Here is a 56,618-nt window from a genome sequence, read left to right on the forward strand (position 1 = left end):
TGGACCCTTACCGAGATGCTGCTGCAGTCATTGAAGCCTCGGACCTGGATTACACGATTCTAAGACCGGCTTGGTTTACCAATGCCGACGAAGTGGATTTTGAAACCACTACCAAAGGGGAACCATTTAAAGGTTCGATCGTATCGCGGAAAAGTGTAGCCGATCTGGTTGTTAAACTGGCGCTTGATCCTCATTTGAAAGTTCGACAAAGTGTAGGGATGAATAAACCCGAGTAGGCGCCAGACAGAGAGCGATTTATACATTCATAATCGAAAGGACTGTTTTATTCCATGTGTGAACATCATCAAAGTATGACGGTTCGTGCGTTAAGTGTACCGAATGCCAAAGCACCATTTGAACCAACAACCATCGAGCGAAGAGAATTGCGGCCAGATGATGTCCTGATCGATATTCAATACTGCGGCATCTGCCATTCGGATATTCATAATGCGCACAATGATTTCGGCCGCGGCGTTTTTCCGATGGTACCCGGTCATGAAATTGCAGGAGTTGTTGCCGCTGTAGGCTGTGAGGTCACGAAATTTGCTGTAGGAGATCGGGTTGGGGTCGGCTGTTTTGTTGACTCCTGTGGGGAATGTGATTTCTGCCGCAGCGGTGAGGAGCAATTTTGCCGGAAAGGCGTGGTCGTTGTCTTCAACTCCACCGGTTATGACGGGGAATTGACATACGGCGGTTACAGCCAGAAGATTGTAGTCAATGACAAGTTTGTTGTCCGCATTCCGGACGGTTTGGAAATGAACGTGGCGAGCCCGCTATTGTGCGCAGGGATTACCACTTATTCTCCTCTAAAGCATTGGAACGCCGGTCCAGGTAAGAAGGTTGCTGTACTGGGAATGGGAGGACTCGGCCATTTGGCTGTTCAGTTTGCTCACAAAATGGGAGCGGAAGTTACGGTTCTAAGCCATAGTCCGAATAAAAAAAGCGAAGCGCATGGATTTGGCGCAAGTCATTATTATGTGACCACGGACCTGGCAACGTTTACAGAGCTGGCCGGTCAATACGACCTGATCTTAAACACCGTTTCCGCCAACTTCAATGTAGATGCCCTGCTCTCCATTCTAAAGGTGGATGGAGCGCTCGTTCATCTTGGTCTGCCGAACAAACCGGAGCAGTATAATGTCTTCTCGTTGTTTGCCGGGCGTCGGATCATTACGGCTTCCAACGTTGGAGGCATCCGGGAAACGCAGGAAATGCTGGACTTTTCGGCGGAGAACGGAATTGCACCTATGATTGAAGTCATCCGGGCCGACCAGGTTGACGAAGCCTACGAACGGGTCATGAACAGCGATGTGCGGTATCGGTTTGTCATCGATATGGCTACGCTGTAATCCATCCTAGGAGGTTATAATGAGAATTAACGAAGCCGCCCGACGCTACCATGAAGGAATGTTTCCGGGTTACGAATCCAAGTTCATGGAGACAGATCCGGAGTTTGTTGAACGGTTTGATAATTTTGCGTTCGATGAGGTCGTCAATCAAGACGATTTGGATGACCGCACGCGCATGATGGCCATCTTGTCCGTATTAATCGGCTGTCAAGGTATCGACGAGTTTAAAGTCATGCTACCGGCAGCACTCAATTTCGGCGTTACGCCTGTGGAAGTTAAAGAAATTGTTTATCAGTCCGTACCGTACCTAGGCATTGGACGGGTCTTTCCTTATCTGCATGCCGTAAATGAAATTTTCGTTTCACGAGGGATTGAACTCCCTTTGGCGGATCAAGCAACGACAACAACGGATAACCGTCTGGAAGCAGGGATTCAGGCTCAGGTGGACATTTTTGGAGAAAGCATGAGGGACTTCTGGCAATCGGGACCGGAGGAAAGCAAACACATTAATCGCTGGCTGGCCGATAACTGCTTTGGTGATTACTATACCCGGCAAGGCCTTGACTATAAGCAAAGAGAGATGATCACCTTCTGCTTTCTGCTCGCCCAAGGCGGGTGTGAACCTCAGTTGACCAGCCATGCTGCTGCCAATATGCGTCTTGGGAATGATAAAATGTTTCTCATCAAGGTAATCTCGCAATGCATTCCCTTCATCGGTTATCCGCGCAGTTTGAATGCGCTGCGGTGTGTGAATGAAGCGGCAGCGAAATCGGAATAAGGAGGAAGCACCTTGAATAATCGTACTTGGCTAATCACGGGAGTAAGTAGCGGATTTGGGTATGAACTGACCCGGCAGCTGCTGGAGAAGGGCGACAATGTCATCGGCACAGTCCGTGATAAGAGCAAGGTCAAAGACCTCATGGAGAGACATCCGGAGACGTTCACTTGCGAAATTCTGGACGTGACCGATGTTCCGGCGATCCATCAGCTTGTCGACCATTCGTTTGGGAAATTCGGCCGAATTGATGTCATCGTCAGCAATGCAGGCTATGGACTATTTGGAGCTGCCGAGGAACTTACAGATGAGCAAGTAAACCACATCCTCGCCACCAACCTAACGGGTTCCATTCAGCTCATTCGTTCGGCGCTGCCGCATTTGCGCAATCAAGGCGGCGGCCGCATGATTCAGCTTTCTTCCTATGGCGGACAAGTGGCCTTCCCGGGGAACTCCATGTACCATGCGACGAAGTTCGGCATTGAGGGCTTCTGCGAATCGGTAGCTCAAGAGGTTGCCCCGTTTAATATCGGAATAACCATTGTGGAGCCGGGCGGAGCGCGTACCGAATTCCGTTATGGAAGCGCACGGGTAGCGAACTTGATGCCGGAATATGAAGGGAATCCGGCGCATGGGTTTTTGAGCATGCTGGACGCTTCTAACGGCCTTGCTCCGGGCGACCCTGTGCGAATGGCTGCCCGCATTATCGAGAGTGTTGACAAAGAACCGGCGCCACTGCGTATGATGCTTGGTTCGCAAGCCTTGACAAACACGATTTCGAGGTTAGAAGCACGGATTGCCGATTATGAGAGACAGACCGAGCTGGCGGCTTCTACTGATTTTCCTGCAGGGGAATAAAGGGGTATTGTCATCTGAATTTAGTAAGAAAGGGACGGTTATCTTATGGATTACATGAAGCTTGGGAACACAGGTATGGATGTCTCGAGAATCTGTCTTGGCTGCATGAGTTTTGGTGAAGTGAAGCCAGGGGGGCACCAATGGGTGCTGAACGAAGAGAACAGCCGTCCGATTATCCAACGGGCGCTTGAACTCGGGATCAACTTCTTCGATACGGCGAATCTTTATTCCGGCGGCACCAGTGAAGAAATGGTCGGACGAGCCTTAAAAGATTATGCGAATCGCGATGAGATTGTCCTCGCTACAAAGGTTTGGGGGCGTATGCATCAGGGTCCCAATGGCATGGGGCTCTCCCGAAAGGCGATAATGAGCGAAATTGATAAAAGTCTGAAGAGACTTGGAACCGATTATGTGGATCTGTACATTATTCACCGCTGGGACTATAACACGCCCATTGAAGAAACGATGGAAGCCATGCATGATGTGGTAAAGTCGGGCAAGGCCCGATATATCGGAGCTTCGGCCATGTATGCCTGGCAGTTTCACAAGGCTCTGTACACATCCGAGAAAAATGGCTGGACCCGTTTTGTTTCCATGCAGAATCATCTTAATCTTATCTACCGCGAAGAAGAGCGGGAAATGATGCCGCTTTGTAAGGATCAGAAAATTGCGGTCACGCCTTACAGTCCGCTGGCATCGGGAAGATTGATCCGGGACTGGTCTGAAACCACTTACCGGTTCGAAACCGATGCTGTTCAAAAAGCAAAGTATGATGCGACAGCGGATAAAGACCGGTTGATCGTTGAACGAGTGGCAGCAGTGGCCGAGAAGCGAAGCGTACCGCGCAGTCATATCGCTCTGGCGTGGTTGCTGCAGAAGGAGCAGGTGGCGGCTCCTATCGTGGGTGTGACGAAAATAACGCAGCTGGAGGAGGCAGTGGGTGCTATATCGGTCCAATTAACTTCGGAAGAAATTTCATTCCTGGAAGAGCCGTATGTTCCGCACCCAATCGTGGGGGCTCAGTAATCTCTGAAATACCGGCAAAAAAACCGCGCATAACATATATTATGCGCGGTTTGGCGTACAATCGATCAGGATCGCTCCCAATGAGCACTTGTGCGGCTCAATAAACGAATAATATCCAATTATTCGCAGTAATCTTAGCGGCTGCCGACCTTCACGGCCAGCAGCTTCTTCTCGGTCGGAATCAGCAGCACGCCTTCTCTGACCGCGACGTTGCCGAATTCGGCGTCGCCGGTCTGAATACGGCCGATCGCTTGACCGGTCCCGGCATTCATCACGTAGACGCTGCCGTCGGCCAAACCGGCGACGACCAGAGAATCAATGATCTGGACCCGCGTGAAGGCGGCGGGAAACCGGCCGTAGTCGATTCGGGAACCGTCGGCCAGACGAAGTCCGATGAGGGAGTTCCCGCCGCTGAACAGCGCCAGCCCTTGCGCCGGTCCGGCGACCCAGGTGCCGTACTGCTCATAGCTGACCGGGCTGGCCTGCCCCGCGGAGTCCAGATCGTATCGGCGCAGAATGGCATCCCCTTGGTCAAGGTCGCCGTCGACGCTGTATAAGGAGGAACCTTCAAGCGTATTGCTGTAATTGGCCATCCGCCTTAGATCGGAGACCGGAATATACCGCCCTACAGGCGCTAATCCTCCGTTAAGCGGATTCAGCCGGTACAGGGAGACGAGATTTCCCGGAACCGCCTTCTTGGACTGCTGGATGGCCAGGCTGGTATTCTCTCGCAGCAGAAGTCCGCCTTTATAAGACCCGAGAATATCGTAAGGACCCTTCAGACTCCAGAGCTCTGTTCCGCGAGCGGCATTCAGCCCGAACCAGTGTCTGCTGACATTGTCGATGGTGCCGGAGACCATCAGGATTTTGCCGAACTGCCCGAACGGACCGCCGGCATACAGGTCCAGTTGGCTGTTGCTCCATAACAAAGCGCCGGTTACCGGGTTGAAGGCGGCCAACCCCATTCCTTCGTTGCTGAACAGCAGAGTGCCGTTCACCAACTGGAGATAGCTTCCCGCGTCCGAAGGGCGGAGCGGCGGTTTGACCGACCAAATCCGCTTGCCCGTCCGCGCATCGACTTTAACTACCTCCCGGGTGCGGCTGAGGTAGAATAGAGAGTTGGCCGTCATCGCTTCGGGCCGCCCCCCTTCCCGAACGGACCAGCGGATTTTCCCGGTTCGAAGCTCGGCGGCCACCAATCTTTGGTTGTCCGCATAATAGACCATACCGTTTATCTCCGGCATGAAGTCGCTGTATAATCCGCTTCCGTTCGTCGCAGCCTGCCAGAGCGGCCGGATCAGCGGCGCGCTGACGGCGGCTTCGCTCGAGGAGGAAGCGGGAGCGGCCGAAGCCGCCGCGGCGGTATCACCGGAGGCAGGCCATGCGGCCAGCAGGGCGGATAGGCCGAGTGCGCCGAGCAGAACAAGGCGCGCTGGGAATTTTGTACCGGACATCCAATCATCTCCTTACTCATCGTTACTCTTTGGACGCGCCGGAAATGATTTGGTTGCGGTCCGGATTTCATTCAGGAAGGGAAGGAACGGTTGCCTTCAAATAAATACAGATAGACATCCTCAAGGTTGGGCTTAACGGACTGCGCCTCCCACTCGGAGGGGCATTCGTCGCCGACGATGCGGACGCTGACTCCGTCGCCTTCGCTGAGGATATTGCTGACGTTGTACTTCCTCTGCGCCTGCTCCAGATCCTCGACAGGAATGTGGACCTCAAAAACCTTATCCCGCATCCGGTTCAGAATGGGCTGCGGCTCGTCCTGAATAACCAGCTGGCCCTGCTTCATCAAGATAATCTGCTTGGCGATGAACTCGATATCCGGCACGACATGGGTCGCGAGGATCACGATTTTGTTCATGGCGATCGTGGAGATGAAGTTGCGGATGCGAATGCGTTCCTTGGGATCGAGTCCGGCCGTCGGCTCATCCAGTATGAGAATCTTCGGGTCATTCAGGAGCGCCTGGGCAATCAGAATCCGCTGCTTCATTCCGCCGGAATAGGAGCCGAGTCTTTTGTTGGCGTCCTGCTCCAGATTGACGATCTGCAACAAATGCCGGATGCGTTCTTCCGCCAGCGATTTGGGCAGACCTTTGAGGGCGGCCATGTACCACAGGAACCGCCGTCCGGTGAAATCCTCGTACAGCCCCTGCTGCTGCGGCATGTAGCCCAGAATATCGCGGTAGCTTTTGCCGAGCTCCGTTATGTTCTGTCCATTGAAGGTCACTTGTCCGGAGTCCGGCTTCAGGTTGTCGGTGATAATGTTCATCAGGGTGGACTTTCCGGCGCCGTTCGGACCCAGAATACCATAGACCCCGGGAGTCAGTTCCAGCGATAAATGATCCAGCGCTCTCTTCTTGCCTTTGTTGTAACGCTTGCTGATGTTATGAATGGAGAGTTTCATTTCGTATTCGCTCCAATCGCCAGGAAATGGAATATCCTTTATAGCTGCCCCAGGATACCCAGCTGAGCAGGAGTCCTGCACAAGTCAGTACTCCCAGGTATCCCAATGTGTAGGAGAAGGAATGATCGGCGAGCTGGAAATAGAGCAGATGGACGCCGTTGAACGAAAAGGCTTGAATGCTATCCAGTCCGGCGCTCTGGATAACCAGCGGGATGACACCGAGAGCCAGCGTGAGCAGAAGGGCCAGTGAATGTCTCTTCAGCAGAACCGACAGGGCCAGCGCAACCTGTACAAGAAGAAGAATTCCCCAGAGCTGCAGCATGGCCGTAACGATGACGAATTCCCGGATGCTGACCGACAGACCGAGATTGCCGTAGAGCTTAAGGCTCTGAATCGGAGCGTCCCAATCCAGCGGCGCATAGCCGTGAATTAAATTCAGGAATCGAGGTGCGCTGAGGATGGCCAGCATCCCGATCGCGAGCAGATAGGCAATCAGATGCTTGCTGCCGTACAACGAGAATCGCCCTTTGCGGGTGCTCCGGATCACAGATACCATTCCGTTCTTGTAATCCATGGTGAAGAGAGGCGTCAGGGTAAGCAGCAGAAGGCTGGAGTAGACGATTCCGACCATTTGGTCTCTGAAGCGATTCTGGAATAAGTAGTTGGACGAGATCTCATTGACGAAGCTGCCGGTCAGGTGCCGGGAAGTCTGAAGCTGCGCCAAATGGCTGTACTGCTGGGCAACGCGTTCAAAAGCCTTGCTCTTAAGCTGGAACACTTCCAGTTCGCTCTTCTTGAGGCTGTATTGATGATAGGAGATTTGATGGCTGCTGAAGGCCGATTCATTGTCGGCCATTTCCACGGGCAGATTGCGGAACCGCCCTTTCTCCGCTTCAATGAACTGAGCTTTCTCGGGAGTGAGCGGCCCTGCAAGCTGCTTGAGGTAAAGATTATAGAAGCTGTCGTCCTGATCAAAACGCACCTCTTCCAGATTGACGGTATAGAAACCGACGATCAGGGCGATGACCATGTACAGGAGCCCCCTTCCGGTAATCAGCGCTTTATAGCTCTCGTGAACGAACAGACGATTCGATCCCCGCTTGCTGCGGATTCGGGTGATGAAGAGCTGCCACCAGCGGTTCGGCGACGGCTGCAGGGAGGCGATGTTCTGCTTGATGTAGACAGCCACGGAAGCCGCAGGCAGTGCGAGAATCAGAACGGCGATGCCCAGCAACGACAAGGGCAGGCGGTTCACGGGGTGGCCCCCTATGTTCAGATTATGGTACACGCCCAGCAGGCTGAAGGTATCATAGTAAGAGACCGGGTTCATGTATTTGAAGAATCCCAGAGACGATAAGGGATGAATGGCGACTTTAGCCAAATAGCTGCTTACCAAGAGCAGCGCCAGAGTCAGGTAGATTTTGCCGGCATGATGGAGAGCGACAAAGACGACGGCGAACAGCAGAGCGAGCAGGGTGGAGGCCGCGACTTTTAATAGTACAAAATAAAGCAGATACTCCCGGACCGTGAGCAGCAAATCGCTGTACTTGAAAGGGAGCATGGACTGCACATACCGGGACATATCTCCGAATCCGTATAAAGAGTACGCGATCAAAAGGATGGAGCTGTAAAAGACGGCTGCCGCGGCAGCCGACAGAAGGGTAAGCGCAGCCAACTTGGCTGCGATGACAGGGAACCGCCCGTTCTTGCTGGTCCGGATTAGCTTCAGCAGTCCGGATTCCTTTTCCTGCAAGAAGATGTAGATACACAGAAGAAACAGAACAACGCCCATGAACAGATCGGTTGTCGAATATTGGGTTCCCGATACAATCCCGTTCTCCAGCCCGCTCTTCAGCGGAATTCCTTCCAGATGTTTAAAATCAGCCGCCGTCTTCAGGATATTGCGGTAAGCGAAGGAGCCCTTCTTCTGGAAGACGGACACTGTCAGCAGCTCATCGGCCCGGTCCTGGATGCCGCTGACGTATTCTTTATACCCCTGCATGTTCTGGTATTGGGAGAACAGGAGGTTGGATGTAAACAAATCGGCCCGAAATTGATCCGGGTCCTTGCTGTAAGGACTTTTATCAAAACGTTCGACCAGATCAGGATGGTCCTGGATAAAGGAGCGAAGCAGTTCCTGGTAGCCTTGCGTCTCCAGATTTACGCGATAGACCACTAACGTACCGAAGTCGCTCAGTTCTTGTTGGACCCGGCTCATTCTGGCGAGGGTCTCTTCTGACGAGCCTCCCTGGTATCGCTGCTCCCATTCCCGGTATTGATTCATATGCTGGAGTAAATAATCGTCCGCTTTCGTTTGTTGGTTGTAATACAGAAATCCGTTGCTCAACAGAAAGAAAGGAAGGACCAGCCAAATTAGACGCTTACGGCTAACCTTGAACAACTCATACCGGATAAGCTTCAGCATCGTTCTACTTCTCCATTTGAGTGATGACCGTGTCCGGGTGATCGGTTTTTATCAGCGTCTTAAACTTGGCTTTTCCAGAACCCAGTTCCTGTTTGTCCAAATAAGCGATGTAGCTGGCATCTTCTTTACGGTAGTGGGCAAACATGTAGCGATCATCTCCGGGCAATAGATTATGATCCTTGGGCAGAAAGGAAAGATCCACGGTATCGATCGGCTGATATTGCTGGTCGTATACGGTCATCCGATAGGCATCCGGAGCAGCCTTTAATTGTTCAGGTGTCATATAGATAGAGGCAGGTTGTCCAAATATGTACTTGTCTGCCGCATAATAAAAGGTAAAAAAATCCCGCTCGATCGGCAGCGGCGCTTCATGGTTCCCTTGCAGGTCGGCTTCGTAAATGACCCAAGACTTTGGATCCTTCACATCTCCGTAGAACTTGTTAAAGATCAATCTGTCGTGGAGAATTCCAACTAGTGCGCAGTTTGCTTTTGGATCCCCGGTGAACATTCCGGTGACTGTTTCGTCTTGGATATCATATCTAAATGTCCGATAAAGATTAGCCCCATTCTGGATGCCGGCCTCCAGAAAATAGACATTCTTGCCGTATGGAATAATGTCGCCGATGCTTCCTTTCTCCAGTTTGCCCAGGTACACCTGCTTAGGCTTGGCGAACCTTTTGTTCAGATCATACTGGAAGATCTGATATTTCCCGTCGGAATTTACGTCAAAATCCTGGGAGGAATAATAGACAATTCCGCGATGAATGGCGATTGCCATAGGACGAAATTTGAATTCAAGCACCTTGGTTCGCTTGGTTCCGTCGAGAGACAGACGGATAAGTGAATACCGGGTTACCGCCCGGTCCTTGTCCAGCACTTGTGCAGATTCCAGTACATATAAATGGTGATCGTTGTAGGCCAGGAATCCGCCGAATAATCCATCCAGGTTGGAGACGTAGGCGTTACAGTTGCTGATGGGGGCGGTAGCGGTCTGCTTCAAGCAGTCCGACTCAGGCCGATTATCCAGCAGAACGGGCTTCATGGCACCTTTGTCCATATAATAGATGTAGTTATTGTTCAAAAAGTAATAGCCGGTGTCGCTTTCTCCACTTTGTATGGCGCGACCTTGCTCAAGGAGAAAGTATTGATAATCCGTATCCGGATTATAGGTATCGCTGTAATCCTTAGCTTCGCCGCAGCTTGACAGGATGAGGAGCATGAATCCGAACAGGCTTGCAAGGAGAACGATTTTCTTCATTGGTATTCCCCTCCATAATCAATAACAGGAATTCGAACGCATTTCGGCGAACGAATTCCTGTTCAGACGGCGAACGAGGAACCCAAGAAAGACAGCGAAGCGGTAAGGATCAGTCCTGCCAACAAACCTTTGCTCATTTTCTTCAATTTTGCTACCTCCCAAGAATAGTAGTTACAAGTTTTCGCATTCTTTCGTATGTAGGCTCTCGATGCCAGGAAAAGGTTCTGTACGCTGGCCGGCGGTACACATTTCTGCTGCGCAAACGTTTTCTTTTGCTCAGCAACCCAATAATACCAAATTATCTCATTTAAAACAATAGGTTGATCACTCATTATTTATGCGGTTTATATAAAAATATGTAAATTTATCATGGAAAGAGCAACTGTTCATATTAAATATTATGTAAACATATAGCTGGTAAAGCAGGCGAGAATGAATGATCCCGCCTGTTCCAGCGATAATTCCCCGTGTCTCGGCTTCGGGGAAGATACGCGCTTTCTAGCCGGTTTCGGTATGTCCAGCCGACTCCTCCTGCCGTTCCGTTATCTGGTGTGCATGGCGTATCCGTCTCTCCTTATAAAGAAGGAACCCGACAAAAAAGACTATGATGACGAGCGGATAAGCAATCGCTCTGCCCGTGAACGGGAACACCGCCGCTGTCGCCGCAAAGGAAATCCAGCTGATGGCTACACCCAGGCGGCTCCCCTTTAATAACCGGATTCCAGCCGCGCAGCCTCCGATATAAGTCAGAATGAAAGTGGCGTTCGGAAATTGAATCAGCTGCGAGAGGGAGACAGCGCCGGTGCCGTAGAGGGCCATCACGAGGGTGAAACACAACAGCAGAAACAGCAGCGCTCCGGTCGGCGTTCCCCGCGAAGCCGAGAGCTTGCCCATCCAGCCGGGGGCGCTTCCTTGGCGCGCCAGCGCATACGCTACGCGTGAGGCGGCGCCGACATAAGCAATGATGGTAGCGGCGCAGATGAACATGCCGGTCAATCCTGCAATGAGACCGCCCCAAGCCCCGAGCGGCTCGCTGATGATCCGGACGAGCGAAGCGTCTGAGGCTCCCCCGGTATAACTGGCGGTGCCTACAACAGCCAGAGCGGAGAGGAAATACAGAACTCCGACTACCAGCGCGGCAATGGTAACGCCTTGGATCGCAGCCCGTCTGGGATCGCTGAATTCCTCCGAGAGATGGGAGACCGCTTCCCAGCCGATGAAGCACCAGAACAGGATCGCGGCGGACTGTCCCACGCTTCCGTAGCCATGCGGGGCGAAGGGGGTGAAGTTCTGCGAATGTATCTCCGGCAGCGCGGCGGCAAAAGCGAATACGAGCACCGCCACGATGGCGATGACGACGGCGATTTGGACTTTGCCGGCCAGCTGCATGCCGATGATGTTCATGCCAAGCCCCGCTGCCAGAATGGCAATGGCCAGCAGCAGCCGAACCGGCTCGCCCCACCCCATGGCGGCGGACATATAGCCGGCGCCGGTGAGGGCGGCGACCGGGGCGCCGATCGGAACGGACATGAGAAAGAACCAGCCGACCAGTGTCCCGGCCTTGCGCCCGAAGGCCAGCGTCACGAAGTGGGAGACTCCGCCTGCGTTCGGATATTGGGCCGACAGGAGACCCATGGACAGCGCCAGCGGCAGGATCAGCAGAACCATGAATCCCCAGGCCAGCAGCGAAGCCGGGCCGGCCATTTCCGCAGCGAGTCCCGGAACAATCAGCACGCCCGACCCCAGAACGGAGCTGATATAGAGAGCGACCGCCTGAGGCAGTCCGATTGTAGATTTCAAGGAAGGGGATGAAGTAGTCATTATGGGAAGCCTCCTGATCTTGTCATTTATTCAAGCTTATCAGATAATAGATCCATTGGAAAAACAGAAACTTTCAATTCAATCCATTCAAAATTCCGATGGAAGGAGGCCCATCTATGGAATCAAGGCATCTGTTTACTTTTTTGGTAGTGGTGGAGACGGGAAGCTTCACCCGGGCAGCCGCCAAGCTCGGGTATGCCCAGTCCAGCATTACGGCCCAGATTCAGTCGCTGGAGCAGGAGCTTGGACAGCCGTTGTTCGACCGGATCGGCAAACGCATCCTGCTGACCGATGCCGGCTCCAGGCTTTTGCCGTTTGCCCAGGAAATCGCCAAGATGCACTCTCTTGCCGAGGATGCCGTCCGCTCGCAGAGTCAGATTGGCGGTTCCTTAAAGATTGGCGCACCGGAATCGCTGGCCGTCTACCGACTGCCGGATGTGATTCGCGACTTCCGCAGCCGCTATCCGGGGGTCGAGCTGGTCCTGAAACCAGGTCCCTGCGGGCATCTGCTTGACCTGGCGCGGACCGGAGAGCTGGATCTGGCGCTGATTCTCCAGCCAGTCACGGAAGACCGGGACCTGGAGATTGCGACGCTGATTCAGGAGGACATGGCGCTTGTCGCACCGCCCGGTCATCCCCTCGGCAAGAAGGACAAGGTGGAGCCCGCCCATTTAATAGAAGAAACCCTTCTGCACACCGAGTCGGGCTGCTCTTACCGGCTGCTGTTCGAGCAGTATTTGAACCGTCACGGCGTGTTCCCCGACCCGCAAATGGAATTCTGGAGCATTGAAGCCATCAAACAGTGCGCTATGGCGGGCCTGGGACTTGCCTTCCTGCCCATGGTAGCGGTGCGAAGCGAGCTGGAGGATGGGCGCCTCCTCGCGCTGGACTGGGACGATACCGATCAGCGCGTAGCTACCCAGGTCGCCTGCCACCGCAAGAAATGGAGATCCCCGGCGCTTGGTGAATTTCTGAGAACGCTCCACGACCACGCAGGGCGTTGGCGGAGCGAAGCGATGGCCTTGGCATCCGGGAGAGGAGAGGAAGCAGAATGGAAATGACAGCGGAATACGAAGAAGCGCTGGAAGCTTTTGAAATCTGGATGAAAGATGCCGGCTATACCCCCCATACCCGCTCGTCCTATCTCTCGGACGCCCGGCAATTCCTGCTTCGTCTCGGAGGCAGGGAGCTGGCATCCGTCAAGAAGCTGCATGTGATTTCGTATTTAAGCGCCATGCGGGAGATTGGGAGCAGCGACTCCAGCCGCAACCGCAAGCACGCTTCGGTCAACTGTCTGTTCAAGGCGCTGAATGAACTGGAGCTCTTGACGCATAACCCCGCAGAGGGCATCAAGAAAGCCAAGACGGAGCGCAACCGGGAGCCGGTCTATCTGGATGAACGGGAGCTGCAGAATTTCTTGTCGGCTGTGGAAGGCAAATACAAGACCCGCAATCTGGCGATCTTCCTCCTGATGGCTTATATGGGTCTGCGGGTAGGAGAGGTGCATACGCTGAATATCGGGGATTATGATGCGGAGCGCCGGGTGCTGCGGGTGTTCGGCAAGGGCCGCAAGTGGCGGACCGTACCGGTTCCCGCAGATGCGGCCGCTTATTTGGATCAGGCGGTTCAGGAGCGGCTGACGCCGTGGAGAAGCCGAGAGGAAGCGCTGTTCATTTCGCAAAAAGGACGCCGGCTCTCCATCCGCACCATTCAGGAAATTGCGGCGGAGACCTTCGCCCGTTACCAGGAGGGACTGCCGGAGTCGGCGCGGCGTCCTTACTCCAGCCACAAGCTTCGCCATTCCTTCGCTACCATGCTGCTGCGCAAAGGCGCGGATATTCGGACCGTACAAGAGCTGCTGGGCCATTCATCGATTCAGACGACGACGGTCTACACGCATATTACGGACCGGGATAAGGAGGATGCGATGTCGCGTCTGAATCTGCACCTTTAGTGCAGAAGGGGTGAAAGTCTTTCATAATATTAATTATGTAAACCTTTAAATATGAACAAACTGCATCTTCTGCAATTTGATGATGACAAGCCTTCTTTGACTTGTTAACATGGATAGGGGTTTTGGACAGCATGCAACTTCAATCCATTAACGCGTCTTCGCATAGGGCGAGTCAAGCGAGAGGAGAGTCTGAAGCGGCGGTAGCAGCCGCGTTATCACAAAACTGCCGGGTCCCTTGGACCCGGCAGCCTCTCTGTTGACATCCTTTTTTACAGATCGAGCTTGGAAATTTCACCCTTCAGCTTCTCGGCCGATTGCTGGAACAGGGCCTGCTCCTGGTCATTGAGCGTCAGATCCAGTACTTCGCGCACTCCGGAACGGTCGACTACGCATGGAACGCCGAGGAAGACGTCGGATACGCCGTTGTAGTTGTTAAGGAGGGTGGAGACGTTCAGCACGGCGCCTTCATTGTGCAGAATGGCGTCGACGATCCGGTCGAGAGCCAAGGCGATGGCGAAGGAAGTCGCGCCCTTGGCGTTAATGATCTCATAGGCCGCGTTCTTGGTGTTCTCGTAGATCGACTGCCGTTCCTCTTCGGTGAAGTTCAGGTCAATCCCGGCTACGTTGGCGAGCGACCATACAGGCACTTCGGAGTCGCCGTGTTCTCCGATAATCTGGCCGTGAATGCTGCGCGGATCGATTTCTTTTTGCTTGCCGATCAAATAACGGAAGCGGGCGCTGTCCAGCACGGTACCCGATCCGATCACGCGTCTGCGGTCGAAACCGCTGATTTTGTGCGTGGCATAGGACAGGATATCGACCGGATTGGTTGCAATAAGGAGAATCCCGTGCGAATTGTATTTCGTGATTTTCTGAATAATGTCCCGGAAGATCGAGATGTTCTTGCGCAGCAGGTCAATCCGCGTCTCGCCCGGTTTCTGAGAGGCGCCGGCGGTAACAATGATGATGTCGGCTTCCCGGCAGTCTTCATAGGTTCCCGCCCACAATTTGACACCGCCGATGAATGGCATGCCGTGGTTCATGTCCAGCGCTTCGCCCAGCGCTTTTTGATGATTGACATCAATCAGCACCAGTTCCGGCATGCGGCGGCGAAGCAACAGCGTATAAGCGGTTGTCGTTCCGACTGCGCCTGTGCCGATAATTACAACTCGGTTCGGTTTATAAGGGGCCATTCCGTCCATCTCCTCCGCTTAAAAAGAATTTTTTGTGTCCAATCTTATCCATCATAGTATCTGTACTTAGGGTTTTCAAGTAGGGCGCTTTTAATCCATTACCCAGATTAAAAGCATAGACACCCGCAATTTTGTCAATGAACAGGAGCGAACCGATTAATTATGAACCTTTTTCGCAAAAAGCCGATTCAAAACAGCACCACTACGCTGAACAAAACGCTGGGAGCCCTTGATTTGACCGCGCTCGGCGTCGGAGCGATCATCGGCACCGGCATCTTTGTCATGACCGGGGTTGCCGCGGCTGAACATGCCGGACCGGCCCTGGTGCTCTCCTTCGTCCTGGCCGGAATCGCCTGCGTGCTCTCCGCGCTCTGCTACTCCGAGCTCGCTTCGTCCATCCCTGTATCGGGGAGCGCCTATGCTTACAGCTATGTCGCATTCGGCGAACTGCTGGCCTGGATTCTCGGTTGGGACCTCGTCCTGGAGTACGGCGTTGCCGCCGCAGCGGTCAGCAGCGGCTGGTCCGGGTATTTCCAGGGACTGCTGGAAGGCTTCGGCCTCCATTTGCCGACCGCGCTGTCGGGAGCGTATAATGCGGACAACGGAACCGTTGTGAATCTGCCGGCCATTGTCATTATTCTGCTGATTACGTGGCTGCTCAGCCGCGGGGTCAAAGAGACTGCCCGGTTCAACGGCATTATGGTCATCGTGAAGCTGGCTGTCGTTGCTCTATTTATTGCAGCCGGTATCTTCTATGTGAAGCCGGAGAACTGGACGCCGTTCATGCCGTTCGGCTTCAGCGGCGTCGTGAACGGCGCGGCCACGGTATTCTTCGCCTATATCGGGTTTGATGCCTTGTCGACGGCGGCGGAAGAGGTCAAACAGCCGCAGCGCGATCTGCCGATCGGCATTATTTCGTCCTTGGCGGTCTGTACGGCGCTTTATATTATCGTCTCGCTGATTCTCACCGGAATCGTGCCGTATGCCAACCTGGACGTAAGCGATCCTGTCTCGTACGCGCTTCGTTTTGTACATCAGGACTTTATTGCCGGTCTGATCTCGGTCGGCGCCATTGCCGGCATGACGACAGTGCTGCTGGTTATGCTGTTCGGGCAGACGCGGCTTCTCTTCGCCATTTCCCGCGACGGCCTTCTGCCCAAGAGCCTGTCCGCCGTCAGCCCCAAGACCCAGACTCCGAACCGCAGTACCTGGATTGTCGGCGGATTGATTGCGGTATTGACCGGATTTGTACCGCTGGACCGGCTGGCTAATCTGACGAATATAGGAACGCTCTTCGCCTTTCTGGTCGTGTCCCTTGGCGTGATCGCGCTGCGTTATCTGAACCCTGAGCTGAAACGCGGATTCCGCGTGCCCTGGGTTCCTGTTGTACCGCTGCTGAGTGCGGCAGCCTGCGCGTACCTAATGCTGAATCTGGGCCGGGACGCCTGGATCGGATTTTTTCTCTGGCTGCTGGTCGGACTTGTGATTTATGCCGTCTACGGATACCGGAACAGTGAACTGAATCCGAAGAAACTTCGAAGAGGGAATTCCGAATAGAAAGCAACCAGCCGCTTAAAGAGGAGGAGACAGTGAAAGTGAAGAGGCAGAGCAACTCCTGGATTCGCACACTGCCGGCTCTGCTGGCCGTTCTGCTGCTGCTGGCAGCCTGTTCGTCTTCGCCGGCTCCCCGGGCTTCCCTTCCGCCGCAGCCGACGGAACCGCCGGAAGAAGGGCAGACCATCACCCTGATTACTCCGGATGCGGGCAATCTGGACCCTACAAATACGAAAAAGTACCAGATTCAGACCCGGCTTACCGATTTCCATCTCATGAACGGGAAGGAAGGGATCGCCTGGGGAATTACCAAGAATGCGCTTCGGATGTACATGACCCGCGACAATGGTCAGACCTGGACCAACATCTCCCCGGCAGCGACCGTGCAGTTCACGGCGAATCCGGTGTACGGACAGGATATCTTCTTCGCGGATTCCCGGCATGGCTGGATTGTTCGGACCGGATCGGGAATAACGGAGACAATTGTGCTGCACACCTCGGATGGAGGACAGAGCTGGAAGATCTCCGCGCTGAATCCCAGCAGCCGGATCGCGGCCATTTATTTCGATTCCTCGGCGCACGGCTGGCTGATGACGACCTGGGACAATACCGAGAACAGGGAGAGCAAGGCGCTCTACGTCACCGGAGACGGAGGCGCTACCTGGGAGACGATCATGCAGAATGAACAGTATACGCCTCATTCAGACCAGCCGCCGCTTCCGATTACCGGCGTCTCGCGCGGGATGGTCTTCCGCGACCGGTTCAACGGTCTAGTCTCTATGCAGTTCGGAGAAGAAGTGCGGCTCTTTATAACCGGAGATGGCGGGGTCAGCTGGAAGGCGGCAGACTCGCTGCCGCAGCCGGCCGCCTTGAAGACATGTTCGAAGCTGATTGCGGGAAGTCCGCAGTTCTTCACCGAAACGACGGGCTGGCTCCCGGTGAGCTGTGAGGCCGACGTCGGTGCTGAGGTAACGCAGCACGGCTATTTTACAGCCGATGGCGGGGTTAGCTGGAAATATGCGAATTTCAACCTGCCGGGGCGAAGCGACCCGAACCGCGGGATTCCGCCGACTTTCCTGAATACCCGGATCGGCTGGTGGCTGAACGGAGATCTTCTGTATTGGACAGGCAATCAAGGCCAGGCTTGGCGGGCGCTTCCGGCCAGTTCCGTACTTCAAGCCAAGCTCAAAGAGTATCCCGAAGTCGTCAAGCTGCAGTTCATCGACGAGAAGACCGGATGGCTGCTGATTCAGCGAACCGAAGCCAAACGATCCATTCTTCTTCAGACCATCAACGGAGGTGTCACCTGGAAGGTCATGTAGAGGGTCTAACACCGCCTTGCCAATGCCGACTTTCTATAATGCAGGACCGGACCTCCCGGAAGAGGCCCGGTCTTTTTCATCTTAAAACTTATTTAAAATTTTTCGATAAATGTGAAAAAAATCACATGACAAACCTTAATCCTTGTGATATATTTAACACATAGAGAGCAAGTTCAAAATTTCACAAACTTAAAACCCGATGGGAGAGAACAACCATGACATTCGAAACGGATTATGTAACCCGCAACCTGCTTCAGCTCTGCTACAACTGCGAAGACGCCTACCTCTGCGAGACGGAAGAACAATGCAGAGCCTGCTGGGCCGAGAACGGCATGATGCCTCAGAATGAAGACGAAACCAAGCAGTTGCTGGACCTGGTACATGCGTAAGACGAATCACCCTTATCCCCGCTGAAAGCGCCGCTTCCAATAGAAGCGGTGCTTTTTTGTCGTGAAGACATGGGTTCCGGGCTCCTGCATATACATGAAGTAGACCCCGCCCGGCCGTCGGACGAGGAGAACTTGTGACGGGAGGAATGCTGATGGGACTGGGAGAAGAGACAGTCTGGATGTTCGATCTTGTCGGAACCGTCATTCCGATCTTCATTGCCGTAGTGCTGGGCATTCTTGCCGTGTCCGCCGGAGGGGGACTGTGGAACTGGGTCCGCAACAGCAGGCTGCCGCAGCAGACTGTACCGGCCCGCATTGTCGGCAAGCGAAGCGAAATCCGGCCGCGTTTTCGGGAAGAAGGGGAGCCGGCCCGGACACAAATGCAGTACTATCTCACCTTTGAGCTGGAGGATGGAACCCGGAAGGAATTCATAGTCGGCGGTACGGATTATGGGGCTGCCGTTGAACAGGACCGCGGGTCTCTTCGCTACCGGGGTACCCGATACCTTGGTTTTGAGCGGGAACGGCATTACCGGGCGGCTCAGACCTGGTAAGGGGAGGAAGGAGCGGCAGGGGACGCCCCCGCCCTAAGAGGTTGCGAAGCCTGAACGATTCCCGGCGCAAGGATGGCGTATCCTTCGGCAGCCGGGTGTCGGTCAGGCTTTTTTGTTATACTCTTCATGCCGGAGCACCCGGCCAGACTGAACGTTCAGGAGCTGATAAGAATGCGTTACAAGGATTATTCGGTAATCGTGACGGGGGCGGCCCGGGGCATCGGGGCGGCCATTGCCCGCAGCTATGCGGCGGAAGGGGCGCGGGTAATTCTGGCTGACCTGCTTGTTGAACAAGGCGAGAGAACGGCGGACGATATCCGTTCCGGAGGCGGACAAGCCCGGTTCATTGCCTGTGATGTAAGCCGCGAAGAGCAGGTGGTTGCTCTGATCGCCCGGACTGTGGAACACTACGGCGCCGTTGATATTCTCATCAATAATGCAGGCATCGCCGATCCGCACCAGGCCTCTTTCTATGATCTGACGGGAGACCAGTGGGACCGGGTGATGAATACGAATGCCAAGGGATGCTTCCTGACGTCCCGCGAGGCTGCCAAAATCATGTGCCTCAACGAACAAGGAGGCGCGATTGTTCATATTTCCTCTACCCGGGCTCTCATGTCCGAGCCTCATACCGAGGCCTATGCGGCCTCCAAGGGAGCCATCGCGTCTTTGACGCATGCCATGGCGGTCTCGCTAGGCCCGGACGGCATTACCGTGAACTGTATTTATCCCGGCTGGATCGAGACCGGGGATTACCGGGAATTAAGAGAGATCGACCATGCCCAGCATCCCGCCGGCCGGGTTGGCAAGCCGGAGGATATAGCCAGGGCTTGTCTGTACCTGACCGATTCGGTGAACCGCTTCATCACAGGGGCCGGACTGGTGGTCGACGGAGGAATGACCGTCAAAATGATCTACGAACCCTGACCAAGAAAAAGGGATTCCCCGGGACAGTCACCCATTGGGCATTCGCACATACAATACATCATGCAACACGAGAGCGGTCGGCTTGAAGGAGCCGATTGTTGGGGAGGGAACAGCGCGTGGCTGTAATCAAGGCGAATTCCGAAGATGTCAAAGTGCTAGCCCGGTTGATGCGCGCCGAAGCGGAAGAGGACGGCGACCCCGGAATGCTCATGGTCGGGAATGTCGGAGTCAACCGGATTCTGGGCAATTGCCTCGACTTTCGGAATATCCGGAGCATCGACGATATGGTCTACCAGTCTCCGGGAGGATTCGAAGCTCCGCAGAAGGGCTACTTCTACCAGCGGGCCAGAGAGCGCGATATCCGGCTGGCGAACCGGGTCATAGCGGGCGAGCGCACCTGGCCGGCCAGCAATGCCCTCTGGTTCTTCCGTCCCGAAGGCGATTGTCCGGCAACTTGGTACAACCAGCAGAATACCGGACGCTACAAGGCGCACTGTTTCTTCAGTCCTTCCAGCGAGGAATGCCCGGCGGTGTACTAGAGAATCCCAAGATTATTTTGTCAGGAGGAAATTATCCATGTACCAAACGTATCGCCCCGTTACTTACACAACAGCTCACGGATCCGCAATGCCCCAAATGGGCGCCGTGCCGCCCCAGGTATCGAGCGGAGGGGTCATGACGCCGGGAGGAACCGTCGTATCCACGGCGCCGCCCGTATTCGAGCAATCCTATATCGAGAACATTTTGCGGCTTAACCTCGGCAAAGTCGGTACTTTCTATATGACTTACGAGAACAATTCGGAGTGGAATGCCAAGATCTTCAAAGGGGTGCTGGAAGCCGCCGGCCGCGACCATATCATCATCAGCGATCCTAATACCGGCCAGCGCACCATTCTGCTGATGGTTAATCTCGACTATGCGACCTTCGATCAGCCGCTGGTCTATCAGTACCCGGGAGTCATCGGCAATCCGCCGGTATCCCGTTCGCGCTGAACGCATAAACGGCAGGTAACAGCGGAAGAGGACGCTTCCCGGATGCGGGCGGCGTCCTTTCGTCCTTTTTTGCAGAGGGACAGGCATGGTTGCGAAGTGGCCAAATATATCTATATAATGATTATTATAATTCTAATCGTGATGACAGGCAGGAGATGAATGCGTTGGGAAATTGACCTTGAAGGAGAAGTCGGCTGTCGCATTGGCCCACATTTTTAGAGAGCGAAGGAGGTGGCCTATCCGCCGGCGATTTGCTCTGGAGCGGATAGGATAATCAGTTGAGCGACCCTTTACCCGATTTATTAAGGCTTGGACTTATTTTTCTTTTAGTGCTGTTGAATGGTTTTTTTGTTTCCGTGGAGTACGCCATGGTCAAGGTGCGCGCTTCGCGTCTTGACCATCTCATTGAAGAAGGCAGCAAGCGGGCGGTGCCCGCACGCGGAATTCTGCGCCGCATGGACGCCTATCTGTCGGCTTGCCAGCTCGGCATTACGGCGGCTTCCCTGGCGCTTGGCTGGCTGGGCGAACCGCTGGTCGCACAGGCGATCTCGCCGATGCTGAGAGGAATGGGCATCGGCGCGGCAGGGGTTCATGCCGTATCCGTCGTACTGGCCTTTCTGTTTATTACCGTGCTGCACATTGTGCTCGGCGAGCTCGCTCCGAAGACGATTGCCGTCAACAAAGCGGAGCGGGTTCTGCTGCTGATGGCCGGGCCGATGAACGTCTTTTACCGTCTGCTCTATCCGCTGATCTGGCTGGTCAACGGCATTGCCGGGGGACTGCTTCGGATCTTTCGTCTGACTCCGGTGTCGGAGCTTGGCACCGCGCATACCGAGGAAGAAATCCGCAGTCTGATGCAGGAGAGCAACAAGAACGGATTGATTGACAACACCGAAATGGCGCTGGTAGACAACATCTTTGAGTTTGTCGATACGACGGCGCGCGAAATTATGATTCCGCGCACGGAAATGATCTGCCTCAGCAAACATCTAACCCTCCAGGAGAATCTGGAGATCGCATTCGAGGGGATGCGGACCCGCTACCCGGTCTGCGAAGGAGATAAGGACCATATCATCGGGTTCATTCACATCAAGGATTTAATTCGCGGCAACTCGCACAGCTATGAGGAATTGGTACGCCCGATTCTGACCGTGCCGGAATCGATTCAGATCAGCGCGCTGTTGAAGCTGATGCAGAAGGCGAAGACGCAGATCGCCATTCTGATCGATGAATACGGCGGGACCTCCGGACTGGTCACGCTGGAGGATATCATGGAGGAAATCGTCGGCGAGATTCAGGATGAATTCGACGAGGAGCGGCCTGCTCTTGAAGTCATCGGAGAGGACGAATATTCGGTCGATGGCCTCATGCTGATTGAAGAGATCAACGAGCAGTTTGGCCTCCAGCTGGAGACGGAGGACTACGACACCATCGGCGGCTGGTTGTACGCCAAGCTGGAGGACGGACCGCCGCAGAAAGGCCAGCGCTACGAGACCGAAGGTCATCTGTTGCTGGTCGAAGAGACGGATCACAAGCGAATCTCCCGGATTCGGCTGGTGAAGCTCGATTATCTGGCGGAAGAAGAAGGAGCCTAAGGCCTCTAAGGTCCCGTAAGGATGGCCGCGAAGCTTCGACTTCTCCGTTTCGATTGTTCTATCTTGCCTTAATATGCAAGACCGCTGACCGCTCCGCCCTCCCCGGCGGAGCGGTTTTTGCGGCAGCGGCAAGATGCAGTACGGCGGGGCAGCGTTGCCAAGCGGGAAGGCAAGCCTTTATAATCGGATTGATTTCATTTTGGGAGAGAAAGGACTTATGCCACTTGAATAAGCAATCGTCCAAGACAGCAGCCAAGGCTGCAAGCAAGAAGGAACAGCGCCGCGCCGAACAGGAACGGGCCAAACGCCGGAACCGGATTATGCTGATCTTCACAGCTGTCGTCGTCATCGCCGTGATCGCGGCTCTGGCGCTCTGGTCCAGACAGGACCCGGAATTCAACTACAGCGAGCTGCCGCGGCTGGGACAAGCCGATGCGCCGGTGAAGCTGGTGGAATTCGGAGATTTTAAATGTCCAGCTTGCGCCGATTTCACGAATACCGTGAAGCCGAAGATCGTACAGGACGCCATTGATACCGGCAAAGCTGCGTTCTACTTCGTCAATATGTCGTTCGTCGGCCCCGATTCCGAGACGGCTTCGCTTGCCGCCCTGTCGGTCTATCATCAGAACCCGGATGCCTTCTGGAAGTTCTATGATGCCGTCTATGCAAGCCAGGGAGATGAACAGACCGAGTGGGCAACCAAGGACTATCTGGTCAGTCTGGCCCAGAAAGAGAAGCTGGAGATTGATTACGACCGGCTGGCCAAGGATATCGAGAATGCCACCTACCGCAAGGAGCTGGAAAGGGACAACAAGACCGCAGAGAAGTTCAATGTTACAAATACGCCTTCCTTGTTTATTAATGGAGTAAAGACAAAAGACCCCTTTAATTACAGCGCCGTTGCCGCAGAGATTGACAAGGCGGCAGCCAAGGCCAATCCGTAATGGGCGGGGCGGTACGTTTCCTGCGCCGCAACTGCCTGTATCTGGCCTGGCTGGTTGCCGTCGTCGCCACGGCGGGCAGCTTGTACCTAAGCGAGGTGTTGCATTACGAGCCCTGCAGGCTCTGCTGGTTCCAGCGGATCTTCATGTATCCGCATGTCATTTTGCTCGGAATTGCCACCTACCGCAACGACCGGAAGATCATTCCTTACGCGCTGCCGCTCAGCTTCATCGGCGGTGCGATCTCGATTTATCACTATGCCGAGCAGAAGATACCGGCCTTCGGGCGCGTATTCTCCTGCACGGTTGGGGTTCCGTGTACGCAGGATTCCCTTGATTTTCTCGGCTTTATCACCGTCCCGCTGCTTGCGCTGATTGCCCAGATTCTGATCGTGCTGCTGCTGTGGGCGGGCAGAAAGGGCGAAGAAGACAATGCCGGGCAAGAGGACGGCAGCATCCGTTAATAAAATGTACGCAAATGAACATAAAAGTAAGGGCAACAGGGATAATAGAAGAGAATGAAAGAGAAAAAACGAACTTCTTGAGGTTTTGACGGAAACAGCTTGTTTTTCATTCTATTTTCATTTTTTTCACCGCTTTACGGCGGATGGTTTTTTATTCTAATATTAGACCTTGTGAGAAGTTGAATATGCGCTGAATTTTCCAAGGAAAAACGGGGGAACCAACTGACCGCTGTTGGGGTCAAAGGGGTGAATCGACGCTGGGCCGCTTGGTCCGCGCCGTAGGGCTTCCACAGTCCGAATCCGCCAGCTAACCTCGTAAGCTGCTGTGGAATGATGAACCATGCCCAGGCATGCGGCTCATTTCCGCATGCCTGTTTTCGTGCCTTTATTTATGAAAATTCGCTTCTGAAAACAGCGCACGGCATAGCCGTTTCAACTCACCCAAAGAGAGGAACCGAACCCATATGGTAAGCAAAGTAAAACGTCTGCTGATCGGGCGGCCGCGAAAGTCGACCGAACTCGAACAGGAGAAACTGACCAAAGTAAAAGCACTTGCGGTCTTGTCGTCGGACGCCCTGTCGTCCGTCGCTTACGGCACCGAGCAAATCCTGCTCGTTCTGGTCGCCGCCGGCTTTACGGCGATTTGGTATTCCCTCCCGATTGCCCTGGCAGTTTTGGCGTTGCTGGCAATATTGATCTTATCCTATCGCCAGACGATTTACGCTTACCCGCAGGGAGGCGGCGCTTATATCGTCGCCAAGAACAACCTTGGCGTATCTACCGGCCTGCTCGCCGGCGGCTCGCTGCTGGTCGATTACATCCTGACGGTTGCGGTCAGCGCATCGGCAGGCACCGATGCCATCACCTCCGCTTTTCCGAGTCTGCACAATCACAGCGTAGGCATTGCGGTAACCGTCATTCTGATTCTGACCATTATCAACTTGCGCGGAGTAACGGAATCGGCCTCCTTCATCGCCATTCCGGTCTATCTGTTCGTGGTTGCCATCGTTGTGCTGATTCTCTCCGGCGTTGTGAAATATATGACCCAGGGCTCCCACGCCGCTGTTCCGGAGATTGGCACCGCCGTATCGAATGTCAGCCTGTTCCTGCTGCTGAAGGCATTCAGTTCCGGCTGTTCGGCTCTGACCGGGGTAGAGGCGGTATCCAATGCCATCCCGAACTTTAAGGCGCCTTCCGAGAAGAACGCAGCCAAGACCCTGATGATGATGGGCGTGCTGCTGGGCTTCATGTTTACCGGCATTACGCTGCTCGCTTACTGGTACGGCATCACGCCGAACGAGAAGGCGACCGTCGTCTCCCAGATCGCCGAATCGACCTTCGGCCGCGGCGGCATCTACTTTATCATTCAGGGACTGACCGCCGTTATCCTGTTCCTTGCGGCCAATACCGCCTATTCGGCCTTCCCGCTGCTGTCGTTCATGCTGGCCAAGGATAAATACCTGCCTCACGCTTTCATGATTCGCGGCGACCGTCTGGGCTTCTCCAACGGCATTATCTTCCTGGGCGTGCTGTCGGCGCTCCTGGTGGCAGCCTTCCACGGCCATACCGAGAATCTGATTCCGCTGTATGCCGTCGGCGTATTCATTCCGTTCACCCTGTCCCAGCTGGGCATGATGATTCGCTGGTACCGGCTCAAGCCGAGCGGCTGGAGAACCAAATTTATTATCAATACCATCGGGATGCTGACGACGCTGACCATTACGCTGATCTTCATCATTACGAAGTTCGCCAATGTATGGATGGCATTCCTCTTCCTGCCGATCGTCATGTTCATCTTCATGCGCATCCATCGGCATTATCAGAACACGGCCGACGAGCTGCGCATCCAGCTGGATAAAGATAAACCCTGCATTAAGGGAAGCACCGTCATTGTTCCGGTCTCCGGCGTTACCCGGGCCGTCCTGCATTCCATCAGCTATGCCAAATCGCTGACCGACAACGTGGTGGCTGTCTACATTGGCTTCGATGAAGAAGAGATTCACAAGATGGAACAGAAGTGGGAGGAGTGGAATCCGGGCGTCCGACTGATTGTGCTGCGTTCCCGTTACCGGAGCATCATCCGGCCGCTGCTGAAATTTATTGACACCGTCGAATGGAAGACATCGGCAACCGACCACATCACCATTCTGATTCCGCAGTTTATCACCAAGCATTGGTGGCAGGCGGCCCTGCATAACCAGACGAGTATCCTCATCCGTACGTACCTCATGAACCAGAAGGATGTCGTCGTTGCAACCGTTCCTTTCCATCTTCATAAGTAAAAGCTTGGCGCCCGGTTCCCCGGGCGCTTTTTTTGTCTCTCTTGACAGAGATAATGATAATCAATATCATTTGTAATGATAATGAGACAGGTTGATTTTTAGGAGGAAAATAAATGTTCAAGTTTACGCGTTCCCGTAAATCCCGGTCTGCAGCTCTGGCCGGTGTCCTGATGATTGCGCTGCTGGCTTCCGCCTGCGGCAATTCCAATAACGGCTCCGCCAGCAGCCCGGCCCCGGCCGAGAGCCCGCCACCGGCAACCGCTGCGTCGGCCGAACCGCAATCGGCCGGGAAGACGGTGACCGATGCCATGGGGCACGAAGTGAAGATTCCGGCGAACCCGCAAAAGGTGCTGGCCTCCTACCTGGAAGACTACCTGGTTACACTGGGGGTCACACCGGTAGCTCAGTGGTCCGTTCCGAACGGCGTCCAGGACTACTTATCCGACAAGCTGTCCGGTGTCCCGACGATCAGCTATGATCTGCCGCTGGAGGCGGTGATCAGCTTCGCGCCCGACCTTATCCTCATCGGATCGGAATCGGCTGTGCAGAACGGTCTGTACGACCAGTACAGCAAAGTAGCGCCAACCTATGTGCTTGGCGACGAGACGGGCAAAGACTGGCGCAAGGCGCTGACAACGATCGGCGGTCTTCTCGGCAGAAGCGGGCAGGCGGAAGCAGCCATAGCAGAATATGACCGGAAGGCTGCGGATGCCAAGGCCAAGCTGGCAAAGGCGGTATCCGGCCAGTCGGCGGCAGTGGTCTGGCTGGTTCAGAAGAATTTCTACCTGGTGGATGAGACACAGTCGAGCGGTTCGGTCCTGTACCGTGATCTGGGGCTCACGCCTCCGAACCTGGTCACGGATATTCCCGAAGCGAACCGGGCCAGTTGGAATCCCGTGACGCTGGAGAAGCTTGCGGAACTCAAGGCCGATCATCTTTTCCTTGTCAACAGCGATAAGACCGAGGGCTCCGATGTGCTGAACAGTGCGATCTGGAAGGGCATCCCTGCCGTCAAGGCCGGGCATGTCTATGAACTGGAAGCGTCCAGCAGCTGGCTCTACAACGGACCGACGGCCGGTTCCCAAGTAATCGACGACGTTCTTAAGTTTCTGGTCAAATAGAACCTTGCAGGCAGGCACCGGGCGAACCGGTGCCTGTTCTTTTTTGGCAACCTGTGCGCCTGTCTTGTACAACCGTCTCGGATTTGCGATAATGTAGCTACTGATATTGGTTATCATTATCAAAAGGAGCAGGCCGAATGGTTCACAATTCCGCATCCATCCCCCATACATCATCTACGGCCAGACCGGACCTGCGCTCCAGACCCCGCTTTGCTTGGTTCATTCTTGCGTTCGGATTCCTCGCGCTGCTCCTGGCCATGGCGGTCTCCATCGCTGCGGGAGCGGTAGACATCGATCTTGGCACGGTCATGCAGGCGCTGCTTCGCTATCAGCCGGAGCTTCAGACCCATGTCGTGATCCGTGAAATCCGGCTGCCGCGCACGATCGCCGGCGCTCTCGTGGGCGCATGCCTGGCCGTCGCGGGCGCCATGATGCAGGGCATGACTCGTAACCCGCTGGCCGATTCCGGCCTGCTGGGGCTGAATGCCGGAGGAGGCGCGGCGATGGCTGCGGCCTTCGCGTTCCTGCCGTCGGTGAGCTTCTGGGAGCTGATGCTGTTCTCCTTTGCCGGGGCGGCCGTGGCGGCTCTAGTCGTCTTCGGCGTCGGTTCGCTATCCTTCAGCGGTCTGACGCCTCTTCGGCTGACGCTCGCCGGAGCGGCGGTAAGCGCTCTGCTGTCCGCTGTCAGCCAAGGCATCGCCCTGATGTTCAATCTGAGCCAGGACTTGGCCTTCTGGTATGCCGGCGGCGTTGCCGGAGCGACCTGGGATCAGCTGCGCCTTATGGCGCCTTGGTCTGTCGGCGGTCTCGTCGCAGCCCTGCTGATGGCCCGCCCGGTTACCGTGCTCAGCCTGGGAAGCGACGTAGCCAGCGGCCTCGGTCAAAGAACCGGGCTGGTTCAGGCCATCGGCCTGGCCATTGTGACCATTCTGGCCGGCACCGCGGTTGCCGCAGTGGGGCCGGTTGCTTTTCTCGGACTGATTGTTCCGCATCTGGTACGCTTCCTGGTGGGGCTGGATTACCGCTGGATTATCCCGTGTTCGGCTGTGCTGGGCGCGCTGCTGCTTGTCGCGGCCGACACAGCGGCCCGGCTGGTCAGTCCCCCTTATGAGACGCCGGTCGGCGCGTTGATCGCGCTGATCGGTGTTCCCTTCTTCTTCGTCCTTGCGCGCAGGGAGAGGGGGAGCGCCCGATGAGAAGAAGACCTGTACGGGCAGGCGGCGGAGCGGGCGGAATGGCGGTGGTGGCGGTTCTGGCCCTCCTCGTTGCCGTTGTAGCGGTTCTCGGCATGAATACCGGCTATATGAAGCTGTCGGCACCGGATGTGCTGCGCACGCTGGCCGGAAAGGGGAGTCCCCAACAGCATCTGATCCTGTTCGATTTCCGCCTGCCGCGAATAACCGTTGCCATTCTGGTGGGCGCAGGCTTCGCGGTATCCGGCTGCGTGCTGCAGAGCCTGGCGCGGAATGCCCTGGCCGAACCCGCTACCCTGGGCATAACGGCCGGGGCGGGCCTGGCGGTGATCCTGTTCATCTCCTACTTCCCGGCGGTCACGGCCGCTCCGGTCTATGTGCTCCCGGCCCTGGCGCTCGGAGGTGCGGCCGCTGCGGCGGCGCTCATCTATCTGCTGGCGTACCGGAAGGGAGAAGGCGCCGCGCCGACCCGGCTGATTCTCTCGGGCATTGCCCTGACGGCGGGAATCAATGCGGTTCAGATCGTATGGGCCTTGAAGCTGAATCCGCAGAATTATGCCTTTGTCGCGACCTGGATCGCAGGGAAGATCTGGGGCGGAGGCTGGCCCTTTGTCTGGGCGCTGCTGCCTTGGGCAGGCGTTCTGCTGCCGCTCATCTTCCTGAAAGCGCGCGTACTGAACGCGCTGAATCTGGGCGACGCTGCGGCATCCGGCATCGGCGTCGCCGTGGGCCGGGAGCGGCTGCTGCTGATGGGGGCCGCCGTGGCGCTAGCCGGCGCCTGCGTCGCCGTCAGCGGCGGAATCGGCTTTGTGGGCCTCATTGCGCCGCATCTGGCGCGGCGTCTGGTCGGCCCGCGGCACCAGATTCTGCTGCCAGCCTCGGCGCTGACCGGGTCGCTGCTGCTGCTCGCGGCCGATACAATCGGCCGCTGGATCATGCAGCCGGCGGAGATTCCCGCCGGCGTCGTCGTCGCCGTCATCGGCGCCCCGTATTTCCTGTATTTGCTGGCCCGTGCGAAGGCCTGAATTCTATACGTTGAGCTGAGGAGTGTTGAACCATGCGGGAACGTCTGAACGCCCGGGAGCTGTCCATCGGTTATGCCGATACCTTGATTGTAAGCGACTTGAACCTGTCGATTCCGACAGGGCAAATTACTGCGCTGGTCGGCGCGAACGGGTCCGGCAAGTCTACCATTCTTAAGACAATGGCGAGACTGATGAAGCCCAAGAGCGGGAGCGTCATGCTGGACGGCAAGTCGATTCACAGCCAGTCCACCAAAGAGGTTGCGCGCCAGCTCGCCATTCTGCCGCAGAATCCAACGGCTCCCGACGGACTGACCGTATCCGAGCTGGTCAGCTACGGACGCTACCCGCATCAGAAAGGCTTCGGCGCCATGACGGCGGAAGACCGGGCAATTGTCGCCGAAGCGATCGAAGTGACCGGCATGACCGCATTTGCGGACCGGCCGATTGACCGTCTCTCGGGAGGACAGCGTCAGCGGGCGTGGATCGCAATGGCCTTGGCCCAGCAGACCGAAATCCTGTTCCTGGACGAGCCAACGACCTTCCTTGACATGGCGCACCAGCTGGAAGTGCTGCAGCTGCTTCAGCGTCTGAACGAACGCGAAGGACGGACCATTATCATGGTCGTCCATGACCTGAACCACGCCTCCCGCTATGCTCAGCACATGGTGGCGATCAAATCGGGCAGCGTGGTCAGCGAAGGATCTCCGGAAGTCGTCATGACGCCGGATGTGCTGCGCGAAGTATTCGGCATCGAAGCCGACATTGTGACCGATCCGCGGACCGGGCTGCCGCTCTGTCTGCCGTATGAACTGGCGATGCGACAGGCTTCGGGCGTGTAAAAAGAGGAAGGAGGCGGATTAACAATGACGAAGACGAACCAATCGACCTGGACGGAGGGCGAGGAAGCTCCACTTCGGGACCGGCATGAACTCTGGCAAGGTCTCGCCGATCATCTGGATATTCACCTGGACGCGCCAGCCGGTTCCGTTCATTCCGTTCCGCTGGCGGCGCTCGCTACGGCCGAAGGGATGGCGGCCTTTGTCTGCGCCTATACCCCTTTGATGAAAGCGCTGGATCCCAAGGCCGTGGGCGCCTACACCGCTTCCGCCTGCTCGGTAGCGGCGCTTGGACTTCAATATGCTGCCTTATACCATGGCCGGATGCCTGATTTTTCCCTGAATGAGCTGGAACTGCATCTGATTCCCGCTGCGGGCTACTGCCGGACGGCCTTTGTCTGGTCGGGCAAGGAGAGTACTGCCGCGCCGGAAGGGCCGGAGCTGCGGAGAGCCTGGCTGGAGGAAGCCTGTACCCGTTTCTACCGGGATACGCTGCTGCCGGTCATCGGCCGCTTGTCGGCCGCGACAGGCCTCGCTCCGGGAGAACTGTGGGGCCAGCTGCCCTCGCGGTTCAATTACTACGCCGATCTGCTGACCGGTCCGGCAAGCGATCCGGCCGTCGCGGCCCGGCTCCGGGCCGACTATGAAGTGCTGAAGAAGCTCCCGGGTTCGCTCTTTGGCATGGCGAAGAATCCGTTCGACGTTCCCGTCCGGCTCATCGAAGCTCTGGATGAACCCGGCAAGTACGTCCAGATGCGCAATAAATGCTGCCAGTATTTCAACACGGAAGGCGGTTCTTACTGCTATACGTGTCCGCGGATCAGCGAGAAGGAGCGCAGCCGCAGACGGGAGGCCTATTGCCGGCCGCAGCCTGAAGACTGATCTCAGCCGGGCCGCATCGATCTCTGCCAAACGGCCCGATCCCCCTTATAGCATTAAGGACGACAGAGACTGCCGACTCGCCTGGCGAAGAACAGCGGTCTTTTGCTGTGCGCGTCTCCGCCGATACGCGCGGTCATTGACAAGAAAGCCTGTTCGTTGATACAGTTGGGGTTGCTTAAATACGACCGACAACGTACAAAGGAGTATAGTTCCATGACGATAGAGCAAATGCAGGAGGAGCTTGCGGCCCTGGTTCCAAAGGGAACCGTCCGCAGCCGGGAATCCCTCAAGGAATATGTGTTCACCCGGATGGGAGGGGTCGCGGATCTTCTGGCGATTCCCGCCGATTATGAGGAGTTCTGCGCCATCGCGGCTTACGCGGCCAGGAACGGCGTCCCCCTGACGGTGCTTGGCAACGGCTCGAACGTCATCATTCGCGACGGCGGAGTCCGGGGCATTGTTCTCTATACGGCAGGTCTGGACCGGATCGAACAGGACGGCGAATGGCTCGTGGCCCAGTGCGGCGCCCGGATTATTGATGTATCCCGCCGCGCGCTGGAGCTGGGTCTGACCGGACTCGAATTTGCCTGCGGCATCCCGGGAACGGTCGGAGGCGCCCTCTATATGAACGCCGGAGCCTATGGCGGAGAAATCGCCGACGTGCTGCACAGCGCCCTTGCGGTGAACCCGGAAGGCAAGCTGGTGAAGCTGGGGGGGGAGGCGCTGTCCTGGGGCTACCGCTCCAGCATCTTCGCTGAGGGCGGTTATCTGGTGCTGGAAGCGCGGTTTGCGCTGAAAGAAGGAGACCGGGCGGATATCCGGGAGAAGATGGACCATTTGACCGAGCTGCGGGAGTCGAAGCAGCCGCTCGAATACCCGTCCTGCGGCAGCGTGTTCAAACGGCCGCCGGGCCGGTATGCCGGACAGCTTATCCAGGAGAGCGGACTTCAGGGAACGCGGATCGGCGGGGCGGAAGTCTCGCGCAAGCATGCCGGCTTCATTGTGAATGCCGAGAATGCTACGGCCGGAGATTATATTTCCTTGATTCATCACGTGAGAGCCACCGTACTGGAGAAATTCGGCGTAGAGCTGGAGACGGAAGTCCGGATTATCGGAGAAGATGAGGCAGCGGACCGGGCCTGATCTCCAGGCAGTCAAGGCTTAGCCTGCCTGATGTCCGATCGTCTGCTCTCGAGATTACGCGCTGCTGCCGTGCAGAATGAACAGCCCGCTTGCTGTGCCCCTTTCGGGGCCGCAGCAAGCGGGCTGTTCGCGTTATGGAGAGCGGCGAAGCCGTCTGTCCGTATATTGGATCCCGGGTAGAGAGCGCCTATTCGCCAAACGGCGACAGGGTGTATTCAGCCCGCTCGGTATGAAGAACGAGAGAGTCCCCTTCCGGGCGGACGGAAAGGCCGGGTACGGCGATTTCATAACTGGAAGTGGGCAGCGGAACCCGTTCGCCTTCTGCGTTGAGAGTGCTGCCCAGTCCGCGGAGAATAAAGGCGCTGTCGAGGTAATCGTCAATGACGCCCTGCGCCTCCGCGTCCCGGTAATCGACGCCGCTTAGTTCAATCTGGACCGAATCCAGATCGTCCTGCTCTCTTTTGTCGATTGCAATGGTTCGGCCCATGCGTTCTTCAAGCCATTGGGTAATTTGCTGGATTTCTTTTGCCATTATCGCCCACGTCCTTTCCTGATCCTACAGATTATTTTACCCGCAGTGCCGGGAATGAATCCATTCGAGGAAGGCCCGGGGATGGAATGCCTCTTGCTTTTCCTTAAATACCTAGTATAATACTCGGTAATAAAGAAACAAGGAGCCGGTTATCATGACGATGGACGATTATTTGGATCTCTATAATTATGCCGCCGCGCTCGGCGACAGGGAGTGGCAGAACGACTTGCTGGAACAGATGAAGACCCTGTCCAGCGTGCCGGCTAACGAACGAAGCCGCCGGAGCATTCGGGAATGGTGGGTCCGTTTTGACGAGATTAACCTGATGCTGGCCGAATTGTATCAGAAGCTGCGGGACGAGGGAGAAGAGCAGGAGCAGTGCCGGTGGAAAGAAGAGATTTGGGAGCTGAAACTGGAGCGCATCCAGCTGGCCAGATGCATTCAGAACGAGTATTTCCGGATTCAATAGGTTGCTGAGAACAAATAAAAAAGGCATGCAGTTGTCTGCTCTGCCTGACTGCCGTGCGTTCGCCATTCCCGGACAGCGGGAACGGGCGGCGCTTGAAATTCTTACTTGGACATCTCCATCTGATTGCGCATCATCGTCATGCACATCGTCATCATTTCATCGCAGTCCTGCATTTTCTTCATCATCATGTCCATGTTCATTCCGTCCATCATCTTCATGGAGGACATCTTCTCCATACACATCTTCATGGTGTTCATCTTGGCCATCATGTCGTCCATACACATACCCATCATCATTTCCATGCACATCGATTCCATTCTTTCTACCGCCTCTCCTATAGTTGGGCCTCCAAAGATTCCCTATGAATAAATTACAATAAACAAGCGGGCTTTTCAATATAAAATTAGAAAAAAATGTAATATCTGATTATACATACCGATCTTATAAGGTTGCTTGGTTTGAACAGGCTACGCTATTCAAGCTTTCTATGTACCCGCCGCCCCCGTCCAGCCGACGCTGGCAAGGGGCGGCGGTTCTCGCAGATTTCGTACTTCCGCCAAGAAGGAGGCGCTTCAACGGGCATTCGCTTCCAGCTCAATCCACTCGGAAGACCAACTGCCGATTTCCCCCAGAATGGGAGCCAGAGCCTGGCCCTTGGCGCTCAGGGAATATTCAATCCGTACAGGAATTTCGGGATAGACATGGCGTTCCACAATCCCTTCATGCTCCAGTTCCTTCAGGCGCTCGGAGAGGACCTTGCCGCTCAAGTTGGACAGGCAGCTCTCGATTTCACCGAACCGCCGGGGTCCGGGAATCAGAACGAACACAATCAGGGCGACCCAACGCTTGCTGAGAATATCGACCGCTTTCTCGAAACGGGGACACATGTGAAAATCGTTCACTTCGCATCACCTCTATTAGGGATAAATTAAACGTCCGTTTAAAAACTTACCAAAAGTAATCACAACTATTTAATTACTATTATAACTTGACGATATAATATTACAATGGTAAACTTACTTACAATTAGTTACTTAAAATAACAAGGTAACCGCCCGGCTGATCAGGCCGCTGCGGACAGCATACAAAGGACGGTGCGCAAAATGACGAATTCTCAAGTGGCTGCTCTGCTAAAGGATAAAATACAGACGCTTCCTGCCGGAGACGGCGCTCAAGTATTGGTCGGACCTATCCGGCTTCCGGTCAATCTGGACGGCGGCACCGTTACGTTTCAATGGTACAACTGGGTGCATCTGAATGAGGAAGAGCTTGCGGACTTGGACGGAGGACGGGATGTGGAGGCGCTGATCGGCAAGCTGCCCGCTATGAGGCTGGCCGAAGGACAGCAGTCCAGCGTGCTCGTCTACGGCGATTTCGAGCATCAGGAAGACGCCCTGATTCGCATGCACAGCATCTGCCACACCGGAGATATCTTTGGAAGCAAGCGCTGCGACTGCGGGTTCCAGCTGCGCCAGTCCATGCGGATGATCGTGCAGAACGGGGCAGGAGCGCTATTCTATCTCGCCGATCATGAAGGCCGCGGCATCGGGCTGTTCAGCAAGGCGCTGGCCTATCTTCTTCAGGAGGAAGGGATGGATACGGTCGAGGCGAATCTTGCGCTTGGCTTCACGGACGATTCCCGGGATTATTCGGGAGCGATTGCGGTGCTGCGGGCGCTTCGAACCAAGCCGGTTACGCTGATTACGAATAATCCGAAGAAGCTCGAAGCGCTGAAGAACGCCGGTATGAATGCCGTCAAGCGGATTCCGCTGTGGGGAGACGTCTCCGCTTTTAACGAGAAGTATCTTCGCACCAAGATTGCGCGCTCCGGCCATCTGAAGGCGGACGATACGGAAGAGATTCTTGAAGGCCGCATTGCACAGTAAGCGCCAGAGACTGGCGATTTCGCAGCGGCTCCTTTATAATGAGTGCTTGAACTGAAACTGATAGAGTAGCGAGGTACCCTATGGCAGCGATCGAAACTCATAATCTGCGCAAGACGTTCCGTGTGCAGAAAAACCGCGAAGGCCTTACCGGGGCCTTCGTTGATTTGTTTAAACGGGAATACCGCGAGGTAGCCGCGGTCAAGGATATTTCCTTCACGATTCCGGAAGGGGAAATCTGCGGTTATATCGGCGAGAACGGGGCCGGCAAGTCGACCACCATCAAAATGCTGACCGGCATTCTGGTCCCGACATCGGGTACGCTAACGGTCGGCGGATTTGTTCCCTACGAGGAGCGGGAGCGCTTCGTGAAGAATATCGGCGTTGTATTCGGCCAGCGCAGCCAGCTCTGGTGGGACATCGGGGTCATCGAGTCGTTCCAGCTTTTGCGGAAGGTGTACAGCGTCGGGGAAGCCGATTACAAGAAGCGTCTGGACGAATTGGTGGAACGGCTCCAGCTCCAGGAGCTGCTCAACCGTCCGGTGCGCAAGCTCAGTCTGGGCCAGCGGATGCGCTGCGAGCTGGTAGCCGCGCTGCTTCATAATCCGTCGATTGTTTTCCTGGACGAGCCGACGATCGGTCTGGATATTGTCGTCAAATCGGAGATCCGCGACTTTCTGAAGGACATGAACCGGGAGCATGGAACGACCATTCTGCTGACGACACATGACTTGCAGGATATTGAGGCTCTGTGTTCGCGGGTTATCATGTTGGATGACGGCAGCATCATCTATGATGGCGGTCTGGAGGATCTGAAGCAGCGCTGGGGCACCGGACGCGAGGTGATTTTTCAATTCGGCTCGCCAACCAAGCTGGAGAATCTGCGCGCCAAGACGGAAGGGCTTCCGGTGAACTGGTCGGCAGACAATGAACTCGGCGCCAAGGTGTGGCTGCCGCTGGAGCTGAACGTGTCGGATGTGCTGGTGCGTGTGGTCGGCCAGACCGATATCACGGACATCAAAATCGTGGAGACGAACACGGACGAAATTGTCCGCAGCATCTATCAGTCCGGCTCTGCTGAGCGGAGCGAGGATGTTTCGGAGGCGGCAGCGGGAGGGACTCATGGCTAGAACGTTCTCTCCAGCCGCGGCGCCGGGCAGTGCCCGGTCGCTGAACCTGTCGGCTTACTTCGATTTTATCCGGATCCGGTTCCTGACAATGCTGGCCTATCGGGTAAACTACTACACCGGCATTCTGATCTATTCCCTCAATATCGGCGTCAATTACTTCACTTGGATGGCGATCTACGGAGAGGGCCAATCGCTCGGCGGCTTCAGCGCTGCCCAGATGTCCACGTATATCGCGGTCTCCTGGATGGCCCGGGCATTCTATTTCAATAATCTAGACCGGGAAATATCGGCGGACATCCGGGATGGCAGCATCGCTATTCAATTCATCCGCCCCTATAATTATGTGCTGGTGAAAATGATGCAGGGACTGGGCGAGGGCGCCTTCCGCTTCCTGCTCTTTATGATTCCCGGCATGGGCATTGTCATGCTGCTGTTCCCGGTGACCCTGCCGACCGATCCGGCCGCCTGGGCGGGATTTCTGGTCATGCTCTTCTTCAGCTTCCTGATCAACTCCCAGCTTAACGTGATCACCGGCCTGCTGGCCTTCTTCGTGGAGAACAATGAAGGGTTGATGCGGATGAAGCGGGTGGTCGTCGATCTGTTCTCCGGTCTGATTATTCCGATCAGCCTGTTCCCGGGCTGGCTGTCGCCGATCCTGAAGTGGCTGCCATTCCAAGCGATTACATTTCTGCCGGGTTCGGTCTTCACAGGCAGGGTGAAGGGTGTGGGCATCTGGAACGTCCTGGGCATCCAGGCGCTGTGGTTCGTTCTTCTGCTGCTGCCCATGATCGCGCTCTACAAGGCTTCGCGCCGGCGGCTGTTCGTGCAGGGAGGGTGACCAAGAATGTACTATATCGGACTTATGAGCGAATATATCAAGAACTATATGAAGACCCGGATGACCTACCGCGCCGACTTCTGGGTGGAGGTGCTGTCCGATCTGCTCTTCCAGGTGACGAATTTGATCTTTATCTTCGTCGTCTTCATGCATACGGACAGTCTGGCAGGCTGGAGCAGGGGAGAGGTCATCTTTGTCTACGGGTTCTTCATGGTGCCTTACGGGGTATTCAACTGCTTCGTGAATATGTGGAACTTCAGCGAACGCTATATCGTCAAGGGGGAAATGGATCGGATACTGACGCGCCCTGCGCATAATCTGTTCCAGATCTTCCTGGAGAATGTGGACCCGCCTTCGCTTTTTGGTTCTTTAATCGGGTTAATTATTATGGCGGTCAGCGGGGCGCAGCTGGGGCTTCCGCTGGAGTGGTGGACCCTGCCGGCGCTGCTGGTGCTGACTCTCAGCGCCGTGGCAATCTATACCGGTATCTATACCGCGCTAACGTCGCTCTCCTTCTACTCGGATGCACCGACCGGAATCATCCCGCTGATGTACAACATTCAGGGCTACGGCCGCTATCCGGTAACCATTTATAACCGGGCCATTCAGGTGCTGCTTACTTGGATTCTTCCCTTTGCGTTTGTTGGAGTGTATCCGGCCTCGCTGTTCCTTCAGCGGGACGGCATGCAGCGGATGGCCCTGCTGACGCCTGTCATGGGAGCGATCTTTCTGGGGATCGGTCTGATTGCCTGGAACAGCGGCGTTAAGCGCTACAAGGGAGCGGGGTCCTGACCGGGAATGATCAGTTGTTAACAGGGTTAATTAAACATATTCATGCCATTAACTAAAAGAAGAACCCTTCGTCCCGTTTGGACCCGGCCTGCCTGAGGTATGATAAGCGCACAATCCGAAGGAGGCGCAGCAGAATGAGAAGAGAGCAGATTCACGTCCCGTACGGCTATGAACCGCCAGCCGAGAAACGCAAGGGAACGCTTGTGTATTATGACTCTTTTGAAGACGCAGAGGATGCCGGGCTGGAGAAAGCCGCCGAAGAGGCGAAGCGCCGGAATTTTGCCCGGCTTGTCCTTTATCCGCTGCATGAAGAGACGGTCAGAAGAATGTCCAAGGCTCCGGTGAGTTCGTTCTACCGGCGGGAGGACCGGCTGCATGATTGGAAGCGTTCGTCCGGCCGCTCCTGGATCGCCGTGGAGGGGTGGGAAGGCAAACGGAAGAAGTATACTCCGGTCGAAGCCGCGCTGCGGCATCTGGAGGAACGGTACGAGACCCCGCTGTTCCTTTACCTGAGTCCTGAGAACGCCAATGCCTTTGCTTCCTATTCCACCTTCGAGGAGTGGATCAAGCGCATCCGGCTGATTCTCTCGGAAGCGCCGGAGCAGGTCCACCCCCGGCTGCTGAAGTCTGCCGGCAGATGGTCGGTGGCCGGAGACGAAATTCAGAAAGAGCCGCACTAGAAGCGGCCGCCGTCCGCCTGTTCAGAGAAGAGAACGGGCGGACGGCGATATACTTATTTGCCCCATAACTTAGGAGGAATCAGAGAGTGAGCAATCATACCACAACCCCTGCACTAGACAAGGAAAGGCCGAAGTATAAGACGATACCCATCCTGACCGCGCTGCTACTCAGCGGCTTCATCGGCATGTTCAGTGAGACGGCGCTCAACGTGGCGCTTAGCCAGCTGATGGAACTGCTGAACATCTCGACAGCGACGGTTCAATGGCTGACCACCGCCTATCTGCTGACCTTGGGGATTCTGGTGCCTATTTCCGGACTTCTGCTTCAGCGCTTTACCACCAGACAGCTCTTCGTGGCGGCCGTCTGCGCTTCGATTACCGGCACCTTCCTGGCTGCAATCGCCCCGAACTTCAGCTTCCTCCTGACGGCCCGCGTCGTTCAGGCCGTAGGCACGGCGCTGCTGCTGCCGCTGATGTTCAATACCATTCTTGTCATCATTCCTGCCCACAAAAGAGGGGCCGCCATGGGGATGATCGGACTGGTCATTATGGTCGCTCCGGCTGTCGGACCGACCATTGCCGGTCTGCTGATCGAGAATTTGAGCTGGCACTGGATCTTCTGGCTGTCGCTGCCGGTTCTGTTCATCTCGCTGATCTTCGGCATTCTCTTCATGCAGAACGTCAACGAGGTATCGAAGCCCCCGATTGATGTCTTGTCGATTCTGCTGTCATCGCTGGGCTTCGGCGGGGTCGTATACGGATTCAGCAGCGCCGGTGAGGCCGAAGGCTGGGACAGTCCCAAGGTTGTCATCGCCCTGATTATCGGAGCCGTAGCGCTCGCTCTCTTCACCTGGCGCCAGCTGACGCAGGAGAAGCCCATGATGAATCTCCGGGCCTTCCGGTACCCGATGTTCACTATTGCCGTCGTTATGGTGCTGATCTGCATGATGATTATTCTGTCCTCCATGCTCATTCTGCCGCTCTATCTGCAGAAGGGGCTGGGCAAAACTGCCTTCGAGGCCGGTCTGCTGCTGCTTCCCGGCGGCTTGATCAACGGCTTGATCTCGCCGGTCATGGGCCGGCTGTTCGACCGCTTCGGTCCGAAATGGCTCGTGATGCCCGGACTTGTGGTAGCCGGAGCCGCGCTGTGGTTCTTCTCCGACATCTCTGCCGCTTCCACCGCTGCGTTCATCATTTCGCTGCACAGCACGCTGATGATCGGCATATCCATGGTCTTCATGCCGGCGCAGACGAACGGAATCAATCAGCTCCCGCTGGAGCTGTATCCGGACGGCACAGCCATCATGAACACGCTGCAGCAGGTGGCCGGAGCCATCGGCACCGCCCTGGCGGTAAGCATTATGACGGCCGGAAGCAAGAGCTACTTGAGCGGATCGGCCAACCCGGCCGATCCGATGGAGATTCTGGCCGGCTTCACGCAGGGTGTGCAGCGGGTGTTTATATTCGGATTGATTGTGGCGGCAGCCGGGCTTGTCCTGTCGTTCTTTATCAAGCGTGTGAAGATCAAGCATGAGATGCCAAAAGCCGGCCACTAAAACGATCCGCCAGGGAAAGGGAGGGCCCCGAAGAATGCTGACGCAAGCCAAGAGGATGAAGAGGTCTGAAGAAATAGCAGGGCAGAAAGGGAGGGGAGCGGCAAGTACCGCCCAAGCTCTCCGGCTGGCAGCGGCCGTTCTGGCGCTCTTTCTGTTGACAGCCGCAATGGTGACAGCCGAAGCATCCGCTGCCAAGGCTGCGGCGTCAACATCGGCGGCGAAGCAGTATCCTTTTCCTAAAGGCTTCGTCTATCTGGATGAGGTCCTTCCCAAAGCCCAGTTCGAAATCCGGTATTATGGCGACTACAACTTCGTCGGCGCCCGGATTGACGGCTACAAAGCGCCCTATGCGATTGTGACCGAGGAAGCCGCGGCGGCTCTGAAGAAAGTGAACGACAGCTTGGCTGCCAAAGGGTACACGCTGAGGATCTACGATGCTTACCGGCCCACGGCGGCCGTGGCCCATTTCATCCGCTGGTCGAAGACTCCGGGAGATACGCGGATGAAGGCCGATTTCTATCCGGCGCTTAACAAGAAGAATCTCTTCAAGCTCGGCTTCATCTCTTCCCGGTCGGGTCACTCGCGCGGCAGTACCGTGGACCTGACGCTGGCGAGCCTCAAGACGGGCAAGGCCGCAGACATGGGCTCTCCTTATGATTTCTTCGGGGAAATCTCCTATTACAATGCAACCAAGGTCAGCGCAGCCCAGCATGCGAACCGCAAGCTGCTGAGAGATGCGATGATCCGGGGCGGGTTCGAGCCGTACCGCAAGGAATGGTGGCATTTCACCCTGAAGAACGAACCGTACCCGAGCACTTATTTTAACTTTGAAGTGAAATGACAGACAGGGCTGCCCGCTCATCGCCGATGAGCAGGCAGCCCTTCTGAATTTCCGGGGGAGGGATCAGAAACCTCTGTACTGCGGTTCTTCCTGTTCAATCTTCTGTACCCGGCTCTCTACCTGCTGCACAATTTGCTGGGTCTGTGCGGCGGCCGAGGTGAACATTTGCTTGGCATCCTCATTCTGCGTCTCCAGCGCGAACTGTTCCAGGCTGGCCTGGGCGCTCTTCAGCGAGGCAACGCAAGTCTTCACTTGGGAAGCGACTGTCATCGCGGGTCCTCCTTTTTGGCCGATGGGGTGTGGATTGCTGCGACGGTTAGTATGGAGTCCGGGCAGACCCTTTATCCCCGGCAGACTATACCACAATAAGGAATAGGCTTTGGCGGATGGAGAAGCCTCTCTGTGAGCAATCCTGTAGAATGGCGTGAATTTATTCGGACAGGAGGTATGCGGGCATGATGGAATCCTTGGAAGTGATCGTGCGGACGCTCTTCGCTATTGTGGTGCTCTTCCTGCTGACCAAGCTGCTCGGCAAGCGGCAGGTGTCACAGCTGTCGTTCTTTGAATACATTACGGGAATCACCATCGGGGATTTGGCTGCAACGATCTCGCTGGATACAGACAAAACCTGGCATCTCGGGCTGATTGCTCTCCTCGTGTGGGTAGCCGTTTCATACGTCATTGAGTTTATCCAGCTGAAGAGCAAGAAGGCGCGCGATTTCATTGATTTCCGCTCCACCGTGCTGATCCGCAACGGCAAGATTCTGGAAGAGAACCTGAAGAAGGAGCGCATCAGCTCGGATGAACTGCTGGAGGAGCTGCGAAAGAAGGATGTGTTCAAGGTGGCGGATGTGGAATTCGCCATTCTGGAGTCCGATGGAGCTATCAATGTGCTGCTGACCCGCGAGAATCAGCCGTTGACCGCGAAGCATCTCGGGATCAAGGTAGCGCCGGAGCGGGAGACCCAGGCGGTCATAATGGACGGCCAAATGCTGTCCCAGCCGCTCGATGCGGTCGGCCTGACTCCGAAGGGGCTGCACGACAAGCTGGAGAAGCTGGGCGTGCGGATGGAGGAGGTCTACCTGGGACAGATTGATTCCTATGGAGAGCTTACGGTCGATCTGTATGCGGACGGGGTGCAGACGCCGAAGGCGCAGGACAAGCCCCAGCTCTATGCGCTGCTCAAAAAATGCGAAGCCGACCTGGAACTGTTCAGCCTCTCGACCAAGGATACCGCCGCCAAACAGCTGTACGGCGGCTGCTCCGAACAGCTTCAGCGGCTGCTGGCCGACTTGAAGCCGTATATTCAGAACTGAGCGCCCGGCAAGTGTGCCAAGCATGTGTTATAGTAAATAACAAATGCCGGGAGAGGAAGATCAGAGCTTGACGAACCAACTGTATGACTCATCGCCGTACCTGCGGGAATGGCGCAGCACCATAGAGTGGAAACGGCCCGCCGGGGGCGGCGGATGGGAGGCCGGACTGGCCGAGACGGCCTTCTATCCGCACGGAGGAGGACAGCCCTGCGATCGGGGTGAGATCGCAGGTATTCGGGTGACGGATGTAACCCGGGACGGCGAAGCGGTGATTCATCGCCTGGAGTCCGAGCCTCCGGAAGGAGAGGTGCTCTGCCGGATCGACTGGGAACGCCGATTCGACCATATGCAGCACCACAGCGGGCAGCACCTGCTCTCCGCCGTCTGTCTGGAGGAAGCGGGCGCGCCGACGCTAAGCTTCCATCTGGGAACGGAATACGCCACCATCGATATTGAACGGAGCGAGCTCTCTCCGGACGAGATGGCCGGGCTGGAACGCGAAGCGAACCGCCTCGTCATCCGCAATGTTCCCGTTCGCTCTTATTGGGTAACGCCGGAAGAAGCGGCGGAACTGCCGCTGGTGAAGCCGCCGTCCGTAACCGGCAATGTCCGGATCGTCGAGATGGAGGGCGTGGAATACAACGCCTGCGGCGGAACTCATGTCGCCCGTACGGGCGAGATCGGCCCGGTCAAGCTGCTTCGATCCGAGAAGCACAAAGGGCATGTGCGCCTCTACTTCAAATGCGGCTTCCGGGCGCTGGAGGATTACGCCGAGAGCGCGGGAGTATTAACTGCGCTCTCGGTGAAACTGGGCGCGCCCCGGCTTGAGCTTATGCAGCGGGTGGAGAAGCTGGAGCAGGAGCAGCACGGGCTGCTGGCGGAGCTGCAGCGCCTCCGGACCGAGAGCGACGGCTTCCTGGTCCGGGAGCTGCTCAACGCAAGGCAGGGCGGCTTCATCGCTCACCGCGCCGGCAGCCGGCCGCTCAAGGAGCTGCAGGCGCTCGCCGTCCGGATCGCCGAAGAAGGCGGGACCCCGGCTCTGCTGCTGGACGAGGACGCCGGCAAGGTCGTACTCGCAAGCGGCGGAGAGCCTCCTTGCGGAGCCTGGTTCAAGGCGGCGCTTCCCGGAACGGGAGGCAAGGGCGGAGGCGGAGAGAAGCTGGCTCAAGCGGCTTTTGCTTCCTCTGACGAAGCGGAACGCTTTTTTCGGGACATGATCGACAAATTAACCGCTCACTTCGACAGCATGTGATGTTATTAACAGTTTCTTCATGCCGGACAGGAGACAATGTTCTTGGTTGTAACACGAATCCAGGAACGAGAGCGGTGGTTGGAATGATAGCATGGAAAGAATCGTATGACATTGGAGTAGAGAAGATTGACTGCCAGCACCGGCAATTGCTGCTGAAGCTGAATGAATTCTTCGACGCCTGCTCCAATCAGCAGGGCCGGGACAAGATTGAAGAGACGCTTGGTTTTCTGAAGGAATATACGCTGGAACATTTCAGTAATGAAGAAGAACTGATGGACGAGATTCATTTTCCCGAGCTGGGCGATCACAGGAAAGAGCATGCGGAGTTCGTGAAGACCGTGCTGGAGCTGGAGGAAGCCGTCAAGACGAAGGGCGTATCGGTGCTGACGACGATCAAGCTCAACCGCATTCTGACCGACTGGCTGCTGACGCATATCAGCAAATGCGACAAGCTGATCGGCGAGTATCTCGCCAAGCGGGGCGAGACCGCTTAGAAGCTCCAAGCGGAAATATCAGAAGAGGAGAGGCGCTTCCCGGGAGGGGAGCGCTTTTTTGGGCGTTCATCAGGCTTGGGCGTTATTTGACCTTGCACGCATCCAGCGTGTTAAATAGAAGATGGACTAGACGGGCGAAGCGCCCTTAAGGAGAGAGACAAGATGGAACAAGCAATGTTCGCCGGGGGATGCTTCTGGTGCATGGTGACGCCGTTCGAGGAGCTGCCCGGCATCGTAAGCATTGTGTCGGGATATGCCGGCGGCCACACAGCAAATCCGACCTACGAAGAGGTCAAGGCCGGAGATACCGGCCACTACGAAGTGGTGCAGATCACCTTCGATCCCGATAAGTTCCCTTATGAACGGCTTCTGGAGCTGTACTGGCCGCAGATTGATCCGACGGACGACGGAGGACAGTTCCAGGACCGGGGTTCCCAGTACCGGACGGCAATCTTCTATTACAACGAAGCGCAGCAAGCAGCGGCCCTGGCCTCCAGAGAACAGGTAGCCGCAAGCGGCCGGTTCGAGGGACCGGTCGTCACGGAAATTCTGCCCGCACCGGTATTCTACCCGGCGGAGGATTATCATCAGGACTATCACAAGAAGAATCCGAAGCATTACAAGGAAGACCGGGCGCAGTCGGGCCGGGATGAATTTATCGCCAAGCACTGGTGAGGAGGAACAACCGTGAAGAAACTGCGCTTTCTGCTCACCGCCCTTGCCGCCGTAGCCGTGCTCGGAGCGGTCAATCTGTATATTGGTTATCATCTTCTTCTGCTTCTGGACAGCATCGTCCCCGCTCTGCCGCGGGCGCTCTACTGGACCGTGTTCCTGGTGATTGCCTTGGGGTATCCGCTGGCCATGATTCCTTGGCCCTCCCGGATTCGTCCGTTCTTCCGTCCCTTCAAAGTGCTGGGCTCCTACTACCTGGCAGTCATGGAATTCGCGCTTCTGCTGCTTCCGCTGGCCGATCTGGTCTACGGCATTCTCCGTCTGGCCGGAGCGGATGCGGTCGCTTACGCGCAGATTGCCGGCTGGGTGCTGGCCGCGCTGCTGGTCGCCTTTCTGGTATGGGGTTCCCGCAACGCCTGGAATACGGTACTCCGGAAGTATCCGATTGCCATTGAAGGAGACAAGTCGCTCCGGGAACCGCTGACCGTGGCGGTAGCGAGCGACCTGCACCTGGGGAACATCGTTGGCAACCGTCATTTGAAGCGGCTGGTGGCCCAGATCAATGCCATGCAGCCGGATCTGATTCTGCTGGTCGGCGATGTGCTCGACGACAGCATTGAACCGTTCCTCCGCAACCGGATGAGCGAGAATCTGGCGAAGCTCAAGGCCCGCCACGGCGTGTACGCCGTACTCGGCAACCATGAATATTACGGAGGTTCGATAGCGGAATACACCGAGGTTATGAAGTCCATCGGCATTCCGGTGCTTCAGGACGAAGTCGCCGAAGCGGCGGGGGTCTATATTGTCGGACGCAAGGACAAGACCGCAGAGACGATGGACCCGAACGGCCGGCGCAGCGTCGCCGACCTGCTGAAGGGTCTCGACCGCTCCCGCCCCATCATTCTGATGGATCACCAGCCGACCGGCTTCGACGCCGCAGCGAAGGAGGGCGTCGATCTGCTGCTGTCCGGCCATACCCACCGGGGCCAGATTGCGCCGAACCACTGGATTACGCGGCGGCTGTTCGAGCTGGATTGGGGTTATCTGCGCAAGGCCGGCCTTCATGTCGTAGTCTCTTCGGGTTACGGAACCTGGGGCCCGCCGATTCGGCTGGCCAGCCGGTCCGAGATTCTCGGACTGTCGCTGGTGACTGCCCAAGCCCGCTGAAGCGGCTGAAGACCGAAGGCCATGCAAGAGAAGAAGAGTAATGCCCGGCAAGGGACGCCCGCCTGTCATGCGGCTGCGTCCCTTGCCGTTTTGTTGGGGGACGACTTAGAGAATTCAAATCTTCTGTCAGAGAAATAGGAAGATTTCCGGACCGGCCGAATAGACTAAGAGCAAATGCTGCTATTAGAAGGAGGCTTGAAGTCCATGACAGCACCTTGCGCACGGATACGGCTGCTGCTGCCTTTATCTTTATTCCTGCTGCTTGCCTGGGTTCCGCTCCGGGTCCAGGCGGCATCCGGTCTGCCGGAGCCGAAGGACGGCTATTATGTCAACGATTTCGCCGGCGTGATCGGCGAGAAGACCGAACTGGATCTGCTTCATACGGGAGTTCTGCTGCACCGGCTGTACGGGGAACGGCTCGTGCTGGTGACTGTCCCGGATACCGGGGAGCTCTCGGCCGAAGAATATGCGCGTTCCCTCTTTGACTCTTGGCATGTGGGCGCCGAGGACGGCAACGGAACGCTGCTGCTGGTCTCGGCCGGAGACGGGGCTTATGCCGCAGTCCGGGGCCCGGCGGCGGAAGCCCGGCTCGGCGATGCGCGGCTGTCCGCCATTCTCGGCACGGCACTGATTCCGAATCTGGCTGAAGGGAAAGCCAACCGGGCCGCGGCCTCCGCCTACTACGCCTTGGCCCAGGCGCTTGACGGCGTTCCCGGACCTGCCCCCGGACAAGCTCTGCCCCCGGGGGATTCGTCCCGGTACACGGCGGACAACGCCGGTGTGCTGGACGCGGCGGCGAGCCGCTTCATCAACCGGACAAGCGCCCGTTACCGCACCTCAACCGGCAGCGGGCTGTATGTAGCCACCGTCAATAACGGAGGCGGGAACACGCTCCCGGCGTATGCCCGCAAGAAGCTGGCCGGGGTCGGCGCCGGCGGGGACGACGTGCTGCTGGCGCTGGATATTGCCGCCGACGACTACTATCTGCTTCAGGGAGAGAGCGCTGCCGGCGTGCTGACGAACGCGGCAGCGGGCGCCGTGCTGGACGGCCGGCTGGAGCCGTTGTTCGCGAAGGGCCGCTACGAGGCCGGGGCGGTGCAGACGTTCCTCGGCGTCTACTCCTATCTGCTGGAGCGGGCCGACGGAGCAGGCGGAGTAACGAACGCGCAGGCAGCGGCAAGCCAAGCTGCGCCTGTGCAGGCGGGTGAGCCGGCGGTCCGGTCCGGGGCCGCGGCTGTCGGCCTTGCCGGCGGACAAGCCCGGACCTTCGGAGAAGAATCCGAAGCCGCCGGAGGGGGAACGGTCCGAGCGGCACTTGTTGTGCTGTGTCCGCTCCTTGTCCTGCTGGCGGGACAGAGCTGGCGCACGGTGAAACGGCGGACAAGGGAGCAGCGGCGAAGCCGTTCGAACCGCCCGGTGCCCGCGGCCGGCTGGAACCGCCGGAAATGAGGGTTGCCATCCCCTGGATTCTGTAGGAGAATAGAACCGAATTACAGAGACTGCATATAAAGGGGAGCCATGTATGAACAAAGTCATCAAAACCTTGACCATAGCCGGCAGCGATTCCAGCGGCGGCGCCGGAATCCAAGCGGATCTCAAGACGTTTCAGGAGTACGGAACCTACGGATTCAGCGCACTGACGACGATCGTGACGATGGATCCGGAAGACAACTGGCATCACCGCGTCTACCCCATGAGTCCCGAGCTTGTGGCCGAGCAGCTCAAGACGATCTATGCCGGGGGTCCGATGGATGCCATGAAGACCGGCATGCTGGGAAGCGCCGAGATCGTGAAGGTAGCGGAAGAAGCCATTCGCCGCAACGGACAGGCCAATGTCGTCATCGACCCGGTTATGGTATGCAAGGGCGAAGACGAGGTGCTGAACCCGGAGAGCGCGGATGCGATCCGCGATCTGCTGCTTCCGCTGGCCGAGGTCGTGACGCCGAATCTGTTCGAGGCGGGCGTCCTGTCCGGACTCGGCCGGCTGACAACCGTCGAGGCCATGAAGGAAGCGGCCGCGGCGATTCAGGCCAAGGGCGCGAAGACGGTCGTCGTCAAGGGCGGCAAGGCGCTGGGCGGCGACGAGGCCATCGACGTCTTCTATGACGGCAGCGAGTTCACGGTGCTGGCAACCGGCAAGATCGAGCCGGCTTACAATCACGGCGCAGGCTGCACGTTCGCCGCTGCTGTAGCGGCGGGTCTGGCGACAGGGCTGGCGACGCGCGAAGCGGTGCTGAAGGCCAAGGATTTTGTGACAGCGGCGATTGCCTCGGGTTATGCGTTCAACGAGTATGTCGGCCCGGTGTTCCACGGCGGCTACCGGCTGAACCGCTAAGCTTCCGCCCGCCGGGTACGGATACCCGGGTTGCCGGCAAATAAGCAGAACTCCGAATCCGTTTCTCCAAGAGAGAGAAACGGATTTTTTTATGCTATACTGACAGTCATGAATTCAAGGCGGGAGAGTGAAGGTTCATCATGAGAACGATGCTGGTAGCCGACGATGATCCCCATATCCGGTCGCTGCTCCGCCAGGTGCTGACCGGAGAGGGATATCAGGTACTGGAAGCGGCGGACGGCTTGGAAGCCAGGGAGCGCCTGGAGGCTGCGCCGGTTGATCTTGCTATACTGGATGTGATGATGCCTGGGCTGGACGGACTGGAGCTGTGCCGGATCATCCGCGATACGTACGACATCCCGATTATTCTGCTCACGGCGCGGCAGCAGCTCAGCGACAAGGAGCAGGGGTTCCTTCAGGGGACGGACGATTATGTGACCAAGCCGTTTGAACCCGAAGAGCTGCTGTTTCGCATCAAGGCGCTTTTCCGACGCTATGACGTGCCTTCCCTGGACAAAATCCGGATCGGCCGCGTGCTGATCGACCGGCGGAACTATGAGATCACCGCAGGCGACGAGACGCTGCTGCTGCCGGTGAAGGAATTCGAGCTGCTCGCGCAGCTTGCCCAGTATCCCGGGAGGCTCTTCTCGCGCAGCGAGCTGATTGAGCGGGTATGGGGCCTGGATTATGAAGGAGACGACCGGACGGTCGATGTCCATATCAAAAGGCTGCGGCAGCGGTTCGCCGAGCATGACGGGAGCTTCCGAATCCGGACGATCCGGGGAATCGGCTACAAGCTGGAAGCGGGGAACGCATGAAATCCCTCTATGTGCGAATGTGCGCGGTCTTCTGCTCCGTCGTTGTCGCCAGCAGCGTTCTGGCTTTTCTGATGTCCAATCTGTATTACCAGGTCAATGTCAAGTCGAGAAACGACGCCAAATTGACGCGGATGGCCCTTGAAGTCAGCCGCTTCGGCGAATCGCATGCCGGGGAACTGGACAGCTACCTGCGGACGACCGCCGCGCTCGGCTACAAAATCTATCTCACCGACGGCAGCGGCGAGAACCGGTTCTACGGGCAGCCGTTCCGGGAGAACGACCTGCCGGAGGCCGAAGTGGAAGCCGTGCTCGCCGGCGGCATCTACCACGGAATTGCCGATTTTCCGAGGGAAGCGTTCGTAACCGGCTTCTTCGACAATGAGCTTCGGAATACGGTCGGGGTGCCGCTCGGTTATCAGGGCCGGAGCTACGCCCTGTTCCTGCGGCCCGATCCGGTCACGCAGTTCGGGGAACTTCGCGGTTTTTTTGCCATGATTATTGCTCTTACCCTGCTGCTGAGCCTCGTGTTCCTGCTCATTACAGTGCTGCATGTCGTCCGCCCGATTGTCCGGCTGACGGAAGCCGCCCGCACCATTGCGCGGGGAAGGTACGACATCCGGCTGAACACAAGGCGGCGGGATGAGCTGGGCGATCTGGCCCGCAGTTTTACGGCGATGAGCCGCGAATTAGAACGCACGAACCGGAGCCGCCAGGAGTTCGTGGCCAATGTGTCGCATGAAATCGAATCTCCGCTGACCTCGATTCAGGGATTCGCCCATACGCTCCGCGACGACGGGCTTGCGCCGGAGAAGCGGCGCGAATATTTGGCGATTATCGAAGAGGAGAGCCGCCGTCTGTCCCTGCTCAGCAAGCAGCTGCTGACCTTGTCCGCGCTCGATGACGACCCGAGCCGACTGGAGCTGTCCCGCTTCAACCTGCGGGACCAGTTCCGTCAGCTGGCCCGGATGCTGGAGTGGCGACTCAGCGACCGCCAGCTGGCTCTGCGCCTGTCGGTTCCCGACCTGGACACGGACGGCGATGCCAATCTGCTGCACCAGGTCTGGATGAATCTCTTGTCCAACGCCATCAAGCACACGCCGCCCGGCGGGGAGATTACCGTCAGCGCCGCATCCGCGAAGGGGGGCGGCTGCACGGTGGAGATCCGGGATACGGGCGAAGGCATTCCCGCCGAGCGGCTGCCGCTGATCTTTGACCGATTCTACAAAGCGGACGAAGCCCGGACAAGGGAGGCGGGCGGCAGCGGCCTGGGCCTTGCCATTGTCCGCAAGATCGTGGAGGTGCACGGCGGCTCCGTGGAGGTATCCAGCCAGCCGGGACAGGGGACCGTATTCACAGTGCATCTGCCCAGCCGCCATTTGTAACCTGTTATTCATACTGCGTTCATTTTTCTCCGGTAGACTGAGTCCATCACGGATTCAAGGAGGAGAACTAGATGTTTCTGGCTTTGCGGGAAATGCGCCATGCCAAGTCCCGGTACGCACTGATCGCAGCCATCATGCTGCTGATTTCTTTTCTGGTGCTGTTCGTAACCGGACTTGCCAAAGGGCTGGCTTATGCCAATATTTCGGCTCTGGATCATATGAAGTCCCCCGTGTTTGCCGTTCAGGAAGATGCGGAGCGGAAGTTCCGCAGCTCCATGCTGGACGGGGACCAGCTGAGTGCGGTCCGGGCAGCGGCCGGGGAAGAGAATGCCGACTGGCTCGGCGTTCAGACCGCCACCTTACTTGCGGGCGGAAGCGGAGGCAAGCTGGATGTGACCTTGTTCGGAATCGACATGAAGCGTTCGCTGGCTCCCGAAATTGCGGAAGGGCACGCGGTCTCCGAAGCCGGGTCAGGCGAAGTTGTGGCTGATCTCAAGTTGAAGGAGTCCGGCGCCCGAATCGGCGGAAAGCTGGAAGACCCGGTCTCCGGGCTGAGCTGGACCATCGCCGGCTTTGTCCGGGACTACTCCTACAGCCATACTCCGGTCGTCTTTCTGAATTCGGCCGACTGGCTGAAATACAAACAGGCGACGAGCGGGGCCGGGAAGAAGCTGACGTCGGCGCCTTACAACGCCATTGCGCTGACGGCCGGGGCCGGTCAGAACGATGAGCTGGCTCGCGCGGCCAAGGCCCAGGGGCTGGAGCTGCTGACGAAGAACGAAGCGATCCGGGCGGTGCCCGGCTATGCGGCCGAGCAGAATTCCCTGCTGATGATGATTGTCTTCCTGTTCGTCATTTCCGCGTTCGTGCTGGCCGTCTTCTTCTATGTCATCACGATTCAGAAGACCGGCCAATTCGGCATCCTGAAAGCAATGGGCACCCGGACGGGCTATCTCGGCTGGAGCGTGCTGTCGCAGGTGCTGACGCTGTCCGTGGTCAGTATCGGCGCCGGCACCGCGCTCACCCTGCTGGTGAAGGGGATGCTGCCCGAAGCGATGCCGTTTCGGCTGGAGCCGGACACGATGCTGCTCACCGGAACGCTCTTCCTGGGTGTAGCCGCAGCGGGATCGCTCGTATCCGTGCTGCGCGTGGCCCGAATTGATGCGCTGGACGCAATCGGGAGGGCGGCGGCATGAATAAGACTCAATTGAAGATGAGCGGCGTAACCCAGACTTACGGGGACGGTGACCGTACGCTGACGGTGCTGCAGAACCTCAATCTCGAGGTCCTCGAAGGCGAATTCGTCGCGGTTCTCGGCCCTTCGGGCTCCGGCAAGAGCACGTTCCTGTCTCTGGCCGGGGCGCTTCTGACCCCGACCGGCGGCGAAATCTCCATCGGCGGCGAGCTGTTGTCGGGCAAAAGCAAACGCGAGCTCGCCGATCTCCGGCTCCGCCAGATCGGCTTCATGTTCCAGAGCGCCCACCTGCTCCCTTATCTCAAGGTGGAAGAGCAGCTTCATCTGGCCGCCCGGCTCGGCGGTCTTCCGGCAGGCGAAGGCAAGCGCAAGGCAGAGCGCCTGCTGAAGCGGCTCGGTCTGTGGGACCGGCGCCGCCATTATCCCGAGCAGCTCTCCGGCGGAGAACGCCAGCGGGCGGCAATCGCCCGCGCCTGGATGAACGATCCGGCGCTCCTTCTGGCGGATGAACCGACGGCAAGCCTTGACTACGACCGGGGAATCGAAGTCGTCCGGATGCTGGCGGACGAGGTGAAGGAGGAAGGCAAGGCGGCGGTAATGGTAACCCACGACGAGCGGATGCTGGAATGGTGCGACCGGGTACTGGTGCTGGAGGGCGGACGGCTGCGGCCAAGAGCGGAAGCGGCAGGAGGCGGGAAGAAATAGAGCCGGCGAATTGAGCCGGCGCAGCAAGAGAATGATCGGCGGCAGTCCGGGGAGAACCCGGACTGCCGTCTTTTTTGCATGAAATCTGAATTTAGGCGGGGGAATGGTTTACAAAACGGGTATGAAAGTCTATAATGAACGTAATCAAAAGTTGCATTGAGCAAACATTTATGACTTGGACTAATATTTAGGCGGGGAGGAAAGAAAGATGGAACCAACATACACTGTTAGCGCAGCCCGAAGCAAGGACGCGCATTCCCGGACCGCCGAATCGGTCTTTCAGGGAGGGGGGAAGGGTCTGCAGCGGCTGATTCCGTTCCTCGGGCCGGCCTTCATCGCCGCTGTGGCTTATCTGGACCCCGGCAATTTTGCAACCAATATTACCGCAGGCTCCACCTATGGGTATATGCTGCTGTGGGTCATCTTCGGATCGAATCTGATGGCGGTGCTTATTCAGACGTTGTCCGCCAAGCTCGGCATTGCCACCGGACGCAATCTGCCCGAAGTCGCGCATGACCGATTCCCGAAGAAAGCCTCCTGGTTCCTCTGGGTCCAGAGCGAGCTGGTCATTATGGCTACCGATCTGGCGGAGTTTCTGGGAGCGGCGCTTGGACTCTATCTGCTCTTCGATATTCCTATGCTGCCCGCCGCGCTGATTACGGCCGTCGGCTCCTTTGCCATCCTTGGGCTTCAGCGCCGCGGCTACCGCTGGCTTGAGGCCGGCATCGCCGCCATGATTCTGGTGGTCGTCCTCGCTTTTGCCTTCCAGGTGTTCATGGCGAAGCCGGATATGGCCGCCGTCGCGCATGGCCTCGTTACTCCTCGCTTTGACGGCGTGGACAGCGTTCTGCTGGCCGCCGGCATTCTGGGGGCAACCGTAATGCCCCATGCCATTTATCTTCATTCCTCGCTGACCCAGAACCGCATCGTCGGCAAGAACGATGAAGAGAAGAAACGCATCTTCAAGCTTGAATTTATTGATATCATTATCGCGATGCTGATTGCGGGAGCCGTGAATATGGCGATGGTCATCGTCTCCGCGTCGCTGTTCCACAAGAGCGGTCTGGCCGTCGAGGATCTGGAAGTGGCCTATCACGAATTCGGCCGCCTGATCGGTCCGGTTACCGCAGGAGCCTTCGGTCTTGGCCTTCTGATTGCCGGACTCTCCAGCGCCTCGGTCGGCACGATGGCCGGCGATGTCGTCATGCAAGGCTTCATCAACAAGAAGATCAATGTGTATCTGCGCCGCGCGATTACTACGATTCCGCCGCTGGCCATCATTCTGTGCGGGGTCGATCCGACCCGGGCGCTGATTATCAGCCAGGTCATTCTCTCGTTCGGCATTGCCTTTGCCTTGATCCCGCTTATTATGTTCACGAGCAGCAAGTCGGTGATGGGCGGTCTCGTCAACCGCAGGGGCACTACGGTGCTTGGCTGGATGATTGCGGCCCTTGTCGTCGCGCTTAACCTGTTCTTATTGGTGAAGACGTTCGTCTGATCCTGGTCTCTTCCTGCAAAATGGCCCAAGCCGGTTCCTCCCTCCGCGGGAGCGGATACCGGGCTTGGGTCATTTGCCGTTTCCGCTTCTCCCCGCCCCGCATAGCATGACGGCATAAGGGAGGAATGATGCTCAATGATGGATGCATATTATAACTGCATGCAATTGAAGAACCGGCGCGTCAAGATTCTGACCCATGACGGCCAGCAGTATCAAGGCGTGATCGTGAATGTCGACCAACAGAACGTGTATCTCCGTCCGGATCAGAAAAGCGCCTCGACGTCGGCGTTCACCCCGTACGGCTACGGGTACGCCTATAATCCGCTTATCACGCTAAGTCTGTTCACCCTGCTTGCCATTGCGCTGATCTGACGCCGACAGCCGTGCCTGCACGCGCGCAGGAAGCACCCCGCCCGCCCGGATGGGCGGGCTTTTTGCATGCGGAAGAGGGACACAGCAGAACGAACCAGCACCCGGCAGAGACAGGCGGGCGGCCCGGATACGGAGAAGGTATAAAGGGAATTGATAGCTTCCATAAATTCAAGCGAATTGACCGTTCCCGGAACCTGTGTTAGCTTCAATACAGAAAACATTAATCTGGACTAAAATACTAGGATTTGGACCAGGGCCAAATTTGCGGGGTGGAAATTGTGGAACTTCAAGTAACCAACAGTCCTTTTAATCAAGAACAGACCGAGCTTCTGACGCGTCTGTTGCCGACGCTGAACGCGTACCAGCGCATCTGGCTCAGCGGATATTTAACCGCCGCACCGGGAGAAAGCCTTGCCGTCTCCGGCTCTCCGGCAGCCGGAACCGGGACGGAGGCTTCCGGCTCGGCGGCTCCGGCTGCGGCGCCGGCTCCGGCGGTCTCCCGCGAGGTGACCGTCCTGTTCGGATCGCAGACGGACAACTGCCGGGGGCTGGCCAAGAAGCTGGCGAAGAAGCTGGAGGAAGGCGGATTTGCCGTCACGCTCTCGGCCATGAGCGATTTCAAGCCGAATAATCTTAAGAAGGTGGAGAACCTCCTGGTGCTGGTCAGCACGCATGGCGAAGGCGAGCCGCCGGACAATGCGCTGGCCTTCCATGAGTTCCTCCACAGCAAACGGGCGCCGGGACTGAACGGTCTCCGCTACTCGGTGCTGGCGCTTGGCGATACCTCTTACGAGTACTTCTGCCAGACCGGAAAGGACTTCGACAAGCGTCTGGAAGAGCTGGGCGGCGAGCGGCTCGTGCCGCGGGTCGACTGCGACGTCGACTTCGACGAACCGGCGGCCGGCTGGATGAACAGCGTGATCGGAGCGCTGTCGGCGGAGAGCGGCTCGGCTTCCGCCGCTGCCGGAATTCCGGTGACGGCTCCGATCGACGCGGGCGGCGAACCGCAGTACTCCCGCAGCAATCCGTTCTATGCGGAAGTGTTGGAGAATTTGAACCTGAACGGCCGTGGCTCCGACCGGGAGACCCGGCATATTGAGTTGTCGCTGGAAGGCTCCGGGCTGACCTATGAGCCGGGAGACAGCCTCGGCGTCTACCCCGAGAACCATCCGGAGCTTGTGGCCGAGCTGATAGAGGCCATGGGCTGGGATGCGGAAGAGCGCGTGACCGCCGGGAAGTCCGGCACTCCGCTTCCGCTGCGCGACGCGCTCACCCGGTATTATGAGATTACGGTGCTTACCAAGCCGCTGCTTGCCAGCATTGCGGCGACTGCGCCGGCTAGCGGAATCGGCGGACTGCTGGAATCCGGACGGGAAGAGGAGCTGCGCAGCTATCTCGCCGGCAGCGATCTGCTCGACCTGGTCCGCGACTACGGTCTCCGCGGCCTGAGCGCTCCGGAACTGACCGGCCTGCTGCGCCGCATCCCGCCCCGGCTGTATTCGATCTCGAGCAGCCCGACAGCGCATGAAGGCGAAGTGCATATCACCGTCCGTGCCGTTCGTTATGAAGGGCGGGGCCGGAGCCGGTACGGCGTCTGCTCCGTCGGGCTTGCGGAACGCGTCCGGCCCGGGGACAAGCTGCCGGTCTTCATCCAATCGAACTCGAACTTCAAACTGCCCGAGGACCCGCAGACGCCGATCATTCTGATCGGACCGGGAACCGGCGTAGCGCCGTTCCGGTCGTTCCTCGCCGAGCGCGAGGAGACCGGCGTATCCGGGAAGAGCTGGCTGTTCTACGGCGATCAGCATTTCTCCACCGATTTCCTGTACCAGACCGAGTGGCAGCGCTGGCTGAAGGACGGCGTGCTGACCCGGATGGATGTGGCCTTCTCCCGGGATACCGACCGCAAGGTCTATGTGCAGCACCGGATGCTGGAGAAGAGCGCCGAGCTGTACCAATGGCTGAAGGAAGGCGCGGCCGTCTATGTATGCGGAGATGAGAAGCGGATGGCGCATGACGTTCACGCCGCGCTCGTACAGATTCTCCGGGAACACGGCGGCCTTGCGGCTGAAGCGGCGGAGGACTATCTGACAGAGCTTGTTCAGCAGAAACGTTACCAGCGGGATGTCTACTAGGACTTCCCCGGCACTGCGAGAGGAGAATGGAAACATGGTACTGAATGAACTTTATCCGCCCCAGGACCGTCCCCACAGCGATGTGGAGGACATTAAGCGGCGCAGCGATTATTTGCGGGGAAGCCTGGAAGAGACGCTGGCCGATCCCATAACCGGCTCGATTCCCGAGGACGACAACCGCCTGATGAAGCACCACGGCAGCTATATGCAGGATGACCGCGATCTGCGGGCCGAGCGCGCCAAATCCAAGCTTGAGCCGGCCT

At 57.1% G+C, this 56,618-nt stretch carries 57 protein-coding genes and 1 riboswitch (2 of these 58 cut by a window edge); of the genes, 47 read left to right on the forward strand and 10 right to left on the reverse strand.

Annotation, left to right across the window (positions count from 1 at the left end):
• The 5 genes in view from RBI05_RS06275 to RBI05_RS06295 are tightly spaced (at most 54 nt apart) and all read left to right on the forward strand, a layout consistent with a single transcriptional unit that may run on beyond the window.
• Positions 1-236, forward strand: partial view of an NAD(P)H-binding protein gene (locus RBI05_RS06275; protein ID WP_150457397.1) — the 3' end only. 352 nt of this gene lie to the left of the window's left edge; 236 of the gene's 588 nt are visible here — the last part of the coding sequence; its start codon lies off the left edge, out of view; the stop codon is at positions 234-236.
• 54 nt (positions 237-290) lie between these two features.
• Positions 291-1,349 (forward strand): NAD(P)-dependent alcohol dehydrogenase, encoded by a 1,059-nt coding sequence (locus RBI05_RS06280; protein WP_310550458.1) that lies wholly within the window; start codon positions 291-293, stop codon positions 1,347-1,349.
• Positions 1,350-1,368: 19 nt separating this feature from the next.
• Entirely contained in the window at positions 1,369-2,127 is a 759-nt protein-coding gene (locus RBI05_RS06285) for a carboxymuconolactone decarboxylase family protein (RefSeq protein WP_310550459.1), read from the forward strand.
• A 12-nt stretch (positions 2,128-2,139) separates the two neighbouring features.
• A complete protein-coding gene (locus tag RBI05_RS06290; RefSeq protein ID WP_310550460.1) occupies positions 2,140-2,982 on the forward strand; it encodes an SDR family oxidoreductase in 843 nt (280 codons plus the stop codon).
• Positions 2,983-3,027: 45 nt separating this feature from the next.
• Positions 3,028-4,008: an aldo/keto reductase gene (locus tag RBI05_RS06295; protein WP_310550461.1), complete on the forward strand. Its 981-nt coding sequence runs from the start codon at positions 3,028-3,030 to the stop codon at positions 4,006-4,008.
• Positions 4,009-4,142: 134 nt separating this feature from the next.
• On the opposite strand, the gene RBI05_RS06300 is transcribed toward RBI05_RS06295, so the two are convergent.
• The 5 genes from RBI05_RS06300 to RBI05_RS06320 all read right to left on the reverse strand — a co-directional run bounded on the left by RBI05_RS06300 (position 4,143) and on the right by RBI05_RS06320 (position 11,925).
• Positions 4,143-5,462 (reverse strand): PQQ-binding-like beta-propeller repeat protein, encoded by a 1,320-nt coding sequence (locus RBI05_RS06300; RefSeq protein ID WP_150457402.1) that lies wholly within the window; start codon positions 5,460-5,462, stop codon positions 4,143-4,145.
• 71 nt (positions 5,463-5,533) lie between these two features.
• Positions 5,534-6,421 (reverse strand): ABC transporter ATP-binding protein, encoded by an 888-nt coding sequence (locus RBI05_RS06305; protein WP_150457403.1) that lies wholly within the window; start codon positions 6,419-6,421, stop codon positions 5,534-5,536.
• Positions 6,402-8,846 carry an ABC transporter permease subunit gene (locus RBI05_RS06310; protein ID WP_310550462.1) on the reverse strand — a complete coding sequence of 815 codons (2,445 nt, stop codon included), beginning with the start codon at positions 8,844-8,846 and terminating at the stop codon, positions 6,402-6,404. Before RBI05_RS06310 ends, RBI05_RS06305 begins: the two co-directional genes overlap by 20 nt.
• Before the next feature lie 4 nt (positions 8,847-8,850).
• Positions 8,851-10,104, reverse strand: coding sequence for a hypothetical protein (locus RBI05_RS06315; protein ID WP_150457405.1), 1,254 nt, complete (start codon positions 10,102-10,104; stop codon positions 8,851-8,853).
• 498 nt (positions 10,105-10,602) lie between these two features.
• Positions 10,603-11,925 carry an APC family permease gene (locus RBI05_RS06320; RefSeq protein ID WP_150457406.1) on the reverse strand — a complete coding sequence of 441 codons (1,323 nt, stop codon included), beginning with the start codon at positions 11,923-11,925 and terminating at the stop codon, positions 10,603-10,605.
• Positions 11,926-12,041: 116 nt separating this feature from the next.
• Between RBI05_RS06320 and RBI05_RS06325 the strand changes: the two genes are divergently transcribed.
• Complete coding sequence (locus tag RBI05_RS06325; protein WP_310550463.1) at positions 12,042-12,986, forward strand: LysR family transcriptional regulator; 945 nt, start codon at positions 12,042-12,044, stop codon at positions 12,984-12,986.
• The gene (locus RBI05_RS06330; RefSeq protein ID WP_310550464.1) at positions 12,977-13,879 is read left to right on the forward strand and encodes a tyrosine-type recombinase/integrase; all 903 of its coding nucleotides are present in this window, start codon (positions 12,977-12,979) and stop codon (positions 13,877-13,879) included. The genes RBI05_RS06325 and RBI05_RS06330 overlap by 10 nt, the downstream gene beginning before the upstream one ends.
• Before the next feature lie 269 nt (positions 13,880-14,148).
• Here the strand turns inward: RBI05_RS06330 and RBI05_RS06335 are convergent, their stop codons facing one another.
• Positions 14,149-15,072 carry an L-lactate dehydrogenase gene (locus tag RBI05_RS06335; RefSeq protein WP_150457409.1) on the reverse strand — a complete coding sequence of 308 codons (924 nt, stop codon included), beginning with the start codon at positions 15,070-15,072 and terminating at the stop codon, positions 14,149-14,151.
• Positions 15,073-15,234: 162 nt separating this feature from the next.
• Between RBI05_RS06335 and RBI05_RS06340 the strand changes: the two genes are divergently transcribed.
• From RBI05_RS06340 to murB, 17 genes are all read left to right on the forward strand, one after another.
• Positions 15,235-16,629, forward strand: a complete 1,395-nt coding sequence (locus RBI05_RS06340) for an amino acid permease (RefSeq protein ID WP_310550465.1) — start codon at positions 15,235-15,237, stop codon at positions 16,627-16,629.
• A gap of 32 nt (positions 16,630-16,661) precedes the next feature.
• Positions 16,662-17,948 carry a VPS10 domain-containing protein gene (locus RBI05_RS06345; protein WP_310550466.1) on the forward strand — a complete coding sequence of 429 codons (1,287 nt, stop codon included), beginning with the start codon at positions 16,662-16,664 and terminating at the stop codon, positions 17,946-17,948.
• 215 nt (positions 17,949-18,163) lie between these two features.
• Positions 18,164-18,337, forward strand: coding sequence for a hypothetical protein (locus RBI05_RS06350; protein ID WP_191089497.1), 174 nt, complete (start codon positions 18,164-18,166; stop codon positions 18,335-18,337).
• Positions 18,338-18,489: 152 nt separating this feature from the next.
• Complete coding sequence (locus RBI05_RS06355) at positions 18,490-18,891, forward strand: DUF2500 domain-containing protein (protein WP_223879794.1); 402 nt, start codon at positions 18,490-18,492, stop codon at positions 18,889-18,891.
• A 171-nt stretch (positions 18,892-19,062) separates the two neighbouring features.
• Positions 19,063-19,818, forward strand: a complete 756-nt coding sequence (locus RBI05_RS06360) for an SDR family oxidoreductase (protein WP_310550467.1) — start codon at positions 19,063-19,065, stop codon at positions 19,816-19,818.
• Between the two features lie 116 nt (positions 19,819-19,934).
• Entirely contained in the window at positions 19,935-20,357 is a 423-nt protein-coding gene (locus tag RBI05_RS06365; protein ID WP_150457413.1) for a cell wall hydrolase, read from the forward strand.
• An 88-nt stretch (positions 20,358-20,445) separates the two neighbouring features.
• The gene (gene gerQ / locus RBI05_RS06370; RefSeq protein WP_223879802.1) at positions 20,446-20,811 is read left to right on the forward strand and encodes a spore coat protein GerQ; all 366 of its coding nucleotides are present in this window, start codon (positions 20,446-20,448) and stop codon (positions 20,809-20,811) included.
• A gap of 278 nt (positions 20,812-21,089) precedes the next feature.
• Entirely contained in the window at positions 21,090-22,406 is a 1,317-nt protein-coding gene (locus RBI05_RS06375) for a hemolysin family protein (protein WP_150457415.1), read from the forward strand.
• Between the two features lie 224 nt (positions 22,407-22,630).
• Positions 22,631-23,350, forward strand: coding sequence for a DsbA family protein (locus RBI05_RS06380; protein WP_310550468.1), 720 nt, complete (start codon positions 22,631-22,633; stop codon positions 23,348-23,350).
• The gene (locus RBI05_RS06385; RefSeq protein ID WP_150457417.1) at positions 23,350-23,811 is read left to right on the forward strand and encodes a disulfide oxidoreductase; all 462 of its coding nucleotides are present in this window, start codon (positions 23,350-23,352) and stop codon (positions 23,809-23,811) included. The genes RBI05_RS06380 and RBI05_RS06385 overlap by 1 nt, the downstream gene beginning before the upstream one ends.
• Positions 23,812-23,989: 178 nt before the next feature.
• Positions 23,990-24,148: riboswitch (cyclic di-AMP (ydaO/yuaA leader) on the forward strand.
• A gap of 127 nt (positions 24,149-24,275) precedes the next feature.
• The gene (locus RBI05_RS06390; protein ID WP_150457418.1) at positions 24,276-26,093 is read left to right on the forward strand and encodes an APC family permease; all 1,818 of its coding nucleotides are present in this window, start codon (positions 24,276-24,278) and stop codon (positions 26,091-26,093) included.
• A 113-nt stretch (positions 26,094-26,206) separates the two neighbouring features.
• Complete coding sequence (locus RBI05_RS06395; RefSeq protein ID WP_310550469.1) at positions 26,207-27,214, forward strand: ABC transporter substrate-binding protein; 1,008 nt, start codon at positions 26,207-26,209, stop codon at positions 27,212-27,214.
• Positions 27,215-27,351: 137 nt separating this feature from the next.
• Positions 27,352-28,410, forward strand: coding sequence for a FecCD family ABC transporter permease (locus tag RBI05_RS06400; RefSeq protein ID WP_310550470.1), 1,059 nt, complete (start codon positions 27,352-27,354; stop codon positions 28,408-28,410).
• Positions 28,407-29,432, forward strand: a complete 1,026-nt coding sequence (locus RBI05_RS06405; protein ID WP_310550471.1) for a FecCD family ABC transporter permease — start codon at positions 28,407-28,409, stop codon at positions 29,430-29,432. Before RBI05_RS06400 ends, RBI05_RS06405 begins: the two co-directional genes overlap by 4 nt.
• Positions 29,433-29,464: 32 nt before the next feature.
• The gene (locus RBI05_RS06410; RefSeq protein ID WP_150457422.1) at positions 29,465-30,271 is read left to right on the forward strand and encodes an ABC transporter ATP-binding protein; all 807 of its coding nucleotides are present in this window, start codon (positions 29,465-29,467) and stop codon (positions 30,269-30,271) included.
• Between the two features lie 24 nt (positions 30,272-30,295).
• Positions 30,296-31,150, forward strand: coding sequence for a (2Fe-2S)-binding protein (locus tag RBI05_RS06415; RefSeq protein WP_310550472.1), 855 nt, complete (start codon positions 30,296-30,298; stop codon positions 31,148-31,150).
• 213 nt (positions 31,151-31,363) lie between these two features.
• A complete protein-coding gene (gene murB, locus RBI05_RS06420; protein ID WP_310550473.1) occupies positions 31,364-32,293 on the forward strand; it encodes a UDP-N-acetylmuramate dehydrogenase in 930 nt (309 codons plus the stop codon).
• Positions 32,294-32,480: 187 nt separating this feature from the next.
• Here murB and RBI05_RS06425 read toward each other — a convergent pair whose 3' ends face one another.
• Positions 32,481-32,825, reverse strand: coding sequence for a hypothetical protein (locus RBI05_RS06425; RefSeq protein WP_150457425.1), 345 nt, complete (start codon positions 32,823-32,825; stop codon positions 32,481-32,483).
• A 154-nt stretch (positions 32,826-32,979) separates the two neighbouring features.
• Between RBI05_RS06425 and RBI05_RS06430 the strand changes: the two genes are divergently transcribed.
• Positions 32,980-33,294: a hypothetical protein gene (locus RBI05_RS06430; protein WP_310550474.1), complete on the forward strand. Its 315-nt coding sequence runs from the start codon at positions 32,980-32,982 to the stop codon at positions 33,292-33,294.
• Between the two features lie 101 nt (positions 33,295-33,395).
• On the opposite strand, the gene RBI05_RS06435 is transcribed toward RBI05_RS06430, so the two are convergent.
• Positions 33,396-33,611, reverse strand: coding sequence for a hypothetical protein (locus tag RBI05_RS06435; RefSeq protein ID WP_150457427.1), 216 nt, complete (start codon positions 33,609-33,611; stop codon positions 33,396-33,398).
• Between the two features lie 255 nt (positions 33,612-33,866).
• Positions 33,867-34,196 carry a winged helix-turn-helix transcriptional regulator gene (locus RBI05_RS06440; RefSeq protein WP_310550475.1) on the reverse strand — a complete coding sequence of 110 codons (330 nt, stop codon included), beginning with the start codon at positions 34,194-34,196 and terminating at the stop codon, positions 33,867-33,869.
• A 201-nt stretch (positions 34,197-34,397) separates the two neighbouring features.
• Here RBI05_RS06440 and RBI05_RS06445 point away from each other — a divergent pair, with 201 nt between their 5' ends.
• The 7 genes from RBI05_RS06445 (at position 34,398) to RBI05_RS06475 (ending at position 41,014) form a co-directional block, all read left to right on the forward strand.
• The gene (locus tag RBI05_RS06445; protein WP_310550476.1) at positions 34,398-35,180 is read left to right on the forward strand and encodes a GTP cyclohydrolase II; all 783 of its coding nucleotides are present in this window, start codon (positions 34,398-34,400) and stop codon (positions 35,178-35,180) included.
• A gap of 80 nt (positions 35,181-35,260) precedes the next feature.
• The gene (locus tag RBI05_RS06450) at positions 35,261-36,307 is read left to right on the forward strand and encodes an ABC transporter ATP-binding protein (RefSeq protein WP_310550477.1); all 1,047 of its coding nucleotides are present in this window, start codon (positions 35,261-35,263) and stop codon (positions 36,305-36,307) included.
• Complete coding sequence (locus tag RBI05_RS06455) at positions 36,300-37,145, forward strand: ABC transporter permease (protein ID WP_310550478.1); 846 nt, start codon at positions 36,300-36,302, stop codon at positions 37,143-37,145. Before RBI05_RS06450 ends, RBI05_RS06455 begins: the two co-directional genes overlap by 8 nt.
• A 6-nt stretch (positions 37,146-37,151) precedes the next feature.
• On the forward strand, positions 37,152-37,937 hold the full coding sequence (locus RBI05_RS06460; protein ID WP_310550479.1) for an ABC transporter permease: 786 nt from the start codon (positions 37,152-37,154) through the stop codon (positions 37,935-37,937).
• A 134-nt stretch (positions 37,938-38,071) separates the two neighbouring features.
• On the forward strand, positions 38,072-38,617 hold the full coding sequence (locus RBI05_RS06465; protein ID WP_310550480.1) for a hypothetical protein: 546 nt from the start codon (positions 38,072-38,074) through the stop codon (positions 38,615-38,617).
• A gap of 86 nt (positions 38,618-38,703) precedes the next feature.
• Complete coding sequence (locus RBI05_RS06470; protein ID WP_310550481.1) at positions 38,704-40,173, forward strand: DHA2 family efflux MFS transporter permease subunit; 1,470 nt, start codon at positions 38,704-38,706, stop codon at positions 40,171-40,173.
• A gap of 34 nt (positions 40,174-40,207) precedes the next feature.
• Positions 40,208-41,014 carry a M15 family metallopeptidase gene (locus RBI05_RS06475; RefSeq protein WP_310550482.1) on the forward strand — a complete coding sequence of 269 codons (807 nt, stop codon included), beginning with the start codon at positions 40,208-40,210 and terminating at the stop codon, positions 41,012-41,014.
• 63 nt (positions 41,015-41,077) lie between these two features.
• Here the strand turns inward: RBI05_RS06475 and RBI05_RS06480 are convergent, their stop codons facing one another.
• Positions 41,078-41,284 (reverse strand): DUF1657 domain-containing protein, encoded by a 207-nt coding sequence (locus tag RBI05_RS06480; protein ID WP_150457434.1) that lies wholly within the window; start codon positions 41,282-41,284, stop codon positions 41,078-41,080.
• Between the two features lie 185 nt (positions 41,285-41,469).
• On the opposite strand from RBI05_RS06480, the gene RBI05_RS06485 reads away from it, so the two are divergent.
• The 15 genes from RBI05_RS06485 to cysI all read left to right on the forward strand — a co-directional run.
• Positions 41,470-42,330 (forward strand): DUF421 domain-containing protein, encoded by an 861-nt coding sequence (locus RBI05_RS06485; protein WP_310550483.1) that lies wholly within the window; start codon positions 41,470-41,472, stop codon positions 42,328-42,330.
• Positions 42,331-42,397: 67 nt separating this feature from the next.
• Positions 42,398-43,582 carry an alanyl-tRNA editing protein gene (locus RBI05_RS06490; protein WP_310550484.1) on the forward strand — a complete coding sequence of 395 codons (1,185 nt, stop codon included), beginning with the start codon at positions 42,398-42,400 and terminating at the stop codon, positions 43,580-43,582.
• An 83-nt stretch (positions 43,583-43,665) separates the two neighbouring features.
• On the forward strand, positions 43,666-44,076 hold the full coding sequence (locus RBI05_RS06495; protein ID WP_150457437.1) for a bacteriohemerythrin: 411 nt from the start codon (positions 43,666-43,668) through the stop codon (positions 44,074-44,076).
• A gap of 162 nt (positions 44,077-44,238) precedes the next feature.
• Complete coding sequence (gene msrA, locus RBI05_RS06500) at positions 44,239-44,751, forward strand: peptide-methionine (S)-S-oxide reductase MsrA (protein WP_310550485.1); 513 nt, start codon at positions 44,239-44,241, stop codon at positions 44,749-44,751.
• Between the two features lie 12 nt (positions 44,752-44,763).
• Positions 44,764-45,915: a metallophosphoesterase gene (locus RBI05_RS06505; protein ID WP_310550486.1), complete on the forward strand. Its 1,152-nt coding sequence runs from the start codon at positions 44,764-44,766 to the stop codon at positions 45,913-45,915.
• A gap of 204 nt (positions 45,916-46,119) precedes the next feature.
• Complete coding sequence (locus RBI05_RS06510) at positions 46,120-47,364, forward strand: TPM domain-containing protein (RefSeq protein ID WP_310550487.1); 1,245 nt, start codon at positions 46,120-46,122, stop codon at positions 47,362-47,364.
• A 73-nt stretch (positions 47,365-47,437) separates the two neighbouring features.
• Positions 47,438-48,250: a bifunctional hydroxymethylpyrimidine kinase/phosphomethylpyrimidine kinase gene (thiD, locus tag RBI05_RS06515; RefSeq protein WP_150457441.1), complete on the forward strand. Its 813-nt coding sequence runs from the start codon at positions 47,438-47,440 to the stop codon at positions 48,248-48,250.
• Positions 48,251-48,390: 140 nt separating this feature from the next.
• A complete protein-coding gene (locus RBI05_RS06520) occupies positions 48,391-49,068 on the forward strand; it encodes a response regulator transcription factor (RefSeq protein ID WP_150458592.1) in 678 nt (225 codons plus the stop codon).
• Positions 49,065-50,450 carry a sensor histidine kinase gene (locus RBI05_RS06525; RefSeq protein WP_310550488.1) on the forward strand — a complete coding sequence of 462 codons (1,386 nt, stop codon included), beginning with the start codon at positions 49,065-49,067 and terminating at the stop codon, positions 50,448-50,450. Before RBI05_RS06520 ends, RBI05_RS06525 begins: the two co-directional genes overlap by 4 nt.
• Before the next feature lie 71 nt (positions 50,451-50,521).
• Positions 50,522-51,646 (forward strand): ABC transporter permease, encoded by a 1,125-nt coding sequence (locus tag RBI05_RS06530; RefSeq protein ID WP_310550489.1) that lies wholly within the window; start codon positions 50,522-50,524, stop codon positions 51,644-51,646.
• Positions 51,643-52,350 (forward strand): ABC transporter ATP-binding protein, encoded by a 708-nt coding sequence (locus RBI05_RS06535; protein WP_310550490.1) that lies wholly within the window; start codon positions 51,643-51,645, stop codon positions 52,348-52,350. The genes RBI05_RS06530 and RBI05_RS06535 overlap by 4 nt, the downstream gene beginning before the upstream one ends.
• A 208-nt stretch (positions 52,351-52,558) precedes the next feature.
• Positions 52,559-53,848 (forward strand): Nramp family divalent metal transporter, encoded by a 1,290-nt coding sequence (locus tag RBI05_RS06540; RefSeq protein WP_310550491.1) that lies wholly within the window; start codon positions 52,559-52,561, stop codon positions 53,846-53,848.
• A gap of 138 nt (positions 53,849-53,986) precedes the next feature.
• Entirely contained in the window at positions 53,987-54,220 is a 234-nt protein-coding gene (locus RBI05_RS06545; RefSeq protein WP_150458626.1) for an LSm family protein, read from the forward strand.
• A 278-nt stretch (positions 54,221-54,498) separates the two neighbouring features.
• Complete coding sequence (locus RBI05_RS06550; protein WP_310550492.1) at positions 54,499-56,355, forward strand: assimilatory sulfite reductase (NADPH) flavoprotein subunit; 1,857 nt, start codon at positions 54,499-54,501, stop codon at positions 56,353-56,355.
• 34 nt (positions 56,356-56,389) lie between these two features.
• Positions 56,390-56,618, forward strand: partial view of an assimilatory sulfite reductase (NADPH) hemoprotein subunit gene (cysI, locus tag RBI05_RS06555; protein WP_310550493.1) — the beginning only. The gene runs 1,493 nt beyond the window's last position; the window shows 229 of its 1,722 coding nt (coding positions 1-229); it begins with the start codon at positions 56,390-56,392; its stop codon lies off the right edge, out of view.

Origin of the sequence: Paenibacillus glufosinatiresistens (assembly GCF_031470375.1) — a bacterium.
Lineage (GTDB): Bacteria > Bacillota > Bacilli > Paenibacillales > Paenibacillaceae > Paenibacillus_AQ > Paenibacillus_AQ glufosinatiresistens.

What these genes read in the sequence shown, in the direction of transcription:
- RBI05_RS06280 (WP_310550458.1), top strand. Translation starts at nt 291, where the DNA reads ATGTGTGAACATCATCAAAGTATGACGGTTCGTGCGTTAAGTGTACCG.
- RBI05_RS06285 (WP_310550459.1), top strand. Translation starts at nt 1,369, where the DNA reads ATGAGAATTAACGAAGCCGCCCGACGCTACCATGAAGGAATGTTTCCG.
- RBI05_RS06295 (WP_310550461.1), top strand. Translation starts at nt 3,028, where the DNA reads ATGGATTACATGAAGCTTGGGAACACAGGTATGGATGTCTCGAGAATC.
- RBI05_RS06300 (WP_150457402.1), bottom strand. Translation starts at nt 5,462, where the DNA reads ATGTCCGGTACAAAATTCCCAGCGCGCCTTGTTCTGCTCGGCGCACTC.
- RBI05_RS06305 (WP_150457403.1), bottom strand. Translation starts at nt 6,421, where the DNA reads ATGAAACTCTCCATTCATAACATCAGCAAGCGTTACAACAAAGGCAAG.
- RBI05_RS06310 (WP_310550462.1), bottom strand. Translation starts at nt 8,846, where the DNA reads ATGCTGAAGCTTATCCGGTATGAGTTGTTCAAGGTTAGCCGTAAGCGT.
- RBI05_RS06315 (WP_150457405.1), bottom strand. Translation starts at nt 10,104, where the DNA reads ATGAAGAAAATCGTTCTCCTTGCAAGCCTGTTCGGATTCATGCTCCTC.
- RBI05_RS06320 (WP_150457406.1), bottom strand. Translation starts at nt 11,925, where the DNA reads ATGACTACTTCATCCCCTTCCTTGAAATCTACAATCGGACTGCCTCAG.
- RBI05_RS06325 (WP_310550463.1), top strand. Translation starts at nt 12,042, where the DNA reads ATGGAATCAAGGCATCTGTTTACTTTTTTGGTAGTGGTGGAGACGGGA.
- RBI05_RS06330 (WP_310550464.1), top strand. Translation starts at nt 12,977, where the DNA reads ATGGAAATGACAGCGGAATACGAAGAAGCGCTGGAAGCTTTTGAAATC.
- RBI05_RS06335 (WP_150457409.1), bottom strand. Translation starts at nt 15,072, where the DNA reads ATGGCCCCTTATAAACCGAACCGAGTTGTAATTATCGGCACAGGCGCA.
- RBI05_RS06340 (WP_310550465.1), top strand. Translation starts at nt 15,235, where the DNA reads ATGAACCTTTTTCGCAAAAAGCCGATTCAAAACAGCACCACTACGCTG.
- RBI05_RS06350 (WP_191089497.1), top strand. Translation starts at nt 18,164, where the DNA reads ATGACATTCGAAACGGATTATGTAACCCGCAACCTGCTTCAGCTCTGC.
- RBI05_RS06355 (WP_223879794.1), top strand. Translation starts at nt 18,490, where the DNA reads ATGGGACTGGGAGAAGAGACAGTCTGGATGTTCGATCTTGTCGGAACC.
- RBI05_RS06360 (WP_310550467.1), top strand. Translation starts at nt 19,063, where the DNA reads ATGCGTTACAAGGATTATTCGGTAATCGTGACGGGGGCGGCCCGGGGC.
- gerQ (WP_223879802.1), top strand. Translation starts at nt 20,446, where the DNA reads ATGCCCCAAATGGGCGCCGTGCCGCCCCAGGTATCGAGCGGAGGGGTC.
- RBI05_RS06385 (WP_150457417.1), top strand. Translation starts at nt 23,350, where the DNA reads ATGGGCGGGGCGGTACGTTTCCTGCGCCGCAACTGCCTGTATCTGGCC.
- RBI05_RS06390 (WP_150457418.1), top strand. Translation starts at nt 24,276, where the DNA reads ATGGTAAGCAAAGTAAAACGTCTGCTGATCGGGCGGCCGCGAAAGTCG.
- RBI05_RS06395 (WP_310550469.1), top strand. Translation starts at nt 26,207, where the DNA reads ATGTTCAAGTTTACGCGTTCCCGTAAATCCCGGTCTGCAGCTCTGGCC.
- RBI05_RS06400 (WP_310550470.1), top strand. Translation starts at nt 27,352, where the DNA reads ATGGTTCACAATTCCGCATCCATCCCCCATACATCATCTACGGCCAGA.
- RBI05_RS06405 (WP_310550471.1), top strand. Translation starts at nt 28,407, where the DNA reads ATGAGAAGAAGACCTGTACGGGCAGGCGGCGGAGCGGGCGGAATGGCG.
- RBI05_RS06410 (WP_150457422.1), top strand. Translation starts at nt 29,465, where the DNA reads ATGCGGGAACGTCTGAACGCCCGGGAGCTGTCCATCGGTTATGCCGAT.
- RBI05_RS06415 (WP_310550472.1), top strand. Translation starts at nt 30,296, where the DNA reads ATGACGAAGACGAACCAATCGACCTGGACGGAGGGCGAGGAAGCTCCA.
- murB (WP_310550473.1), top strand. Translation starts at nt 31,364, where the DNA reads ATGACGATAGAGCAAATGCAGGAGGAGCTTGCGGCCCTGGTTCCAAAG.
- RBI05_RS06425 (WP_150457425.1), bottom strand. Translation starts at nt 32,825, where the DNA reads ATGGCAAAAGAAATCCAGCAAATTACCCAATGGCTTGAAGAACGCATG.
- RBI05_RS06430 (WP_310550474.1), top strand. Translation starts at nt 32,980, where the DNA reads ATGACGATGGACGATTATTTGGATCTCTATAATTATGCCGCCGCGCTC.
- RBI05_RS06435 (WP_150457427.1), bottom strand. Translation starts at nt 33,611, where the DNA reads ATGGAATCGATGTGCATGGAAATGATGATGGGTATGTGTATGGACGAC.
- RBI05_RS06445 (WP_310550476.1), top strand. Translation starts at nt 34,398, where the DNA reads ATGACGAATTCTCAAGTGGCTGCTCTGCTAAAGGATAAAATACAGACG.
- RBI05_RS06450 (WP_310550477.1), top strand. Translation starts at nt 35,261, where the DNA reads ATGGCAGCGATCGAAACTCATAATCTGCGCAAGACGTTCCGTGTGCAG.
- RBI05_RS06455 (WP_310550478.1), top strand. Translation starts at nt 36,300, where the DNA reads ATGGCTAGAACGTTCTCTCCAGCCGCGGCGCCGGGCAGTGCCCGGTCG.
- RBI05_RS06460 (WP_310550479.1), top strand. Translation starts at nt 37,152, where the DNA reads ATGTACTATATCGGACTTATGAGCGAATATATCAAGAACTATATGAAG.
- RBI05_RS06465 (WP_310550480.1), top strand. Translation starts at nt 38,072, where the DNA reads ATGAGAAGAGAGCAGATTCACGTCCCGTACGGCTATGAACCGCCAGCC.
- RBI05_RS06475 (WP_310550482.1), top strand. Translation starts at nt 40,208, where the DNA reads ATGCTGACGCAAGCCAAGAGGATGAAGAGGTCTGAAGAAATAGCAGGG.
- RBI05_RS06480 (WP_150457434.1), bottom strand. Translation starts at nt 41,284, where the DNA reads ATGACAGTCGCTTCCCAAGTGAAGACTTGCGTTGCCTCGCTGAAGAGC.
- RBI05_RS06485 (WP_310550483.1), top strand. Translation starts at nt 41,470, where the DNA reads ATGATGGAATCCTTGGAAGTGATCGTGCGGACGCTCTTCGCTATTGTG.
- RBI05_RS06495 (WP_150457437.1), top strand. Translation starts at nt 43,666, where the DNA reads ATGATAGCATGGAAAGAATCGTATGACATTGGAGTAGAGAAGATTGAC.
- msrA (WP_310550485.1), top strand. Translation starts at nt 44,239, where the DNA reads ATGGAACAAGCAATGTTCGCCGGGGGATGCTTCTGGTGCATGGTGACG.
- RBI05_RS06510 (WP_310550487.1), top strand. Translation starts at nt 46,120, where the DNA reads ATGACAGCACCTTGCGCACGGATACGGCTGCTGCTGCCTTTATCTTTA.
- thiD (WP_150457441.1), top strand. Translation starts at nt 47,438, where the DNA reads ATGAACAAAGTCATCAAAACCTTGACCATAGCCGGCAGCGATTCCAGC.
- RBI05_RS06520 (WP_150458592.1), top strand. Translation starts at nt 48,391, where the DNA reads ATGAGAACGATGCTGGTAGCCGACGATGATCCCCATATCCGGTCGCTG.
- RBI05_RS06525 (WP_310550488.1), top strand. Translation starts at nt 49,065, where the DNA reads ATGAAATCCCTCTATGTGCGAATGTGCGCGGTCTTCTGCTCCGTCGTT.
- RBI05_RS06530 (WP_310550489.1), top strand. Translation starts at nt 50,522, where the DNA reads ATGTTTCTGGCTTTGCGGGAAATGCGCCATGCCAAGTCCCGGTACGCA.
- RBI05_RS06535 (WP_310550490.1), top strand. Translation starts at nt 51,643, where the DNA reads ATGAATAAGACTCAATTGAAGATGAGCGGCGTAACCCAGACTTACGGG.
- RBI05_RS06540 (WP_310550491.1), top strand. Translation starts at nt 52,559, where the DNA reads ATGGAACCAACATACACTGTTAGCGCAGCCCGAAGCAAGGACGCGCAT.
- RBI05_RS06545 (WP_150458626.1), top strand. Translation starts at nt 53,987, where the DNA reads ATGGATGCATATTATAACTGCATGCAATTGAAGAACCGGCGCGTCAAG.